Raw genomic sequence first — 57,671 nt, 5'->3', positions numbered from 1 at the left:
GCCTGTTCATGGCCGGCGTGGCGGCTGCGCTGTGGCAGTACTTCGGCTACAGCGCGCAGTCCACCTTCACCGAACAGGCCATCGTCTTCGACGACTCGCAGCTGCGCCTGCCGGCCGATCTGGCCGGAGATAACGGCCGCATCCGCGTGGTGCATTTCTGGGACCCGGCCTGCGGCGTGTGCAACCGCGAGACCGGTGCGCACCTGAGCTACCTGATCAGCATGTACCGCCGCGCCGGCATCGACTTCTACGCGATCCGCCGCCCGGGTACACAGGGCGCGCTGCCGGAGCCGCTGCGCAACAAGGTGATCAACCTGCCGACCATCGACGGTATCGAACACATCCCGGCCAGCCCTGCCGTGGCGATCTGGGACCGGCACGGCCATCTGGCGTACGCCGGCCCGTACAGCATCGGCATGGTCTGCAACTCGGCCAACAGCTTCGTCGAGCCGCTGCTGGACAGACTGGTGCGCGGCGAGACCGTGCGCCCGAAAGGACTGCTTGCCGTGGGCTGCTACTGCCCCTGGCAGGCCAAGCGCTGAGGACGCGCAATGACATCACCGACGCGGGCCGGTGCGGCCGCCGCAAACAACAACGGCGGTCACCTGTCCGAACCGACCGATGGTTATGGACAGGCTCCCGCCGTTGGAAGCAACGATACGCCCCGACATGCTCCGTACATGCCGCGACCGGATGTCGCAGCCCGCGAGTGGGTGCAGGACGTACTCGCCCACAGCGGGCCGATCTACCTGCGCATCGTCAATTCGCTGGAACGCACAGTGCGCCGCGGTGGTCTTGCACCCGGACAACGCCTGCCCTCGCAGCGCGCGTTGGCGCAGCAGCTCGGCGTCGACCTGACCACGGTCACCCGCGCCTTCGATGAAGCACGCAAGCGCGGCCTGATCGAAGCACGGGGGCCACAAGGCAGTTTCATCGCACCGCCCAAGGCCGGCTTCGACCAGGTGGTGGACCTGAGCATGAACGTGCCGCCGGTGCCTGATGCCGACGCGCTGGCAGAGACGCTGCGCCGTGGTGCCGCCGCCGTGCTTGCACGCAGCAACGCACCGAACCTGATGACCTATCACCTGGGCGGCGGCAACCCGACCGACCGCCACGCAGCGGCGCGCTGGCTGCAACCAATGCTGGGAAAGGTGGAGGATGCCAGCCTGTTGCTGACCGAAGGCGCGCAGGTCGCATTGGCCGCGATCCTGCTCAGCCAGGGCCGCGATGGCGACGCGATCCTGTGTGACACGCTGGTCTACCCGGGGCTGCTGCAGGCCGCCGGGGCGCTTGGGCGGCGGCTGGTACCGGTGGAAGGCGATGAGTACGGGATGTGCCCCGAGGCACTGTTGAGGCAGGCGCGCGGGAGTGGCGCGCGGCTGGTCTATCTCAACCCCACCTGCCAGAACCCGACCGCGCTGACGCTGTCGTTGCAGCGGCGCGAAGCGCTGGCACGCGTCTTGGAAAGCGAGAACCTGTTGGCGGTCGAGGATGATCCTTACTGGCACCTTGCCGAAGAGGCACCCATACCGTTGGCAACGCTGGCACCGCGCCACGTGTTCCATGTGGCGACGCTGTCGAAGGTGATCAGCCCCGGCCTGCGCACCGCCTTCGTGCGCTGCCCGGGTGCCGCGCACGCCGAGGCGATGGCTTCGGCCTTGCGCGCCACCCGGTTGATGGGGCATCCGCTGGTGGCGGCGCTGGCCAGCCAGTTGCTGCTGGATGGTTCGGCGCAATCGCTGCTGGCGCAGGTGCGCAGCGAGGCACGCGAACGCATGCGCATGGCGCGTTACCTGCTGGCACCGTCGCTGCTGCAGCGCGCGGAAGGGCTGCATGCGTGGTGCCGGATACCGGCGCCGTGGACCGATGCCACGCTGGTGCGTACCGCCCAGCTGCAGGGGCTGGCGATTGCGCCGTCATCGGCGTTCTGTCCGCCGGGGGTCTCGCACCAGTGCGGCGTGCGTTTGTCGCTGGGGCTGGCAGCGGACCGACGGCAGCTGGAGAGTGCGCTGCGGCGGATCGACCGGTTGTTGTTGTCCGATGCGTTGCCGGCGATCGAGCGGTAGTGCCGGCCGCTGGCCGGCGGAAGATTCCCCAGCACGGTCGGAATGTGCCAACCAAGGTTGGCACCCACCAGATCGGAGGTAGATCGTGGAATGGGATGTGCCGACCAACAGTTGGCACCCACCCGACCGGTAGCGCCGGCCGCTGGCAGGCGGAAGATTCCCCGGCACGGTTGGAATGTGCCAACCAAGGTTGGCACCCACCAAAGCAGGGTCAGGCCAAGGCGGAGAGGGCCTTCACCAGCGCATCCATCTGCTGCGGCCGGGTGAACACCGACGGCGTCACCCGCACGCAGGCGCCGGAGTCCAACCCGTCGCGATGGGTGGTGAACACGCGATGCTCGTCCAGCAGGCGCTTCTGCAGCGCCATGTTGTCTGCCACGCTGGTGCGCCCGCGCAGGCGGAAGCTGGCCAATGCGCTGGCCTGCGCCGGTTCGGGCGAAGACAGCACTTCGATGTGCGCCATCTGCCGTGCCGGCAGCGTCCAGCGCTCACGCAGGTAGCGCAGGCGCGCCTGCTTGTTGGCGGCACCTATGCGCTGGTGCAGGGCGATTGCTTCCGGCAGCGCCAGGTAGGCGGCAAAGTTGACCGTGCCGGTGTGCACGCGGCTGCCCACGCGGCCGTCGTCGGTCTCGCCCATGTACGGATCGAGGTCCGCAACGCGGCCCCTGCGCACATACATCGCGCCGACGCCGACCGGCGCACCGATCCACTTGTGCAGGTTGATGCCCACGAAGTCAGCCTTCAGGTCCGGCACGGCGTAGGCGATCTGACCGAAACCATGGGCAGCATCAACGATCACATCGATACCGCGTGCGCGCGCACGCTCGGCGATCTCCGCCACCGGCAGCACCAGCCCATGGCGATGGCTGACCTGGGTCAGCAGCACCAGCTTCAGGCGCGGCAACCGCGCGAATGCGTCCTCATACGCCTGCAGGGCCTGCGCGTGGTCCGGCACCGCTGGCAGCGCGATACGCTCGACCTGCACGCCGCGACGCTGCTGCAGCCAGCGCATCGCACCGATCATGCTGTCGTAGTCGATGTCGGCATACAGCACCTGGTCGCCAGGCTGCAGGCGGTTGTAGCCGCCGATCAGCGCCAGCATCGCCTCGGTGGCGCCGCGGGTCAGTGCGATCTCGTCGGCGCCCACGCCCAGCAGTTCGGCCACCTGCCGCTGCACCGCCATGTACTGCGCCGGGAACTCACGACGGCCGTACCAGGCGTTGCCACGGTTCACTTCAGCGGTATGGCGCTGGTAGCTGGCCAGCGTCTCGCGGCCCATCGCACCCCAGTAGCCGTTCTCCAGGTGGTTCACTTCATCGGTGATGTCGAAGTGGCTGGCCACGGTGGCCCAGTAGCCTTCATCGCGGGCCAGCACGTCCGGCGCCACGGTCGTTGCGGGAATCTGCATGGGCGCAGCGTAACCCGCGGCCGCCATGGCGGGCAGTGAAGACAGTGCGGCGGCGGCCGGCAGCAGTGCACCGGCACGCAACAGGGAGCGGCGGTTGCGGTCCATCAGAAGCTCAGCCGGTACTGCGCGTACAGGTTGGCGCCGTCGGTGTCATACGGTGCATTGCGCGAGTAGATCAGGCCGCGGCTGGCCTGGAACACGGCCTCATCCGGATAGCGGTCGAGCACGTTGTCGGCGCCGACACGCAGGCTGTGGTGCTCGTTGATGCGATAGCCCACCGCGAGGTCGAGGAAGCTCATCGCACTGAAGCGCTGGTAGATGTCGCCCACCGCATTGCCGCTGGCGTCGGTCCAGGCGCCGTAGTAGCGCATGCGCGCCATCAGCGACCAGGCGCCGATGTCCCAGCTGCCGGTCAGGCTGCCCTTGTGCTCGGGCAGGCGGTCTTCAAACAGCACGCGCTGGGTTTCGTTGGTGGCCACCGAGGTGCTGCCATTGTCCACGCGGGTGCGGTTGTAGTTATAGGCCAGGGTCAACGTCATGCGGCCGGCGCCGAGGTCGCGCAGGTAGTTGCCGACCACGTCCACGCCGGTGGTGGTGGTATCGAAGTCATTGGTGAAGTAGTTCACCGAGGTGTAGCCCAGCGGGTTGGGCGTACCGGCCGGAATGGCGAAGCTGGCCGACTGGCTGAAGCGGTCGGTGAGCTTGATCTGGTAGACGTCCACCGAACCGGACAGGCCCAGGTCGGTGCGCCAGGTCAGGCCCAGCGAGGCGGTACGCGATTCCTCCGGCTTCAACGGCCTGGCACCGAGCAGCTGCGCCAGCGGATCGTTCGGCGACAGGCGGCCACTGGTGAAGATCTGCAGCGTGCGCGTGTCCAGGCCCTGGGTGGTACTGGTGGTGTTGAGCTGCGCGGGCGTCGGCGCACGGAAGCCGGTGGACACGGTGCCGCGCAGGGCTACGTCCGGGGTGATCGCGAAACGTGCCGACAGCTTGCCGTCCAACGTGCTGCCGAAGCTGGAGAAGTCCTCGTAACGGCTGGCCGCGCCGATGCTCCAGCGCTCGCCCAGCGGCACTTCCATATCCACGTACGCCGCCTTGCTGCGCTGGCTCCACTGCCCGGCCTGGCTGGCCGAGAAACCCGGCGCACCGTTGGAATTAGCCTCCAGGCCCGCGGCCGCACCCGGGCCCACCGCGTACGAGGCGGGGTCACCGGCGCGCACCTGGTAGGTCTCCTGGCGGAACTCGCCACCGAAGGCGACGTTGATCGGCTTGGACAGCGCGCCCACCTCCCACTCGTAGTTGAAGTCGGCGTTGGCGTTCTTCTCGGTCTGGGTCAGGCGGCCGAGGTCGAACGCGGTCGGGCTGGCCGGACCCAGGGAAGCATTGATCGAGTTCTTCAGGCTGTAGTCGATGGCGTTGCGACCATACGAAGCACTGACATCCCAGCGCAGCTTGGGCGTGATCTCACCGCGCAGGCCGCCGACCAGCTGCAGGTCGTTCTGCACGTTGCCGTACTGCGGGCTGAAGCCCACCGGGTACAGCGAACGCAGGTTCCAGCCTGGGAAGATCGGGGTGGTGCGGTAGGCGCCGGTGGTGGTATCGGGGTTGCGCCAGTTGAAATCGCTGACGCCATCACTGTGGCTGTATAGGCCGAAGGCATAGAGCTCCAGCGTCTCGCTGGCGTTGGTCTTCACGTTGAAGCCGACGCGGCGGCTTTCCAGTTCCGGTTGGCCCCAGCGCTGTACCGGGTTGGGCACCTCCAGCTCCGGATGCGCGGCCTGGAACGCAATGGCATCCGGGCGCTGGCGGGTGCGCGAGGTGGCATCGGAGTTGGACGATTCGGCGAACAGCACCAGGCTGCCGTAGTCGCCCAGCGACCAGCCGGTGCGCGCACTGAAGTCCCGCGACGCACCGTCACCCTGCGCGTACTGCGAATAACCGGCGGTGATCTCGGTGCCCGGGCCATCCTCAAGAATGATGTTGATGACACCGGCGATGGCATCCGAGCCGTACTGTGCCGATGCGCCGTCGCGCAGCACTTCGATGCGCTTGATCGCACTGGTCGGGATCTGTGCCAGGTCGGCTGCCTGCGCACCACGGTTGCCGAGCAGCGCGCTGCGGTGGAAGCGGCGACCATTGACCAGCACCAGGGTCTGGTCCGGTGACAGGCCACGCAGGGTCGCCGGGCGCACGAACACCTGGCCGTCCGCCATCGGCAGGCGCTGCACCACGAACGATGGCACCAGCTGGGCCAGCACGTCCTTCAGGTCGGTGGATTGAACGGACGTGATGTCTTCCTTGGTGAACACGTCCACCGGCGCCAGCGTTTCGAACTGGGTGCGGTTGGAGGCGCGGGTGCCGGTGACCAGCATCGCGTCGAGCTGGGTGGGTGCGGCGCGGCTGCCGCCTGCGGTATCGACCGCATCGGCCTCCGCTGCGATCGCGCCTCCTGCGCTGGCCATGGAAAGGGCAAGGAGGATGGAACGCGAAAGCTTCGAACGATGCACGGCAGGGCTCCGGGAGGACGCGACAGGGCCAGCACCTGTGCGGACACAACAGGCCTGGACAAGGCGCGCAGTCTCGGCCCGATCTGTGAAGGAGGCATGACGTCAGTACGACAGCTTGATGCCGCACAGGCGCAAGAACTGCTAAGCGCCGCGCCTGCCGATCCGCTACTGTGCCGGCATTGGATTCGGGGAAAGGCAGATGAGCGCGGCGGGCAAGGCGTTGTGGTACATCGAAACCCATGCGGACCGGCCATTGGCGCTGGCCGATATCGCCACCGCAGCGGGGCTGTCGCCGTTCCATCTGTCACGTCTGTTCCAGGCCCGCACTGGCACCTCGGTGGTGCGCTATCTGCGGGGACGGCGCCTGACCGCTGCCGCGCAGCGGTTGGCGAACGGCGCGGGCGACATCCTGCAGGTCGCGCTGGGGGCCGGCTATACCACCCACGCCGCGTTCACCCGCGCCTTCAGTGAACAGTTCGGGCAGACGCCGGAGCGCGTACGCGAACAGGGCACCGATGGGCTGGCGCTGGTACAGGCGATCCGCGTGGATGATGCGCCGGTGCCCTGCGGTGAAGCGCCGCGGCTGCTCGACACGCCCGCTTTCCAGGTGGTGGGCATCGGCATGCGGCATACCCGCGACAGTGGCGGCGCGATTCCCGGCCAATGGGCGCAGCTCAACCGCGAATGGCCGAAGCCGGCACCGATCAGCTTCGGCGTGTGCTGCAACAGCGACGACGATGGCGGCTTCGATTACATCGCCGCACTGCCGGCCAGCGTGGTGCCGAGCGTGCCTGCGCACTGGCAAAGTGTGCACATTCCGCCGCGTCGCTATCTGGTGGCCTGGCACGGCGCGCACATCTCGACCATCCGCTCGACCTGGTTCTGGCTGCTGGATCATTATCTTCCTGCTTCCAACCTCAGCCTTGCCGATGCACCGGATCTGGAACGCTACGACGCCCGATTCGATGAGCACACCGGCAACGGCGGCGTGGAGATCTGGCTGCCAGTCGACGAACGTCCCAACTGACAAGGAACTGAAGATGCGCATGATGGCCGCTGTGCTGGGAATGATCCTCATGGTCTCCACTGCCGTGGCCGATGCCAGCGAGACGCGGGCGGCCGGCGAGCGCCACGGCGCCACCACGGTGGCCAGCGCGGCTGTGCGCGATGCGCAGCACCACGACGCGCTGCGCTACACGGTCTGGTACCCGGCGCTGGCCGGCAGCCGGGAAACCGCGCTGACCATCGGCCCGCCCGACGCGCCGCTGTTCGACGTCGGACGTGCAGCAATGGATGCACCGATCGCGGGTGATCGCCTGCCAACGCTGCTGCTCTCGCACGGCAACGGCGGCAGTGCGCGCATGATGGGCTGGCTGGGCACCGCGCTGGCGCGTGCCGGGTATCTGGTGATCGCAGTCGATCATCCCGGCAACAACGGCGTGGACACGATGACCCTGCCCGGCAGCATGCTGAGCTGGCTGCGCGCGGATGATCTGCGCGCTGCGCTCGCGGCCGTGCGGGCCGATCCAGTGCTGGGCCCGCATGTCGATGCTGAACGCCTGGGTGTTGCCGGGTTCTCGGCCGGCGGCTACACCGCGCTGCTCGCAGCCGGTGCACGACCGGACCTGCAGCGACTGCTGGCCTTCTGCCTCGCACATCCGCATGACGGCGTCTGCCGGCCTCAGCAGGAGGCGGCAACCCACACGATGGAGGCGCGTGTTGCCGCTGCGGCCTCTCCCACACTGGCGCCATGGATCTCCCAGGCCAACGACGCGCGCGCGATCCCCGGCGTGCGGGCGGCATTCCTGCTGGCTCCGGCGATCATCCAGGCCTTCGCGCCCGAGCAGCTGTCCTCGTTGCGGCTGCCCGTGTCGATCGTGCTGGGTGAGGCTGACACGGTTGCGCCGCCACAGACCAATGGCGCGGCCGCCGGTGCCCTGATTCCGGGCGCGGAACTGCAGCGCTTGGCCGATGTGGGCCACTATGATTTCCTGGCCGCGTGCACCGCGACCGGGCAGCAGCGGCTGCAGGAGCTGTGCACTACGTCGGTGCCAAAGGCGCAGACCCACGCGCAGGCAGTGGATGCAGCGATACGGTTCTTCGACCATTCACTGCGCTAGTGGCCGCCGCGCTGCGCCCGGCGCTACAGTGGAGGTGTCCACGGAGGATCGATCATGCGCCTGCTGCACCTCACTCTGCCGGTATCCGACGTCGGTGCCGTGGCCAGCTACTTCCACGATGTGCTGCAGCAGCGCGTGGTCGGCACCCATGTGCACATCGGCTGGAGCACGATCGAACTGCAGCCCAGTGAAGGACGTCCTGTCGGAGGCGTGCACCTGGCCTTCAACGTACCGGACAACCGCTTCGGCGAGGCCATGACCTGGTTGCGCGAACGCACGCCACTGCAGCGCAATCCGGCCGGGCTGGATTACTTCGCGCTGGAAAGCAGCTGGCAGTCGCAGTCGGTGTACTTTACCGGCCCCGATGGCTTGATCCTGGAACTGATCGGCCGCCGCCGCTTGCCGTCCAGTACGCATCAGGGCGCCTTCCACGGCAGCGAGCTGACCTGCCTGAGCGAGGTCGGCCTGCCCAGCCACGATGTCGACGCTGTGCGCGAACAGTCCAACCTGCGGTTCGGCCTGCAACCGATCAGCCCGCCTTCGCCGCAGTTCGCGCCGATGGGCGACGACGAGGGCCTGCTGATCGTGGTCGCTGCGGACCGGCGCTGGTTCCCCGAGCAGAAGGACCTGCCCAATGCGCAGGGCCTGTTGCTGCAGGTCGGCGACGTGGCCGGCCCGGGTGTTGTGGAGGACACTGCACTCGGCTGGCGGGTACAGGCGACCTGAACTACCAGCTGCCCGATGCGCCGCCACCACCGCTGCGGCCGCCGCCTCCAGACCAGCTGCTGGAACTGCTCGACGACGAACTCGACGAGGACGACGAACGGGACGACGTGCGTTCGCGGGGTGATGAAGCCCGCCCACGTGCGCGCTCGCCCGGCGACATGGTGAACAGCCATACGAAGTACAGCAGCACGCCACACACACCGGACACGATCATCGCCAGCAGCCGTGGATCGTCACCTTCGGCACGATGGATCGCCAGCAACGCGCCCGCGGCATAGCCGAGGGTCAACAGCACCAGCGCCGTCATGCGCACGGCGAAGCTGCTGCGGTTCTTCTTCCAGCGTGTGCGACAGGCCTGCACCAGCAGGAACACCATCAGGGTGACAACGCCCGCGGCGGCCTGCAGCAGCAGATGCCGGGCCAGGCCCGGTGGCAGCTGGCCGCGAAGCAACGCCTGCACCAGAAAGACCGCGCTGAGTACCAGCATGCCGCACAGGACGACGCGCACCCCGCGGCTGCGACGCCAGCACCAGCCGAGCAGGGCCGCCACCGGCACGCCCAGCACCATCACGAAGCACAGGCCCGGCAGCAGGTGGCGTGGCAGCAGCAACGCCACGGACAGCGCGCCTGCGGCAACCACCGCTGTCAGCAGCATCGGACGCCCCCAGGCCGGCAAGGTCGGCCAGCTCGGTCTTGGTGCCGACGCATTGGCGGCCAGTGCCTTGCGCCGCCGCTCCCGACGGCTGCCGCTGAAATCGTCCTCGGTCTTCGCCGGCGGGAGAGGCGGCGGCGAGCGCCACAGCCCAGCCAGGAAGCCGGCCAGCAGGGTCAACGCCACCACCGAGTCTGCACGGCGCCAGTCCGCAGGCAGCACGTTGCTGGCCGACGGTTCTTCCCATGCCGGCAAGTCCTCGCCCTCGATCAGCGCCACCATGATCGTCGTGCCATCGAGCACGCCCTGATCGAAATCGCCCTCACGGAAGCGCGGTACGATCGCGTTGTCGATGATGCGAGCGGCGTACGCGTCCGGCAGCGCACCTTCCAGGCCATAGCCGGTCTGGATGCGTACGCGGCGGTCCTGTACCGCCACCAGCAACAACACACCGTCGTCGACACCAGCGCGACCCAGCTGCCATTGATCGAACACCCGCTGTGCGTAGGCCTCGATGCCCTCGTTGCCTACGCTGGGGACCACCAGCACCTGCAGCTGCGCACCTTTCTGCACCTGCAGCTGCAGTGCCTGCCTGCGCAGGGTGGCGCGGGTTTCAGCGGACAGCGCGTTGGCAGTGTCCACCACGGGATCGTCCAGCGCGGGGACCGGGATTGCCGCCAGTGCCGCCATCGGCAGCAGGCACAGCAGCAACAACAGCCACGTCCTGGCTGCGGTCTGCTGTCCTGCGCGCAGCATGCTCACGTACCCTGCCCTGCCTCGATCCGCGCATGCAGCGCTTGAAGCTGTGCCGCCGTCCGGTTGAACACCTGCAGGTCGGCATCCACCAGCGCCGCCCAGTCGGGCGCATGCCCCAGCAGTTGCGCCACCTGCGCGTTCGGTGCGCGATCAAAGCCCTCGCCAAGCACGGCAAGATAGCGCTCACGGAAGCCTTCGGGGTCACGCTGGTCCTGCACGTACAGCTGCACGGCCAGCAGCCCTGCGTACAGGTAGTTCACCAGATAGTTCGGGTCTTCATACATCAGGCGCTTGCCGATCCAGGTGTTGCGCAGCTGAGGGTAGCGCTCAGGTTGCTGGCCGAAGCGCGCCAGCACCTGCCCGGTCAGCGCGTCCAGGTCGTCGGCGGTGCCCAGCGTGCCGGCGGCAACACCCTGGTAGATCGACTGCTCCAGCTGCGCTTCCTCTGAAGAGGTGAACAGCTGCAGCACCATGTCGTCCAGCAGCGACTTCAGGTAATAGGCCTTGGCGCGCGGGTCCTGTGCCTGCTGGTACAGCTGGTCGCGGAAGCGCAGCTCGTTGTAGATCGCGAACGCTTCGGTCAGCCACGGGCTGCCATTGCGCTGCAGCGGCGACGCATGACCGCGCTGCATCCACTCGCCATGCATGGCATGGCCAGCTTCATGCGCAATTTCGACATCGCTGTCCAGATCACCACGGCGCACGCCAACGAACAACATCGCCGGCACACCGGGAGCGCTCACCGGGAACGCGTCCTGGCTGCGGTCACCGCGTTCGGTGGCCAGATCCATACGCTGGTTGGCCGGATCGAGCAGTGCGCGCAGTTCGGCGACGTACGCCGGCCCCAGGTGCTGCATGGCATCGGCGGCGTTGTCGCGCAGCTGCGCCAGCGTCAGCACCGGTGGCGTGTAGCCGGCATCGGGCACCGTGGTATCCCAGATCTGCGGCGCAGCGATGCCCGATCGCGCAGCGTGGTGCAGCAGCATCTCCTGGTAGGCGCGGCGGTCACCCGCGTGCTGTTCGATGGCCACCAGCGTTGCATCCACTACGGCGGTATCCAGGCCCATGCGCTGGTAACCGTGCGCCGGTGCCGAGCCATCGCCCTGCAGGCGTGCGGCAGCATCATTCACCTGCACCAGCCCCAGCAGCACCGAAGCCATCGGCTCACGGCGCGAGTGCAGCCCCTGCCAATAGCCCTTCCAGCCGGCCTCGCGCAGCGCGCGGTCGGGCTGCTGGGCCAGCGCCTGCTTGTCGCGCCCCGTGTCCCAGTGCCGGCCGCCGTGCTCGATCTGCGGGTACTCGGCACTGCGCAGGATCTGCCCGCGCAGGCGCGCGAAGCTGTCGAGCGCCGGATCGGCCAGTGCCTCCACGGCCTCATCCAGCGCGGCGTTGGCCGGGGTGGCGGACTCCTTCAACGCACGCGCGCGCAGGAAGGCATAGGGCGCTGCCCACGGCGCATCTGCGGGCGCCTCGCGCAGAGCGGTGCGGCCGCTGCGGGCAATGCGGCTGCACAGCCCCATCACCTGATCCAGCGCCTTGGCCGGACGCTGATCACGCGCAGTGCGGGCGGCCTGCAGGTGCAGGTAGCCGTGATGGCGCAGGCACTGCGCCTCCAGTATCTCGGCCTGCCGGAAGCGTTCCGCGGGTGCAAGGGTGGACGCCTGCTGCAGGGCCTCGACGCGCTTGCCCAGCGCGTCACGCGCGGCCTGTTCGGCGGTGGCATTGGCGAAGTAGGCGCGATCATCGGCATGCGCCGGCTGTGCCTGGGCGCCGCTGAAGTGGGCTATCGCCAATACGGCGGCGACGGCGGTGGTGGCGTGCTTCCTGAAAGCCTGCATCGGCGTCTCCCTGCCTGGACCAGGGATCGAGACTAGCAGTCACTGGCCCGCCGCGCCTGTGCCGGATCAGGCTTCAGATCGACTCGTCCTCACGCTTGACCAGCGTCCAGCACGGCGTCTGAGCAAAGGTGTAGGTCTGCTGGTCGCTGCTGTCCGGAGTACGGATCTGCACCTGCCGCTGCCCGTCGGCCAGGAGGCTGACCTGCATTTCGCGGCCCTGCCCGGCCAACGCGGCAGGATCGGGCATCACCGGCCACTCCACATCGGCCAGCGCCAACCGGCTTTCCACCTTGCGCGGTTCCGGCTCGGCCTCTGCATCGATGTAACTGTCCAGCAGCGGATCGGCAGTAGCCTTTTCCTGCAGCGCGATCTCGTTGCCGAAATGCTCCAGGAACGTATCGAATTCCGGGTGGGTGCATTCACTGCGTGCAGCCACAGCTGTGGGCTCGGCGACGGTGGTCGCCGGCGCCGCTGCGGCAGGCGCGGCGTCGGCGGGCATTGCCTGCGGCGCAGGCTTGCACCCCACCAGCACCGCGCCGCAGGCAAGCGTCAGCACTGCGGCAGAACGGTATCGACGCATGGGCTCATCCTGAATCCGGTCCGGTCGCCCCATGCTACCGCGCATCCTACAATTCCGGCATTCCGCCTGTCCGAGAGTCCTCATGCACCGCCTTCTGCTCCTGATCGGTCTGCTGCTGCCCGCCCTGTGGCCTGCCGTGGCGTTGGCCGTTGATGTCCACGAAGGCGACCTGCTGTTCGTCACCGCCGGCCGCAGCGGCCTCAGTGCGGCCATCGACGATGCCACCGGCAAGCAGGGTTCGACCAGCTTCGATCACGTGGCCCTTGTCGCCTCGGCGCCGAAGGGCTGGGAGGTGCTGCACGCGGACGAGAAGGGATCGCGCCGGCAGTCGCTGGCCGAGTTCCAGCAGGACGCCCAAGCCAAGCAGCGGCAGGTCGTGGTCTATCGCCTGCGCGCGCCGCAACAGGCGGCCATCAAGGAGGCGGTCGCCACCGCGCGCACGATGCTGGGCAAGCCGTACAACACGTCGTATGTGTTGAACGAGAACAGCTACTACTGCTCGGATTTCATCGAGCGCGCCTTCCGCCGGCATCACGTGTTCGCACTGCAGCCGATGAACTTCCGCAACCCGCAGACTGGAGAGATCGCCCAGCACTGGGTGGATCTGTACCGCAGCATGGGCATGGGCGTACCGCAGGACCAGCCCGGCACCAATCCGAACGACATGTCGGCGGCGGCAGTGCTGCAGCGTATCGGCGTGCTGGAATAAGCAAAGCCCCGCGGGGGGGCGGGGCTCTGCGTATTACAGGAGGTGGGTACCGACGTCACTCTTCCTCGTCCTGCCCACCCTGCTGCTGGTTCTGGTTGCGCTTCTGCTGTTCCTGCTGCTGTTGCTGCTGCTGGTCGCGGCCACGGCCCTGCTGCTGATCCTGCTGGTTCTGCTGGCCCTGCTGCTTCTGGTTCGGGTTCTGGTTCTGCTGTGCCATGTCCGATCTCCAAAGCCACTCGCGGAATGCGGTGGACGTGGCCATCGTCTGCAGCGAATGGTTAATCACGCGTGGGTGGATGGCTACATCTGTGTGTACGCCTGTGAATGAACGCGCAGAATCCCTTGTGGCACAAGCGGCTGAAGGATTCATGCAGGTTCGGCATGTGCTCATGCCATCGTCAGCGTGCACGCATTCATGGCGTTCGCAGCTGGAAACACGCGCTGAACAAGGTTGGCTTCCCGGCTCACGCAGGGACGCCAACGCTTCATTCAGGGCATCACCGGCGGGACGTACGCCAAGGTCATCCCCAGCAGCCACAGCAGGCCCAGCACCAGCGGGATGTGCACCAGCAGCTGGATGAAGGTGAAGCCGACGATGTCGCGTGCCTTCAGCCCCAACACGCCCAGCAGTGGCAGCATCCAGAACGGATTGATCAGGTTCGGCAGCGCTTCGGCCGCGTTGTAGACCTGCACCGCCCAACCCAGGTGCGCCTTCAGTTCATTGGCGGCCTGCATCACGTACGGCGCCTCGATGATCCACTTGCCGCCGCCGGACGGCACGAAGAACCCCAGCACCGCCGAATAGACGCCCATCACCAGCGCGAACGAATCGGTGCTGGCCACGTGCACGAACAGGCTCGACAGCCGGTGTGCCAGGGTCTGCCCGTCACCACCAGCGGCGTGGGTGAGGATCATCGCGATGCCGCCGTACAGCGGGAACTGGATCAGCACGCCGGTCGTGCTCGGCACCGCCTTGGCCACCGCGTTGAGGAAGCTGCGCGGCCGCCAGTGCAGCAGCAGGCCCAGCGAAATGAACAGGAAGTTGTAGGTGTTGAGGTTGGCGATGGCGGTGACCACCGGCTTGTTGGCGAACTCGTTGAACAGCCAGCCGAACGCCAGCAACGAGAGCAGCACGGTCAGCAGCGGGCTGTATTCCAGCCACTCGCCCGGGCGCGTGCGGCGCTGCAACGGTTCCGGCTCGGCCTGCGCGGCGCCCGGGAAATCCTCGGCGGTACGCGCACTGCCGGCAGCCGGTGCGGTAAGCCAGGCGATCAGCAGCGAAACCAGGATCAGCACTGAGGTCAGGGCGATCGACTGCCACAGGAAGATGGTTTCGGTGAACGGCAGAACGCCGGTGATCTCCACCAGGCCAGGCGGCATGCTGGCCGGGTTGGCCTGCAGCTGTGCAGCGGACGAACTCAGTCCCATCGCCCACACCGCACCCAGACCGAGATAGGCCGAAGCACCGGCCGCGCGGTAGTCCATGTGCAGTTCGGTACGGCGGGCCAACGCGCGGACCAGCAGGCCGCCGAACACCAGCGAGAAACCCCAGCTGAGCAGCGAGGCGAGCATGCTGACCAGGCCCACGTACACCACCGCGCCACGACCGGTGCGCGGCACACGGGCGAGGAAATCGATGAAGCGTGCGACCACCGGCGCCGTCGCCACAGCGTAGCCACCGATAACCACGAAGGCCATCTGCATGGTGAAGGGAATCAGGCTCCAGAAGCCGTCGCCGAAGGCGCTGGCGGTGGCCTGCGGGGTCGAGCCGAAGCCCATCGCGGCCAGCGCGACGATGACCACACCCAGTACCGCGAATACATACGCATCGGGGAACCACTTTTCCGCCCAGGCGGCCGAGCGCAGCGCTGCACGCGCCATCCAGCCGTCCTGTACTGCTGCCGTCGAGGCCATCGCCTACCCTCCCAGGTTCGATGGCTCGATTCTGGGCGGTGGGGTGCGGGCTGTCAGCCACCTATTGGTCGTAGGTGGTGGGATACCCGGCGCTGTGCGGCCGACGCCCGAGCACGGGCTCGGGCGCTACGGATATCCGGTTTCGGGGTTGCCCCCTGTAGAGCCGAGCCCACGCTCGGCTGCGCTTCTCAGCGCAGCGCCAGATCCACGGCGATACTGGCAAACAGCGCGGCACCCACCCAGTTGTTGTGCAGGAACGCCTTGAAGCACGGGCCACGTTCGCGGTTGCGGCAGATCCAGAACTCGTACACCACCAGCACCGTGGCCACCGCCACGCCCGCCAGGTAGTAGCCGCCCAGCCCCCCGCGCACGCCAACCAGCGCCATGGTGGCCAGGAACAGCGCGTACAGCACGCCCTGGATGACCAGGTCGAGATCGCCGAACAGGATCGCGGTGGAATGCGAGCCCATCTTCAGATCGTCCTCGCGGTCGACCATGGCGTACCAGGTGTCGTAGGCGGTGGACCACAGGATGTTGCCGGCATACAGCAGCCAACCCAGCATCGGCACCTCGCCCTGCACGGCGGCGAACGCCATCGGGATGCCCCAGCCGAACGACATGCCCAGGTAGACCTGTGGCAGATGGGTGTAGCGCTTCAGGTACGGGTAGCTGGCGGCCAGGAACACGCCGATGAAACTCAGGCCAATGGTCAGCCCGTTCAGGGTCAGCACCAGGCCGAACGCCACCAGCATCAGCACGGCGAACAGGGCGAGCGCGGCGCGGCCGCTGATTGCGCCGGTGGCCAGCGGACGCGCCTTGGTGCGTTCCACGTGCGGGTCGAGCCAGCGGTCGGCGTAGTCGTTGATGACGCAACCGGCCGAGCGGGTCAGCCACACGCCGGCGGTGAACACGAACAGCGTCCACAGCGGCGGCAGGCCGCCTGCGGCCAGCCACAACGCCCACCAGGTGGGCCACAGCAGCAGCAGCGTGCCGATCGGGCGATCGGCGCGCATCAGACTCCAGTAATGCCGCCAACGCGGCGTCGCCGGCGACTGCGGCGAAGTGAGGGGGGTATCAGCCATGGCGATAGGATACTCCTGCGCCTCCGGCAGGGCTTTGCCCGTGGGGGGAGATTTGTTCGGCGAAACTGGATAGAATGCCCGTCCCGCACCGCCTCATGGCGCTGCGATGCCCGCCCCGGCACTGGCCGACGGCGCGGCGGTTCTACAACGCGCCCGTAGCTCAGCCGGATAGAGTAGTGGCTTCCGAAGCCATTGGTCGGGGGTTCGAATCCCTCCGGGCGCGCCATCTGTTCCATGGCGTCAATCACTTACGTCGCTTGGCCCAATCTAGCCTACTAACGACCCGCCTACGGGTGCGTGCTGGGATATGTTGCGCTCATGGTCAATCCGCGACTGACACCCGACCAGCTCGGCCTCGCTCGTGCCTTGCTCGATGAAGTGTGGGCAAGACTCGTGGACCTGAGCGGCGGCGGCAAGGAGCTGCTCTTTGGCTATCGCAGGGAGCTCGCGAAGGAGCTGTCCTATGACGAGCGCAGCAAGCCAATGGAACGGCACAGGCTATGAAAGCACATGGCGGCATCTGCCCCATATGCAACGAGGCACTGCCCGAGCGAGGTGCCGTTCTGGACCGCGTCCGGGCCACGACGGGTACACGCTCGAGAATACCCGACTGATCCAGGCCGACTTCGACAATGCCCAGCAAGCGGCGAAGGGATATGCCTAAGCTGGAACTGCTTCGCCTTGCAGCCCCTCTGGTGCGGGGGGGATCTCAACAGCGCCTTCGTCCTTCACTAGACGTTCCCGGAAGTTTCGCAGTGCGTCCTTCGCGGCAATCACGCCTGCCTCATGCTCGTGCAACTCCTCATTGGACAGCAGTCGCGCCTTCCAGTCGCCCTTTACCTGCTCAAGGACAGCAATGCGGATGGGGGCGTTCACGCCACCGGGATTCACCTTCACCGCGTGGTCGAGCATCCACGTCGTGGCAAAAATTGCGTCCTGAACCGTCGGGGGATCATCGCCCCAAAAAACTTCGCGAAATAGGCCCAAGAATGGGTCGATGATGGACTGACCACTGCCCATCGACACGTACCAGAGATTCTTGTTCTTCAACTCCGGTTGAAAGTCTGCGACTGCGTACTCGACAAGATGACGGCCAGTCTTGCACGGAAAGGCGACGAGGGCGCCGTATTGCCCAGTATTGCACTTCGTTTCCGCAAAATCGCTTACTGCAGCAACTGTCAGCGCCTTTGAGAAAGCGAATTCGTCATGGCATGGAATTTTCTTGTTCGCCCACAGGGCGCGCACCTGATTGCAGAATCGCTGACCCATGCCGATCTGTCCGGTGCCGGCGATGATGATGCGGTCATCGACAATGTCGATCTTCATCACGGGCTGTTCGATGGTCCTTTGTCCACCCGCTGTGGCTGAAGTCGCTGCGCTGTCTGCTCCGATTACGATTCCGTCTTTACAGTAAATTCCTACGAGTGCAGTCACGCTTCATCCCCTGAATACGCTGTTTACTTTCATTTCCGGATAGTGCTTGTAGATGGAAGATACAAGCGTTGTGAACGAAACCTTCTGAACGAACTCAGCGATTGACTTCATGTAGTCGCGGACCTCGGGTTGCAGCTTTGCGATTACTTCCTGAGCGCGCGCGCGACCTTCGTCGTTAAGGCGGTAGCGACGCCCCTTACCGTCACCATGACAGTCACCCATCTCAAGTTCCGAGAGTACAGAGAACTCGTTGTAGACCCCAACATCAAAGGGGCCGTAGTCATAGGGCTTGAAATCGAAGAAAGGTCCACCAATAGCTGAGCCGATGTTGCGGTCTATCAGGAACATCAGCTTCTGAAGCTGCACCGGCGAAAACTCCTCGTGAGCGCCAGACGCGAGTGCGGCAAGCATGACCTCCATGCGGTCCATAGACACAACCCTTGTAAGGCCAATGCGGCCGTTCTGGATTCTTGCACGTTTCCCGTTCAGGAAAAACAAAATGCGTTCAACAATGGCCAAAGCCATGTTCTGGCTCACGGAAAGATCACCGCAGACTCTCGCCCAGCAGGCTCCGCGATTCGCCCTTCGTCCCGCTGATACATTCGTCCGTGTACTCGGCGACGACTTCATGGCCACGCGCCTCGGCCCAATCCCCAGTGCGAATAGCTGCGCTTCCAGGGACTGGTCCTTGTTGGGCATAGAGGGCGGCACCGCCCTTGTACCGCCCTGCCATTAGATCGTCTCGCAGCCGAATGATACAGTATCAGCGGGGCTTGAGACGCATTCGAAAATCGACCAATAGGCGAGGTTTCGCAGTGCCGTTCGGTGATTTCCACGAAAAGCCGCCTCGGCCGGCGCCATTTCCGAAGACGTTTTCGGAATCTTGTTGGCTGGCAGCGGGGCGTTACGGCGCTGCGAATCCACTCAGGGGAAGGGCGAAACGCTGTGGGGCCGAGCGCAGCAGAAGCGTTCAGGCCAGCCAGCAACCCATGGGCCTTTTTCCACTCCGGAACGCTGAAACGCTGGAATAGGTAAAAATCTTCGGAGAACAGCAAACGCTCGACTCGCTCTGCCCCCTGCGTAAGCTCCCCCTTCCCCACCCGGATGGCTACCACGCTGATGGCAGCCGCAGCATACAGTCAATGCAGCAACGCCGGGCATGACCCGGTGTTGCCGTTGGTGTGTAGATCAGTATTTACCGTCAAATGCGAAGATCGGCTTGCGCTGCTTCCACGCACCCGCAGTAAAGTCCGGGAACTCCAGCGTCTGGAAACCGTTGGCGATCGACTGCTCGCTCAGCGGCGTGATCGCGCTCCAAGTCACCGCGTCGTAGATGTCGATCGGCATCGGTGCCTTGGCCTTCAGCGCTTCCACGAAGGCGTGAATGACGAACCAGTCCATACCACCATGGCCGGCGCTGGCGGCGGTGTCGGCATTCTGCTTCCACAGCGGGTGCTCGTACTCGTCCTGGTACTTCTTGAACTCCTCCCACTGGTGCGGCGGGCTGCGGCCTTCGATGTGGATCGAATGGTTCACGTCCATCCACAGGCCCTTGGTGCCCTGCACGCGGAAGCCCATCGAGTACGGGCGCGGCAGCGAGGTGTCGTGCTGCAGCAGGATGGTCTCGCCGTTCTCGCAGGCCAGCGTGGTGGTCACGATGTCACCCAGCTTGAACTTCACCTTGGTGCTGGGGTGGGTAGTGCCGCCACTCTTGGCCACGGTGTATTCGTGCAGGCCACGCGCCTTGGTCGCGAAGGCATTGATGTGGGTGAAGCGGTTGCCACGGTTGATGCCGGTGTACATCGCGCACGGGCCGATGCCGTGGCTGGGATACAGCTCGCCGTTGCGCTCCACCGAATGCTCGGTGCGCCAGCGGGCTTCGCTCCAGCCCTTGGGCCCGAACTCCACGCCGCTGTCGTAGGGCAGGTTCGGGTCGCCGGAATTGAACTTCACGCCGCGCAGGTCGTGCTGGTAGCCGGCCTGCAGATGCACCAGCTCGCCGAACAGGCCCTGGCGCACCATCTGCAGCGCGGCCATCACGTCGCGGCGGTAGCAGACGTTCTCCAGCAGCATGTACGGGGTGCCCGTGCTCAGCTGGGTCTTCAGCACGTCCCAGTGGTCCTGCAGGGTGATGCCAGCCACCACTTCGCAGCCCACCGCCACGCCGGCCTGCATCGCGGCGATCGCCATCGGCGCGTGGTACTCCCACGGCGTGGCGATGATCACGCCATCAATGCCCTTCTGTTCCAGCAGGCGTTTCCAGGCGTTGGTGTCACGGTCCTGGCCGTAGGTCTTCGGTGCCGGATTGCCGGCCTTGGCCACCATGTCCATGGCACGGCCGAGCATGATCGGTTCGATGTCGCACAGCGCGACCACCTCGACATCGTCGCGACGTACCAGCTCCTTCAGCAGCACCAGGCCGCGCATGCCGGTGCCGATCATGGCCAGGCGCACCTTGCGCCCGCGTGCCCAGGCCGGGGTCTGCGGCAACAGGCTGCTGGCGGCGACAGCGGCACTGGCCGCGATGAATTCCCTACGCTTCATGGCAAACATCTCTCCTCTTGGCAGCGAGCCGGCCGTAGCCGGCCCGCCGGGTCACGCAAACGGAATTACTTGAAACGGTAGCCAATGGTCACACTGTAACCACGGCCGAAGATGGTTGCGTAGTCACTGGAGTCACCCAGGAAGCTGTTCGGATCGTAGAACGGCAGGCGATTGAACAGGTTCTTGACCGTGAAGCTCAGGTTCCACGCATCATCCGGGCGCCAGGTGACGCTCATGTTGGCGGTCCACCACGACGGCGCACCGTCGCACTTGCTCTTCTGGAGGGCCAGGTAGCCGCCGGTGCAGGTTTCCTTGTTGTTGCTCTTTTCGTCGACCTGGTCGGTGGCCCACTTGGTGCCACCCACGTAGTTGACGAACATGCTGGTGGTGACCTGCTTGTAGGTCCAGTCGGCATTGAGCGTGGCACGCAGGCGCGGGTTGTTGTAATAGCCCACCACATCGCCGTAGTACCAGCCGTTGGCTTCATCCATGTAGAAACGGTTGCGGTTGGCGATGGTGGCCGCCAGGCCGATGTTCAGGTTGCCCCAGTCACCCAGCGAGAAGCGGCTGCGCGCATCGATGTCGAAGCCGTCGATCAGCGTCTTGCCACGGTTCTTGTACTGGCCCACCACGCTGGCCACATTGCCGGCAGAGTAGCCCGGCAGCACCGACGGGCAGCTCACGCCACTGGCCGGGTCGGCACACATCGCCGCCAGCTGCGCCAGGTTGGCGCGGTCACTGTCAGTGATCGGCGAGCGCGACGAGGAGATGATGTCTTCCATGCGGCGGTAGTCCGGCGCGACGATCTCATTGTCGCGATAGATGAACCAGTAGTCGGCCGACACCGACAGCCAGGTCGCCGGCTCGTAGACGAAGCCGAGGGTGGCGATCTTCGCCTTCTCCGGCTTCAGGTTCTTGTTCGGCTGGGTCATGCGTGCCACGGTGCGGCTGCAATCCACGTTCAACAGGTTCTTGCCCAGATCGACATCGCCCGGACGCTGCGAGCGCAGCAGCAGGTTGGCGATGGCGTTGGTCTCGTTGCAGCGCAGCTCGTCACGGTAGCCACCCAGCTGGGCGAACACGCCACCATTGCCGGACTCGGCCAGGCTCGGAGCACGGAAGCCGGTGGAGTAGGTACCGCGCAGCATCAGCTGGTCGAACGCCTGGTACTTGAAACCGATCTTCGGCGCGACGTTGGCACTGAAGTTCGGGTACTTGTCCACGCGCACTGCGGCATCCAGCTCCAGCTTGTCGGTGATCGGCGCCACGGTCTCGGCGAACAGCGCGTAGGTGTTGCGCTTGCCGTCGAACCAGGAACCTCCCTGCTGGGTGATCAGGCCGTTGGCTGCATCGGCGTTGCCCGGGGTGTAGAAGGTTTCGCGGCTGGCGTTGAAGCCGAACGCGGCGCGCATCTCGCCGGCCGGCAGCTGGAACAGCGGGCCTTCGATCTTGCCATCCAGGGTATGCAGGCGGGTCCACGACTGGATGTCGAAGGTCGGGAACGCTTCACGGATCAGCGCGGCGTTGGCTTCGCTGATCTCGCCGAACTTGTACGCCGGGTGGTCGGAGATGATCACGCGGCCGGTGGTCGGATCGACCGAGTACGGTCCGAACGCCTTCTCGAAGCCCTTGATGTTGACGTTGATCGTCTGGTACGTGGTGGAGTGGGTGCCTGCACTGGCGAAGGCAGTCTCCCAGTTCCAGTCACCCCGGTTGCCACGCGCACCGGCCAGCACGCGGTAGCTCTTGTCGGTGTTGCGCTGGCCGAAGTAGTTCGGGCCCGCATCCTGCAGCAGGTAGTTCAGGCCGACCACACCGCCCATCATCGCCTTCATCTGCGGGCTGGCGTGGTTGTACTCGTTGTTCGGGCCCAGGAACGGGTACAGGAACTGGTTGACGTTGTTGCCGGTATTGCGCGAGAACCAGCTGGTCGGGTTGCCGGTGGTGGTGCCATAGGTGCGCGGCGTGCCGCCGTTGGCGCGCAGGTCGATGTCGGTGTAGGTCGCCTCGGCGAAGATCTCGGTGCTGTCACCGACCAGGAAGGTGCCGTTGAGGTAGGCGGTGTTGCGCTCGGACTTGGCGCCGGCATCGATCTCGTTGTTCATCCAGGTTTCCCAGACGCAACGCGGGCCGGCCGCTTCACTGGTCAGCACGTTCTTGCAGCCCGGCGCAGCTTCCTGCACACGGCGGCCGGTGACCGGATCGAAGGCGAAGTAAGTGCCCGGATTGAATTCACCCGGCTTGCTGCCCACGCCCAGGCGCAGGTTGTTGAGGTAGTTCGGATTGTTGACGTAGTACTGGTCAGGCCGCTTGTCGTAGAAGTCGCTCAGCGGAATCGCGTCGCGGCGGTACATGTTCACCGCGCCGTAGATGTTGAAGCGGTTCTCGGCCAGGTCGCCGAAGCCGGCGGTGATGCTGGCCTGGCGTTCGCCGTAGGAGTCGATGCGCGAAGAGGTGTCGTTGGTGAAGCTGACCTCGGCACCCTGGAAGTTGCGCTTGGTGATCACGTTGATCACGCCGGCCACCGCGTCGGTGCCGTACACCGCCGAGGCGCCGTCGGTCAGCACTTCCATGCGCTCGATGGCCGCGGCCGGAATCGCATCGATGTTGACGAACTGGGTCTGGAAGCCAGCTGGTGCACCGTAGTACGACAGGCGACGACCATTCAGCAGCACCAGCGTGCCCTGCGCGCCCAAGCCACGCAGGTTGGCCTGCGAAGCACCGTCGGAACCGGTAAACAGCGAGCGCGCGTCCTGCTGCGCCGGGCGAGCGGCCGGCAGGTTGTCGAGCACCTGCAGCAGCGTGCGCGCACCCATGTTCTGGATGTCCTGCTTGCTGATCACCTGCACCGGCGACGCGGTTTCAACGTCGGTGCGGCGGATGTTGGAACCGGTGACCTCGATGCGGGCCAGGTCGGTGGCCTTGTCCTTGCTCTCCTGGGCGAAGGCAGGAACGGCAACCGACAGCAGCACGCCGGCAATGGCCAGCGACAGCGGTGCGATCGAGCGACAGGGGGGGCGGTGGTGGCGGGCGGGCAACATCGGGGGTCTCTCCTGGCAGGGGTGCGGCGCGAATGGTGAGCGCGTGGGCGTTCGGCGGGCAAAACGCTCCCGGGCCACGGCCACGAGGGCCGTAGTCGGAATGGGCGGGGGGAGGAGCGGTGTTACGAGGGCGTCATGGGGCGACGATGCTGGCGGAGTCGCCCTCCTGGCCGATCAGTACGGCGTTGGCCCAGTTGGCGCAGACCTGGGCGGGTTGGCTGCCCTGCGCACCCAGCGTGCGCAGGCTCAGGGTGGAAAGGCCACGGATGTCCAGCTCCGGCTTGACCACGCCGGGCGCCTTCACCAGGCCGCTGTCGTACAGCAGGCGGTTGTCGCCCCAGACCTGGAACTGCAGGCCACCGGCGCTACGGCAGGCATCGTCGATGCCGAGGTCAGCACGCAGCAGGTGCCAGCCGCCCTGCAGACGCAGGTCGATGCGGCTGTTGGCGCCGACGCCCAGGCCACGGCGGAACTGCAGGCCGTTCATGCGCATGCCGGCGTCGCCACGGAAGGACTGATCGGTGCGCAGCTGGCTGGCCAGCGCGGCCGGCACCGGCAGCTCGGAGAGATAGCGCTGCCGGGCCGGTCGCTCCGGTTCCTGGTGTTCAAGAATGTGGAAGGTGGACAGGGCGATCGGACCGACATCGCGCGGCTGCAATGCATCGAACGCGCGGGCGCTGCCCTGTGCGGCAGTGACCATCGGGTCGGTGCTGCTGGCGCCGTCGCCTTCGGGGTTCTGCACGCTCAGCACGCGGAAGCGCAGCAGGCGCCCGGCGTGGGCCGGGAAGTCGATGCGCTGCACGCCTTCCTTCAGCTGCAGGCGGCCGCGGGCGATCGGCTCGCCCCACTCGCCATTGCTGTCACCCAGGTAGACCTCGTAGTCGCGCACCTGGCCGTGCTTCCAGTTCTTGTCGTTACGCGGCGCAATGTCGATGCCATCGATCATCCTGCGCTCGCCGAAGCCCACCACCCATTCGTGGGCACCGGTGCGCACGGCCTGGTTGCGCACGCTGCGGAACCATGTGTTGGGATCGTCGTCGAAGGCATTTTCCAGCGCATGGCCAGGTTCTTCGGCCGGGCGGTTGACCACCAGCAGGCTGTCGGCCGGCAGTTCGCGGCCCAGCACCGGCGCGGCCGGATAGGCGTCGTCTGCGACCGCCGCAGCCACCGCGAAGTCCAGCTGCAGCTGCAGCGGCTGGCGGATGTCCTGGGTGGCGGTACGCACGTGCAGCGTGCCGCGACGCTCCTTGGCGTCGAAGTACCAACCTTCAGCAGCACCATTGAAGGCGGCGGCATCAGCCAGCGCCGGCAGCGCGCGGCCACCGGCCTGCACCGCACGCGGCGCTTGGCGGCTGAGCACGCGCAGGCCATAACGACGCTTCGCCAGCTGGCCGTTGTACTGGCCCTGCACCGGATCGATCTGCACCTGCACCGGGCCACTGCCCTGCGCCGGCGCCTGCACGCGGACTACCTGCGTGCTCGACTCACCCTGCTGGTAGCGGCGCGTGTTGCCATCGTCTTCGTACAGCGTGTACTGCGACTCGCCCTGCGGGTACAGGTCGAACGTCACTTCATCCAGCGGCTTTTCGCCATCGAACAGCATCGACGGGTACATCGGCAGGATCGCACCGGCGCGCACGAACACCGGCAGCGTGGCCAGGTCCACCTGGCGGTCGAGCTGGCGGCCATCGGCGCCGGCCTGCACGCGGCGGCCGTCCCAGTAGTCGATCCATCCCCCCGCCGGCAGGTGGATGTCGCGGCGCCAGCCACGGCTGGCGGCCTGGCTGCGGTACACCGGCGCCACCAGCAGGTCGCGGCCAAGCAGGAACTGGTACTTGTAGGTTTCATCCTGCGCATGCGGGTCGCGCGGGTTGTCCCACATCAGCCCACGCACCGGCGGTGCACCGGTCTGCGCGGCCTCGTGCACCAGTCCGTACATGTACGGGGTCAGGCGCATCTTCAACTTCAGGTAATCGCGGTTGATGCTGCGGTAGGGCTCGTCGTACCACCACGGGTGCTTGCGCGCGTTCGACGACCAGCCGCTCATGCCCATCAGCACCGGCGTGAACGCTTTCCACTGCAGGTCGCGGGTGAAGGTTTCGGCGCTGCCGCCGAAGATCGCATCCACATCGCCACTGGCGTAGGCCATGCCGGACAGGCCCGAACCGACCAGGGTCGGCACGTGCCAGCGGATGTAATCCCAGCTGCTGCTCTGGTCGCCGGTCCAGGCCACCGCATAGCGCTGGATGCCGGCCCAGCCCATTACTGTCCACAGGAACGGGCGAGAATCGGAATTGTCGAGGATGCCGTTGAAGGCCTGGCGGTTGGCGTCCATCGCGAACTGATAGCCCTTGCCGGTCCAGGCCACGTCCAGCTTCTGCACGCGGCTGCCGGCCTTGCCCACTTCCCAGGCGATCTTGTCGACGCCGTTCTCGGTCCACAGGCCGGTACGGAAACCATACCCGGCCAGGCCCTTCACCGTTTCCGGCAACTGCTTGTAGCCGCAACCGTAACCATCATTGGGCAGGATCCAGCCACCGGGCATGTCGTTGGCGCGGTACTGCTTGGCCACGCTGTCGATCACATCCGGCGTGGTGCCGGTCGGGCCGTCACTCCAGCCCTCGGGGACGGTGCCGGGCTTCTTGCTGTTGTCACCGTCGTTGTAGCAATCGGCATCGCCGTAGGACAGCGCCCAGCGCGCGACCATGTTCGGGCGGCCGGTCAGCTGGGTGTAGCGCTCGATCAGCTTCGGCAGGTCGGCGCCGACGAAGTAGTACGCATCGAAGCGGTCTTCACGGTGCAGCAGCGTGGCCTGGTCGGCCTCGCGCAGATCGTAGCTGCCGTCGCTCCACGTGTTGCGCAGCATGCCCCAGCCGCGGCTGCTCAGCAGTATCGGCGCCGGACTGGGGCGATCACCTTCTTCCCAGCCACCGGAATAGGACACGTCCAGCTCGCGGCCCTTGAACTGGTAACGGCCGTTCTGCTGGCCACCACCGAAGTAGCCCTCATCGGCCTGCGAGGACAGCACCTGCACGCTCTGCGCGGCATCCAGGTCCAGCGGCTGCAGTTCCTGCCACAGCGCGCTGGTCTGGCCGTTGTCCAGTCGTTCCAGGCGCATGCGCAGTGGCTGCCGCTGTACATGCAGCACCAGGGCATCGGTGCGCACGCGGATTTCCTGCGCGTCTTCTTCCAGCTGCGCCTGCACGTTCGCCTTGGGCTGCGGCAGCACGATCGGTGCGGCCTTGTCGCCGGCACCGGTCAGCGTGCCGTTGCGGCCGGCCTGCACGCGGATGATGTCGGTGGCCGGCAGTTCGATGCGGATGCGTGCGCCCTTGTCGGTCTGCAGGTCCCAGCCCTGCACGCCATCGTGGCTGGCGCTGGCGCTGACCGTACGCAGGTTGCCGACCGACTCGGCCCGGGCCGGCATGGACGCCAGCATCAATGCCGGCAACAGGGCCAGCATCAGCGGCGAGCGACGAACGCAGATTTCCACACGGACTCCCAACCCGTTCACCGGGCGTTTCGAAAGCGGTTGGGCCGACTCTAGGGCAGCGATTCGAAAGATGTCAACAAATTGAAAGGAAAAAGGAAGATATATTCCATTGAAACGAAAGTTGTTGCGTTGCAATACTTTGTGTAAGCGCTTGCAGGTGCCTGTTAAGCATTGTGCGATACGGCATTAGGCCCGATCTTTCGTTTCCCCGGGCACTCGGCAGCGGGAAAAGCCATCGCTCCATTTTCTTTCTTTTTACTTTCGCTATTTGACATTTCGAAAGAAAACACAGATGGTGCGCTGGCCCAACTGGAACCTCCGAATGGACGTCACCCTGCTTTCCGATGTGTCCGCCTGGCAGCGCCTTGGCGGAGCCGATACCGCTACCGAAATCGCCCAGCAGCCTGCGCTGTGGGAAGCCCTCGCACAGGACCTGTCGCGTGCCCGCGACCGCCTGCAGGCCTTCCTCGGCGACAGCCTCAACGATCCGAACCAGCGCGTGCTGTTCACCGGCGCCGGCAGCTCCGGCTTCATTGCCGAAATGGTGGCCGATGCGATCAACGCGCAGTGGCCAGCTGATATGCGCGTGGTGCACACCACCAGCCTGCTGACCCACCCGGCGCTGTACCTGCAGCGCGACCGCCCGACCCTGCTGGTCTCGTTCGGCCGCAGCGGCTCCAGCCCGGAGAGCGTGGCGGCGGTGGACCGCGTGCGCAGCGACGTGGATGACGCGCGCTTCCTCGACATCACCTGCAACGCCGATGGCGAACTGGCCCGTCGTGGCGCCGGCCGTGCCGATACCTGCACCCTGCTGATGCCGTCGGCCAGCTGCGACCGTGCCTTCGCCATGACCAGCAGCCTGACCTGCATGCTGTTGGCCGCATTGACCGTGTTCGATCGTTCGCCGTGGGATGCGCGCGTGGCGCGCCTGAAGCAGATCGCCGGCCTCGCCCGCGAAGGCCAGGCACAGTGGGATGCACCGGTGGCGGCGCTGGCGCAGCGCCCGTTCAACCGCATCATCTACCTAGGCAGCGGGCCGCTGGAAGCGCTGGCACGCGAGTGCGCGCTGAAGGTGCTGGAGCTGACCGCCGGCCGGGTGCTGGCGCTGGCCAACACCCCGCTGGGCTTCCGCCATGGCCCGAAGTCGACGCTGGATGGCAACACCCTGGTGGTGGTGCTGCGCAGCGTGCAGCCGTTGGCGCGCCGCTACGAACAGGACCTGCTGGAAGAACTGCGCCGCGACGGCGTGGCCGGCCAGGTGCTGGCGATCGGTCCGCATTCGGACATCGGTGCCGATGACGAATACACCCTCACCGTGCCGGCACTGGACGATCCGTGGCTGGCGCCGGTCTGGCTGGGCTTCGCACAGCTGTTCGCGCTGCAGCGCTCGGCCGCGCTGGGCCTGACCCCGGACAACCCGTTCCCGGACGGCACCGTCAACCGCGTCGTCAAGGGCGTCACCATCCACCATGGCTGAGCTGATCGCGCACGCCTGCTACGGCATCGACATCGGCGGCACCAAGATCGAGCTGGTGGCGTGCGATGCGGCGATGCAGGTCACCTGGCGCCGCCGCGTGGCCACCCCACAGGGAGACTACGACGGCTTCCTGCAGGCGGTGGTGGCGCTGGTGGGTGAGGCGGACGCTGCCCTTGGCCGTAGCGATGCGGCGATCGGCATCGCCCTGCCCGGCGTGCGTGACCGCCGCAGCGGCCGCCAGCTCAGCGCGAACGTGCCTGCACTGACCGGCCAATGCGTGGCGCAGGATCTGCAGGCACGCCTGCAGCGCCCGCTGCACTTCGGCAACGATCTGCAGTGCTTTGCCCTGTCGGAAGCCCATGGCGGTGCCGCCGACGGCTACCCCAGCATGTTCGGCGCCATCCTCGGCACCGGTGCCGGCGGTGGCTTCTGCCTGCAGGGCCGGCTGCTGTCCGGCTTCAACGGCCTGGCCGGCGAATGGGGACACTGGAGCGTGCCCGGCCATCTGCTGCAGCGCCACGGCCTGCCGCTGCTGGACTGCGGCTGCGGCCTGCAGGGCTGCGTGGAGCGCTATGTGTCCGGCAGCGGTGTGGCGATGATCGAACGTCATCTCGGTGGCAGCGCCACCGATGCCAGCGCGGTGATCGCACTGGCCGAGGCCGGCGATACGCGTGCGCGCAAGGCGCTGGACATCCATCGTGATCTGCTTGGCCACAGCCTGGCCGCGCTGGTGCTGGCCCTAGACCCGCATGTGATCGTGCTCGGCGGCGGCCTCTCACAGTATGCGCCGCTGTACCAGCAGCTGCCGGCAGCCATCGCCGCCCATCTGTTCAACGGCGTGCAGGTACCGCCGATCGTGCCGCCGCGCTTCGGCGATGCCGGTGGCGCACGTGGTGCCGCCCTGCTCGCCTGCCAACCCTCGTTTTCCTGATGTCCGGAGCCTGATCATGTCCCCGTTGCAGACCCTGCTTGCCTCCCACCGCGCCGGTGCCAACGTCGGCCTGTACAGCGTCTGCTGCAGCAACGAGCAGGTACTGCGAGCGGCCATGCACGTGGCACTGGCGCATGACACCGTGCTACTGATCGAGGCCACCTCCAACCAGGTCGATCAGTTCGGCGGCTATACCGGCATGACCCCGCCGCAGTACCGCGACTACGTCGGTACCCTGGCCGATGAGGAAGGCTTCCCGCGCGAGCGGCTGATCCTCGGCGGTGACCATCTTGGCCCGAATGCCTGGCAGAAGCGCCCGGCTGCCGAAGCGATGACCCACGCGCGCGTGCTGATCGAAGCCTACGTCGCCGCCGGTTTCCACAAGATCCACCTCGACTGCAGCATGTCCTGCGCCGATGACCCGGTGCCGCTGCCCGATGCCATCGTTGCCGCACGCTCGGCCGAGCTGGCCGAGATCGCCGAACGCACCGCCGCCGAACACGGCCTGCCGCCGCCGGTCTACGTGATCGGTACCGAGGTGCCGATTCCCGGTGGAGAAGCCTCGCTTGCCGAGGGCCTGCAGGTGACCACGCCGGCCGCCGCCGCGCAGACCCTGGCCATCCACCAGCAGGCGTTCGACACGCCGCAGCTGCGTGATGCGTGGCAGCGCGTGATCGCGATGGTGGTGCAGCCGGGCGTCGACTTCGACCACAGCAGCGTGCACGAGTACGACCCGGCCGCCGCCAGCACGCTGGCCGACTTCCTGGAACAGCAGCCACGCATCGTGTTCGAGGCGCACTCCACCGACTACCAGCGCGAAAGCGGCCTGCACGCGCTGGTGCGCGACCACTTCGCCATCCTCAAGGTCGGCCCGGCGGCGACCTTCGCCTACCGCGAAGCGCTGTTCGCGCTGGCCGCGATCGAGGCCGAACTGCTGCCGGCCGCACAATGCTCGCGCCTGCCGCAGGTGCTGGACGAGGTGATGGTGGCGCAGCCGAAGTACTGGCAGTCCTACTACCAGGGCGATGAGGCAGCGCTGCGCCTGCTGCGCAGTTACTCCTTCAGCGACCGCTGCCGCTACTACTGGGGCGAGCCGGCGCTGGTACAGGCGGTGCAGACCCTGTTCGCCAACCTGGAACAGCACGCGCCGCCGCTGGTGCTGCTCAGCCAGTACCTGCCGGAACAGTACCGCGCCGTGCGCGAAGGCACCCTGGCCAACACCCCCACCGCACTGGTGCAGCACCGTATCGGCCTGTGCCTGGGTGAGTACGCCCGTGCCTGCAGCGCCAACCAGGCCGGAACCCGCACTCACCACGCAGGTTCGGCTGCCGCCGTTGCTGCGAACGGCTAATCTCTACCTTTTCCCGCGAAACCGAGAATGGCCATGCGCAACACCCGCTCCCGCCGGCAACAGATCCTGCAGCTGCTGATCGAGCACGGTTCGGTGCAGGTGGCCGATCTGGTCGAGCGCTTCGGCGTGTCGGCGGTGACGATCCGTGCCGACCTGACCCACTTCGAGTCGCAGGGCCTGGCCAACCGAACCCATGGCGGTGCCACGCTGGTGCGCACGCCGCCGCAGGAACAGGACATCCATGAAAAGGATGCACTGAACCTTCCGCTGAAGGAATCGATCGGCGCGCGCGCCGCGCGCCTGGTGCAGCCCGGCGACAACATCATCATCGACTCCGGCTCGACCACGATGACGCTGGCACGCCATCTGCGCGCACATCGCGACGTGACGGTGATGACCAACGGCCTGAACATCGCCTGGGAACTGGCCAATGCGGCGGGCATCACCGTACTGCTGACCGGGGGGTTGCTGCGCCAGCAGTCGCTGTCGCTGCAGGGCAGCCAGGCCGAGGCCAGCCTCAACTCCTACAGCTTCGACACCCTGTTCCTGGGCGTGGATGGCCTGGACCTGCAGTTCGGGCTGACCACCCATGACGAAGCCGAAGCCCGCCTCAACCACCGCATGGTCGAGCGCGCGCGCCGCATCGTGGTGCTGACCGATGCCTCCAAGTTCGGCCGCGTCAGCCTGCACCGCATCGCCCGCCTCGACCAGATCCACGCCATCATCACCGACGCCGGCATCGACGACGCAACCCGTGAAGGGCTGCAGCGGCTGGGCATCGAAGTGATCATCGCCGAGCCCGCCGCATGACCGACATCCGCACCCTGCAGGGCCGCATCCTCACGCCGCTGGGTTGGCGGCGTGGCCACGTCCACTTCGATTCGCACGTGCGCCAGCTGCAGGTGGACGACCACAGCGGTGCCGATGACCTGCAGCTGCCGGTGATCCTGCCCGGCTTCATCGACCTGCACGTGCACGGTGCGGCCGGCGTGGACCTGATGCAGGGCGGCGACGTGGCACGCACCATCGCCCGCACCCATCTTCGTTTCGGCACCACCACACTGCTGGCGACCACCATGACCGCCGGCCTGGATGAGATCGAGCACGCGCTGCACGGCGTGGCCGCCACCATGGCCGCGCCCGATGCAGACGCCGCCAGCATCGTCGGCGTGCATCTGGAAGGACCGTTCATCAGCCCGCAGCGGCTGGGTGCACAGCCCAACCGTACGATCGAGGCGACGCTGGCGCTGGTGCAGCAGCTGCACGTGCTGGCGCCGATCCGGGTGATGACGCTGGCACCGGAGATCGGCGAGCACACCGCATTGATACCTGCGCTTTCGGCGATGGGCATCCGCGTGCAGCTCGGCCACAGCGCCGGCACCTACGAAGAAGGTGTTGCTGCCCTGCAGGCCGGCGCCTCCGGCTTCACCCATCTGTTCAACGGCATGACCGGCGTCGATCACTATCGCCCGGGCATCGCGGCGGCGGCACTGGCGCATGCGCAGTACGCCGAGATCATTCCCGACCTGCAGCACATCCATCCCGGCGTGATCCGCCTGGCCGCGCGCGCGATTCCGCGCCTGTATGCGGTGACCGACGCGACTGCCGCCACCGGCATGCCCGATGGCGAGTACGCGCTGGGCGAGCAGCGTGTGCACAAGTGCGGCGGCTGCGTGCGCCTGGCGACCGGTTCGCTGGCCGGCAGCGCGCTGACCATGGACCAGGCGCTGCGCAACCTGGTGCGTGTGGGCCTGGAGCTGGCCGATGCCTCGCAACGTGTTTCCACCTTCCCTGCCGACTACCTGGGCCTGGGCGATCGCGGCCGCATCGCGCCCGACGCCCGTGCCGACCTGGTAGTGCTGGATGCGGAACTGCGCTTGCAGCAGGTGGTGGTGGGCGGGCGCGTAGTCGATTTGAACGCCGCAAACGCCTGATATCTGCGTTTTTGTAGAGCCGAAGGCAATGGCAGGAGCCATTGCCAACGTCGCTTGCGACGGCCCGGAGGGTGCCGATCAGGACGATCGGCATAGCCATGCTCGGCTGCTTTCCGTACCGACATCGACACCGCCCGCGCCGTGCTTCGCGCGGCAAGCCGAGCATGGCTCGGCTCTACATGAAGCGCGCAAGCGCAATGCCTCAGCCACGCACCATCCCCGTTATTCCAGGAATACGCCGATGACCGCAGCCGCCGCACCTGCCGTACCCGCTTCCACCGCTCCGCGCTGGCCCGTACGCTACCTGCTCTTCATCGGCGGCCTCGGTGGCCTGCTGTATGGCATCGACATCGGCATCATCGCCGGCGCCCTGCCCTATCTTGAAGCGACCGCCAGCCACGCCTGGCAGCTCAGCAGCCAGCAACTCGGCTTCGTGGTGGCAGCGGTACTGCTGGGCAGCGTGCTGTCCTCGCTGTTCGCCGGCATGATCGCCGACCTGATCGGCCGCCGCGGCGCGATGCTGCTGGCCGGCCTGCTGTTCACTGCCTCGATTCCGATCATGGCACTGGCCTCCGGCTACACGCCGCTGCTGCTGGGTCGCCTCCTGCAGGGCATCAGTGGCGGCTTGATCGGCGTAGTGATTCCGCTGTACCTGGCCGAAGTGCTCAGCCCCGAACGACGCGGGCGCGGCGCGGCCATGTTCCAGCTGCTGCTGACCGTTGGCCTGGTGCTGGCAGCCCTGATCGGCCTATACCACGCCCACGCCGTGGATGCCGCCGCCGAAGCCGTGCGTTCGCTGCCGGTGGCGCAGCAGGCGCAGGAGCTGTTTGCGGTGAAGGACCACGCCTGGCGCACCATCTTCTGGACCTGCCTGGCGCCGGGCCTGCTGTTCTGCGCCGGTATCTTCTGGCTATCCGAATCACCGCGCTGGCTGGTGCGCCGCGGCCGCATCGCTGAAGCCCGCCGCAGCCTCCAGCGCGTCCTTCCCGCCGCAGACGTCGAGCCCACGCTGGCCCAGATCCAGGCACCGGAATCGAGCAGCAGCGACGGCAAGCGCGACCCGCTGCTCAGCCGCCGCTACGTGGTGCCGTTCGTGCTGGCCTGCGTGGTGCTGGCCTGTACCCAGGCGACCGGCATCAACTCGGTGCTGGCCTACGCGGTGAACATCCTCAACCAGGCCGGCCTGTCCGGCTCGGTGGCCAACGGTGCCGACGTGGCGATCAAGCTGCTCAACGCGGTGATGACCGTGGTCGCGCTGCTGCTGGTCGACCGCAAGGGCCGCAAGTTCCTGCTGATGCTCGGCAGCGGCGGCATCTGCGTGGCCCTGCTGGCGGCGGCCACGCTGTTCTTCCAGGCCGAGCGCGGTCGGGCCGATGTGCAGCCGCAGCTGCAGGCGGCGGTCAGCGGCGACGGCCTGCGGCTGGTGCTGGATGACGCACAGTGGCAGCACCTGAGCGGTGGCATCGACAGCGAAGGCCGACCGATGCAGTTGACGGTGTCGTACGCCTACGGCGACTTCACCAACGTGCGCGCCCTGCGCAGCGACAACCTGACCGACCGCGAGCTGCGCGTGGAACGCGCGGGTACCGTGCAGCCGGACAGCGTGATCGGTGCGTTCTTCCGCAAACTGCATCTGAATCCGTTCGCCGACCCAGCGAGTGCCGCGCGGGCACCGCTACGCATCGAGCAGGCCCGCATCGGCCCGGTGCCGCCACCGGCACACGGCTGGGCCGTGGCCGCCTGCATCCTGGTGTTCGTCGCGTTCTTCGCGGTCGGCCCCGGCGTCTGCGTGTGGCTGGCACTGTCGGAACTGATGCCGAACCGCATCCGCTCCAACGGCATGAGCATCGCGCTGCTGATCAACCAGTTCGTGTCGACCACCATCGCCGCCCTCTTCCTGCCCACGGTGGGGCACTACGGCTACGCCAGCATGTTCGTGTTCTGGGCGGCGTGCACCTTCGTGTTCTTCCTGGTGGCCGCATTCTGGCTGCCGGAGACCAAGGGCAGGTCACTGGAAGAGATCGAAGCACGGTTTGCCCGGTAGCGGTCGACCTGGGTCGACCTCCGTGAGCAGTGCGGGGTTGTTGGCGCGCCCGTCACTCGCCCGTGATGTGCTTCGCCAGCGCCTGCGCCTCGGCAATGCTCGGCAGCCCGCTCAGCATCATCGATTCGCCGAACGGCCCTTTCACCGTCGCCACCATGAGCACGCGGCCATCCACGCTGATCGCCGCTCGCTGGCCCACCAGTGCTGCCGTGCCATCGTGGATGCGCTGGTGCGCTTCCGGCCGATAGCGGATCTGCAGGCCGGGCTGCTGGCCCGCGTCCAGCACATAGCGCACATCGGCGATGTCGGCGCTGACGGCGATCGGCGGCTCGCGCAGGGCCAGGGTTTCGCCCTGCCACTGCACCGATGTGCCCTTGCCGGCTGTATCGACCGCACTCAGGCGCACATCCACGCCGGGGCGTGGCGCATGATCCTTGCCTGCCAGGGCACCGGGTGTGGCGCCCGGCATGCATCCGGCCAGGGTCAACGCCACGCCCAGCAACAGCGGAAGCGCAGCCCTCACTTCAGCTTCCGCAGCTTGAATGCCACCAGCACCTGCAGCAGCCCATACAGCAGGCTGCCGATGCCGATCCACAGCGTGGTCACCGCCACGCCCGCATATGGGTTGGCCGCGAACAACAGGCCCAGCACCACCGCCAGCACGCCGCTGAGAATCAGCAGCCACTCGCCCTGGATCTGCTTGCGTACGCGGATCGCGAACACGATGCGATAGATGCCGGCCACCAGCAGCCACGCCGCCAGGAACAGCACCAGCACGCTGGCGGTGGCCAGCGGATTGATCACCGCCAGGATGCCGAAGCCCAACGAGGCGATGGCGTACAGCGCCAGCCACCCACGCGAGGCACCACTGCCGCCGCTGATCAGTGCGAACAGGCTGATGACACCTTCAACGATGGCCATCACGCCCAGTGTCCACGCCAGCGCCATCGCTGCGGACAACGGCCAGCCGATGGCAACGATGCCGAAACCCAGTGCGACAAGCCCGTACAGCAGCAGGATCCACCAGCTGCGCCCAACTGCCGACAACAAGGGAGACAGGGGGGAATTCATGGCCACTCCTTCGATCCGGAACCGGCCTCATCCTAGCCCCTGTGGATGAAGAGGGCGATCACGGCGCCCGCGCGCAGACCCACACACGCACCTCCGCAGCGCCCGCCAGGCGCAGCGTCTCGGCGACCTCCATCACCGTACTGCCGGTGGTCATCACATCATCGACCACGGTCAGCCGCGTGGGCACCGGACCACGAACCGCAAACGCGTCGAACAGATTTTCCCGGCGCTGTTCGGCCGTGCGCTCGGACTGTGGTGCGGTATGCCGCCGCCGGTACAGCCCCTGCCAGACCGGCATCGGCAGCAACCGGCACAGCTCGCCCGCCTGGTTGTAGCCGCGCTGGCGCAACCGGCGATTGTGCAGCGGCACCGGCACCAGCGGCGGACACCACCACGGCGGCGGTGCGCGTTGCATCAGCTGCGCGAGCAGGCGTCCGGCTGCGAGATCCTGATGGAACTTGTAGCGCACCAGCAGCTGATCGACAGGCGGCAGGTACAGCAGGCTGGCATGGGTGGCGGCCTGTGGCGGGACCTCCTCACGGCAGGTCCCGCAGACGATCAACGCGGTGTCCGGCAACGGCAACGCGCAGCGCAGGCAGGCCCGACCGGCCCAGGGCAGTCCGGCCAGGCAGGCATCGCAGAGATCGAGTCCATCGTGGCCTGGGTCACCGCAGACCAGGCAACGAAGCGGTAGCAGCACGCGAAGTGCGGCCTGCACGTGGCGGCCCGGGTCGAAGAAGACAGACATGCACTTCAGCATGTCGCCGCCGTCAGCGGGCTGCCATCGGGGGTGCCCTCAACGAGCCGTAGGGGTTTTATCGCCCACCCGCTACCCCGATCACCTCACCGCGTTGGCGCAGGATTCGCATCCACCCGGGTGCGATACACCATGTACGGCGTCTGCCGACGATCAACGCCACCATTGAATCCGGCCTGCCGATGCAGCTGGTTGGCGGTGAAGTACAGATAGCCATCGGGTCCCATCGACAAGGTATCGGGCCACAGGATGCGTGGATCGTGCACCACGGTCGTCCAGCGCCCCTGCGCATCACGGGCATGGATGGCGTTGTGCTCGTAGTCGCTGGCATACAGCCGGCCGTTGGCGTCCATCTCCATACCATCGGACGCGCCCTTGTCGCCCAGGTCGACCACGGCCGCAGCCAGCGCCGCCTCACTTACCTTGGGGTCGCGCAGCAAGACGGTCGGCACGCTGTACAGATGGCGGCTGGACAGCGGGGTGTAGAACAGCGTGCTGCCATCGGGCGACAACGCAATGCCATCGGCAGCCACGGTGAACGGCTGCGTCGAACCATCCGCGTTACGCAGCCGCATCTGCTGTCCTTCCACGATCGGTACGAATGCCGGATCCGCCGATGTGGACACATGACCGATCAGGCGCTTGGACGCGGCGCCGGTCGCCAGGTCGATCACGATGATGCCGCCGATGCCGCTCAGCGACGAGTCGGTCACGTAGGCCACGCCCTCGCGACCGACACGGAAATCGAAGCGCACATCGTTGACGTAGGTGCGCGCGTCGATGACGTTGGCCGGGAACACCAGCGTTCTGGCCACGGCATTGGTGGCCAGATCGATCGCCACCAGCTTGGCGCCGCCGGCCAGTGGTGCAGAGAACCCGGGCGCGGCGGTATCCAGCACCCACAACCGGCCCTGGCCATCGGCCACCACACTCTGCACGCTGATGAAGTGGGCCGCCGGATCGGGGCCGTCCTTGCGGTTGATGCGCGCATCCGGATAGGGCACGGCATGGCCATCGCGCCACTCGGCCACGCTGTAGGGCACCTCGTCGCCCCAGCGCGGGAAGTTGACGAAGATCCGCCCGGTCTCGGACACCGCCACGCTGGTGGGCATGGCACCTTCGAAACGCGCCACCGGCTCGATGACACCGATGCTGCGTTCGCTGGGAAGCACAGGCGTGCCTGCCAGCGCCAGCGCGGGGGAACTGGCCAGGGCCAGGACGGCAGCCGCCAGGCGGCGGATACGGCAGTTGATCATGGTCGCTCTCGATGCGGGTCCGGGCGCAGCCCCGGCGTGGGTGCATCTTCAGCGGCGCACCTGGCATCGGGTAGACGGTGCAACGGGGAATCAGCTTCACTACAGGAGTGAAGATACGAAATGATTGATCCTGATTATCCGAGCAATGGAACGTGCCTATCGGCAGATCGTGCAGACCGCTGTCGCCCCACAGTTGCGGCGCGCGCCCTACAGGAGCAGAGCAGCCCGTTTTGCCGTCCGCCAAGCCAACAGTGCGGCGACCAGCAGGACGCCGGCGCTGGCCATGAAGTTGCTGGCATAGCCGAGACTGTCGAACAACAGTCCCCCCAGGGTGGAGCCCAGCGCGATCGAGCACTGCACTACCGCCACCATCAATCCGCCACCGGCCTCGGCATTGCCGGCGAAGGTCCGCGCGACCCAGCTCCACCAGCCCACTGGCGCCGCGGTGGCGAGGAAGCCCCAGATGGCAAGGAGCGTCACCACCGGCCATGCGTATGCGCCCAGTGGCACCAGCGCTACAGCCACAGCTGCCATCAGTACGGGGATTGCGATCAGGGTCCTGGACAGACCACGCGCAAGAAAGACACCAATGACGAGCGTCCCGACAACGCCGCTCGCGCCAATGGCAAGCAGCATCAATGGCAACGCGGTGCTGCCAGCATGGGTCACGGCTTCCAGGAACGGCCGGATATAAGTGAACAGTGCGAACTGCCCCATGAAGAATGCGCCGCAGGCCCCCATCCCGAGGAGCACGACGCGGTGCCTGAGCAAGCCCAGCACACTGTCGGTCGCGGCAACGGGCGATGCCGGCAGGCGGGGCAGGCTCAGCCATTGCCACACCAGTGCGACGGCCGCTATGGGCAACAGGCACAGGAAGGCACCCCGCCAACCGATCACACCGCCCAGCCAGCTCCCCAGCGGCGCGGCAATCACAGTTGCCAATGCATTGCCCCCGTTGAAGATCGCCAGTGCGCGTGGCACCTGTGCCGCAGGTACCAGTCGCATGGCGGTGGCGGCGGACATCGACCAGAAGCCACCGATGACGATGCCGATCAGCGCGCGGCCCGCCATGTACATCGCATAGCCGTTGGCCCATGCCACCACCGCGCCGGAGACTGCCATCAGCGAGGTCAACGACAGCAGTAGTGTCCTGCGGTCCATGCGAGCCGCCACGCGGCTGATCGACAGGCTGGTCAGCACCGCGAACACACCTGAGATGCCGATGCCGTAGCCGGCCATGCCTTCGCTTACGCGCAGATCGGCGGCCATGAGCGTGAGCAGGCTGACCGGCATGAACTCCGAAGCGATGAGAGCGAACACGCATAGCGTCATCGCCAGCACACCGCCCCAATGCGCACGCGCAGGAGTGCCTTCCGCCGTTGCGTTGGATGCGATCGAAGCACTCATCTCAACGTTCTGCCAGGTTCTGCCTGAAGAAGCTGCCCAGCTTCGCAAACGGAATCAGATCGGTGCGGTCGTACAGATCCACGTGGCCGGCTCCCGGCACGATATACAACTCCTTGGGTTGACCCGCCAGTCGGTAGGCGTCTTCGCTGAATTCACGAGAGTGCGCTTCGCTGCCGGCGATGAACAACATGGGACGTGGCGAGATCGTTTCGATGTCGTTGAACGGATAGAAATTCATGAAGCGCACTTCGCTGGTCAGCATGCGGTTCTGGGTCTGTTCCAGCGTATAGCCCTTGGGAAGGGCGGCGCCGCGCGTGGTGCGGTAGAAATCCCAGAATTCACGGGTGACCGGGTCTGCATCGGGCGGCAGCGTGGCCGGCAGATAATCGAGGAAGACGCCCTTGCCACTATCGAACTCGGTGTAGCGCTGCTCGGCGGCTTTTTCCAGCAGTGCCTTGCGCTGGTCTGCGCTCTGCGAATGCTTCAGGCCATTGCGTGTAACCGCGCCCATATCGTACATGCTGACGGTGGCGACGGCCTTCAGGCGTGGGTCCAGCTTGGCGGCTGCGATGGAAAAGCTGCCGCTGCCGCAGATACCGAGCACGCCGATGCGCTCCCGATCGATGAACTCGCGCGTCCCCAGGTAGTCGACCGAAGCGCTGAAGGCTTCCACATAGATCTCCGGGGCCACCAGATTGCGCGGCTCACCCTGGCTTTCGCCCCAGAACGGCAGGTCGATCGCCAGCGTCACAAAGCCCTGCTCGGCCAGCTTCTGCGCGTACAGCTGCGCGCTCTGCTCTTTCACCGCGCCCATCGGGTGGCCGACGATGATCGCCGGGGCGTGCTCATTCCCGCGCCGGGTTTTCGGGCGGTACAACGTACCCACTACGCTCATCTGGTACTGGTTGCGGAACGTCACACGCTCGCGGGATACATCGGCGCTTCTGTAGAAGTTGTCCGCGCCCGCCGGCTTTACCGCAACAGGAACATCGGCGGCCATCACGGTCAAAGGGGCGAATGCACTGGTGATCAGCGCCAGCAGCAGGGGGGTGCGCTTCATGGTCGTGGCCTTGGAGGAGGATGCAGGGCGCCACGATAGGCGGGGGGGCCTGCCGTGATAATCCACCTGCCGATTGATGGATTGCTGAGCTGTGCTCACAAGTCCGTGCTAGGGTTCGGCCATGCCTCCGAACGATGCAGCGCCATGGCCTTCGTGAAATCCAATGATCTCCAGGCGTTCCTGGTTGTTGCGCAGGAACAGAGCTTTACCAAGGCAGCTGCGCGCCTCGGCGTCACGCCTTCGGCGTTGAGCCATTCGATGCGCCTGCTGGAAGAGCGGTTGGGCATCCGCCTGTTGGCCCGCACCACCCGCAATGTGTCGCCCACCCAGGCCGGCGAGCGTCTGATGCACTCCATCGGCCCTCACTTCGCGGCCATCGGCGCCAGCATCGAGGCACTGGGCGAACTGCGCGACACCCCGACCGGAACACTGCGGATTTCCTGTACCGACGATTCGATCGAGATGATCATCCGCCCGCGTCTCGCTGGCTTCCTGGCCGCGTACCCGGACATCACGCTGGAGTTCTACGTGGACTACGGGTTCACCAACGTGGTCGAGCAGCGTTTCGACGCCGGCATCCGCCTGGGTGAGGCGCTGAGCAAGGACATGATCGCAGTGCGTGTCGGTCCGGACTGGAGGCTGGTCGTAGTGGCCTCCCCTGCATACTTCGACGCGCACCCGAAGCCGAAGAAGCCGGCCGACATCACCCGCCACCGCTGCATCAACATCCGCCACCGTCCCAACGGATCGATCTACGCCTGGGAATTCGAGGACAAGGGCAAGGGAAAGGGAAAGGGAAAGGAGTTCAGCGTGCGCGGGGAGGGACCGCTGGTGTTCAACAGCATGACTCACGTCATCAACGCCGCGCTTGACGGTCTGGGGCTGGCCTATGTTCCCGAACCACTGGTCACCGAGCATCTGGCGGCTGGGCGCCTGGTGGCCGTGCTGGACAAATGGTGCGTGCCCTTCGCCGGTTACCACCTGTACTACCCGAACCGACGCCAGCCATCGCCCGCGTTCTCGGCACTGGTGGCCTGGCTGCGGCAGGGCACATGAGCCTGCCTCAGGTCCGCGCTCCAGGATCGGTGCCCCCCGCGACGTCTGGCGCACGGGGCGCCATCAACAACTCCGCCAACCCGCGGTAGATCGGCACCCTGCACACCAGCCCGGACACGCCACGCGCGATCAGCACCGTGGCCAGGATCGGCAGCAGCAGGTCACCACTGTCGGTCAGCTCCAGCGAGATCACCGCCGAGGTCAGTGGCGCCTGGGTGACGCCGGTCAGGTAAGCACACATGCCCAGCAGCACGAACGCGCGCGGGTCCACGCCCGGCATCAGCGCCGCCAGGTTGTGGCCGAGTCCCGCGCCGACCGCCAGCGCCGGCGAGAACAGGCCGCCGGGAATACCGGCCACGTACGACGCGAGATTGGCCAACAACTTCATCAACCCGAACTCATGGCCGACCATCGCCTGCCCCTGCACCAGGCTGCGCGCCTGCTCGTAGCCGGTGCCGAACGCGCCTTCACCGAAGACCAGGGCGAGCAGTACCACCACCAGGCCGCAGCCTGCGGCCAACAGAACCGGATGCCGCTGCCGCAGTTGCCCGAGCCAGCGCGGGCGGCCCGCCGCACTGGCCAATACTGCGCGTGCGAACAGGCCTCCCAGCAAGCCCGCCACCACGCCGCACAGCAGGATGGCCAGCCAGCCCTGGCCGAGCGGCAGGCGTGCGCTCACGTGGCCGAAGTAGGTGTAGTTGCCCAGCAGGCCCAGCGACACCACGCCACCGACGATCACCGCGGTCAGCAGCGTGCCTGAGAAGCGATGCTCGAAGCGGCCGCTGAGCTCTTCGATGGCGAAGACGATACCCGCCAGCGGTGTGTTGAACGCCGCCGCAATGCCGGCAGCACCACCGGCCAGCAGGAAGTGCGAGAGCTCGCGCGGATCCTTGAAACCGAACCAGCGGCCGAACAGGTACATCAGGCTGGCGCCCACGTGGACGGTGGGCCCCTCGCGCCCGACCGACGCGCCGCCGAGCAGCGACAACGAGGTCAGCAGCAGCTTGCCGGCTGAGACCGCAGGCGAAAGATTGGTCTTCCGAAATGGCTCATCGGGCTTGTCCAACGCAGCGATGACCTGCGGAATACCGCTGCCCCGCGTGGGTTTCAGCACACCGGCGGTCAACCAGGCCAGCAGCGCGAAGATGCCGGGCGTGAGCAGCAGGGTCCACCACGGCGAGTGCGAGGTGATGCGCTGGAACAGATGGAAGGCCGCGTCACTGGCCTTGGCGAACAGGATGGCTACCAGCGCCACGGCCACAGCGCCACCCCAGAGCGCGGCGCGGCGGCGCCAGGCCTCACTCAGGACCAGTGTGGTGATGCGGTCGCGGAGTCGGTGAAGACCAATCATGGGAGAGAGTCTGCGCGCCAGCGCTTGCGTTGGGCAGCAGGCACTGTGGCTGGACGCCTTGCAGCATGCGGTGAAATGCGGCGCTTCGGTCGATGCTCGATTGCACGAACGGCCCGTAAACCAAATTAGAATCTATATGGTTGACAGCCTTCGCCGAGCCACCCACACTGCCGCCCTCGCTCCACTCGTACCCAAGGTCCCGCCATGGCTGCTGCCATCCGCCACGACTGGCAACACGACGAACTGCAGGCGCTGTTCGAGCTGCCGTTCCCCGAACTGCTGTTCCGCGCCGCAGCGGTCCATCGCGAGCACTTCGACCCGTCGCAGGTGCAGGTGTCCACCCTGCTGTCGGTCAAGACCGGCGGCTGCCCGGAAGACTGCGCGTACTGCCCGCAGGCGCAGCGCTACAGCACCGGGGTGAACGCGCAGAAGCTGATGGACACCGACGCGGTCCTGGCCAAGGCCCGCCAGGCCAAGGCCGCCGGTGCGTCGCGCTTCTGCATGGGTGCCGCGTGGCGTTCACCGAAGGACCGCGACATCCCGAAGGTGGCGGCGATGATCGCCGGGGTGAAGGCTCTGGGCCTGGAGACCTGCGCCACGCTGGGCATGCTCAGTGGTGAGCAGGCGCGTGCGCTGAAGGATGCGGGCCTGGACTACTACAACCACAATCTCGACACCGCGCCGGACTACTACGATTCGATCATCCACACGCGCCAGTACCAGGACCGCCTGGATACGCTGGAGCACGTGCGCGATGCAGGCCTGAAAACCTGTTGCGGCGGCATTGTCGGCATGGGCGAGACGCGCGCGCAGCGCGTTGGCCTGCTGCTGGCACTGGCCACGTTGCCGGCGCATCCGGATTCGGTGCCGATCAACAAGCTGGTGCAGGTGGCGGGCACGCCGCTGCATGGCAGTGCCGAGCTGGACCCGTTCGAGTTCGTGCGCATGATCGCGGTGGCGCGCATCGCCATGCCACGCTCCATGGTGCGGCTGTCGGCCGGGCGCGAGGCGATGAGCGACGAACTGCAGGCGCTGTGCTTCCTGGCCGGTGCCAATTCGATCTTCTATGGCGACAAGCTGCTGACCACCGGCAACCCGGAAAGCGAACGCGACCTGGCCTTGTTCGCGCGCCTGGGTCTGCAGCCGATGGCGGTGCAGGTGGATGCCGAAGGCCACGACCACGGCGGCACCGTGCACGCCGATATCAGTGCCGATACGCCCGGCTGTGGCTGCGCTCACGCGGCCTGAGACGGGCCGCAAGCAGGCGCCGCGGCAACGCGCTACCCTAGCCGCCCCGTCGACGCAATCAGCCACCATGGCCCGCCCCGACCTGACCGCCCGCCTCCACGCCCAGCGCGCTCTGCGCGATGCCCAAGGCCGTCGCCGCCCGCGACGCACGGTCACCCGTCGTGACGGCGTGCGCCTGGAAGTGGACGGCCAGTGGCTGACCGGCTTCTGCAGCAACGACTACCTGGGCCTGGCCCAGCAGTTCAGCGTGGTCAACGCACTGCAGGACGCCGCCGCGCGCGAAGGCGCTGGTGCCGGTGCCTCGCACCTGGTCTGCGGCCACCACGCCCTGCATGAGGCGCTGGAACGCGAGGTGGCCGAGTGGCTGGGCTATCCGCGTGCGCTGCTGTTCGGCAGTGGCTTCGCCGCCAATCTGGCGGTGCAGCAGGCACTGCTGAGCGAAGAGAACGATGTCTGCGTACAGGACAAGCTCAACCACGCCAGCCTGCTCGATGCCACCCGGTTGGCCGGCGCACGCCTGCGCCGTTATCCGCATCTGGATGCGGAAGGCGCAATGCGTCAGCTCAAGCACGCGCCCGATGGCGCGGCAATGCTGGTCACCGATGGGGTCTTCAGCATGGATGGCGACATCGCACCGCTGCGTGCATTGTCGCTTGTGGCACGCCTGCAGCAGGCGCTGTTCTATGTGGATGATGCGCACGGTGTAGGCGTGGTCGGTGATGGCCGTGGTGCCGTGGCCGCCGCCGGGCTGGGCGTGGACGATGTGCCGCTGCAGCTGGTCACGCTGGGCAAGGCATTGGGCGGTTCCGGTGCGCTGGTGCTGGGCCGCGACGACCTGATCGAGCATCTGGCCGAAACCGCACGCCCGTACATCTACACCACCGCCGTGCCACCGGCGATGGCCGCTGCTGCGCTTGAAGCGGTGCGCCTGGCGCGCCGCGACCACTGGCGCCGCACCAAGCTGACCGACCTGATCGCGCTGTTCCGCAGTGAAGCGCGTCGCCATGGGCTGGACCTGATGGCTTCCGACACACCGATCCAGCCGCTGCTGTGCGGTGATGACCACACCGCCGTGGCGATGTCCACGGCGCTGGAGCAGGCCGGCTGGCTGGTTGGTGCAATCCGCCCGCCGACGGTGCCGGAAGGCAAGGCACGCCTGCGCGTGACACTGTCCGCGCTGCACACGCCGGAACAGGTGCGCGGCCTGGTGGAAGCCATCGCCAGCGCGCGCGACCGCGTCACCCTGGCCGTGCGCGAAGCCGCGCCGCCGCCGCTGCCCGCTTTCGCCTGAGTTCCGCGTCGTTGCCCATGCATATTGAAGTCACCGGCCGCGGGCCGGACCTGGTTCTGATCCACGGCTGGGCCCTTCAGGGCGGTGTGTTCGCACCACTGGTGCAGCGCTTGGCCGACCAGTTCACCCTGCATCTGGTCGACCTTCCCGGCCATGGCCACAGCCGCGAGGACACCACGCCGCTGCGCCTGCCGTTCGTGGTCAATGCCATTGCCGCGTCCACGCCACCGGCGGTGTGGTGCGGCTGGTCGCTGGGTGGTCTGTTCGCACTGCATGCGGCGGCGACGCTGCCGAAGGTGCGCGGGCTGGCGATGATCGCCGCCACGCCGCGCTTCGTACGTGGCGAGGACTGGCCGCATGCGGTGGAACCGGCCGTGTTCGAGCAGTTCGGTCGCGAGTTGGCCACCGACTTCGCCGGCACCCTGGAACGCTTCCTCGCGCTGGACGTGATGGGCTCGGCGCACGCCCGCGAGGAGCTGCGCACGCTGCGCCAGCGCCTGGTCGAGCGCGGTGCGCCCACCGAACGTGCACTGCTGGAGGGATTGCGCCTGCTGGAAAGCACCGACCTGCGCGGTGCACTGCCGACCCTGGGCAAACCCAGCCTGTGGATCGCCGGCCAGCGTGACCGGCTGGTGTCTCCTGCGGCGATGCAGGCCGCCGCGGCGCTCGCTCCGGGCGCGCAGGCGCTGACCATCGCCCACGGCGGCCATGCGCCCTTCCTCGGTCATGCCGACGAAGTGGCCACCGCGCTGCAACACTTCGTTGCCGGCCTGTCACCGGCCGTTGGCGGACAATGAGCGCCTTCCGAATTCCGCAGGACTGACGCATGGATCTGGGTATCAACGGCCGCTGGGCACTGGTCTGCGGCGCAAGCAAGGGGTTGGGCCTGGGTTGCGCGCGTGCGCTGGTGCGTGAGGGCGTCAACGTAGTGATCGTGGCCCGTGGTGACGCTGCGCTGCAGGCTGCCGCCGAAGAGCTGCGCGCACTGGCCGGCGCCGCCGAGGTGCGTGCAGTCGCCGCCGATGTCACCACCGAGACCGGCCGCACGGCGGCACTGGCCGCATGCCCGCAGGTGGACATCCTGGTCAACAACGCCGGTGGTCCGCCGCCCGGTGATTTCCGCAATTTCGAGCGCGACGACTGGATCGCCGCGCTGGACGCCAACATGCTGGCGCCGATCGCGCTGATCCGCGCCACCGTCGACGCGATGATCGAGCGCGGCTTCGGCCGCATCGTCAACATCACCTCGTCGGCAGTGAAGGCCCCGATCGACATCCTGGCGCTGTCCAATGGCGCGCGCAGCGGCCTGACCGGGTTCGTCGCCGGCCTGTCGCGCCGCACCGTGGCCCACAATGTCACGATCAACAACCTGCTGCCCGGCCAGTTCGACACCGACCGCCTGCGCGCCAACTTCGCCCACAGCGCGGGCAAGGACGGCGATGCCGGCGAAGTGGCCGAGCGCCGCCGCCAGCAGATTCCCGCCGGCCGCTTCGGCACGCCGGACGAATTCGGCGCCGCCTGCGCCTTCCTGTGCAGCGCACAGGCCGGTTACCTCACCGGGCAGAACCTGCTGATCGACGGCGGCGCCTACCCCGGTACGTTCTAAGAGACTTTCGCAATGCCGTCCCACTTCGATGCCCGCCATGTCCGCCGCGCGTTCGCGCGTGCCGCCAGCAGCTACGACGCCGCCGCCGCCCTGCAGCGCGAGGTGCAGTCGCGGTTGATCGAATCGCTGGACTACCTGGAGGCGCGCAAGCCCGAGGTGGTGCTGGACATCGGCGCGGGTACCGGCCATGCCAGTGCGTTGATGAAGAAGCGCTGGCCGAAGGCGCAGGTGATCGCGCTGGACGTGGCGCTTCCGATGCTGGACCAGGCCAAGCGCCAGGCCGGCTGGTGGAAGCCGTTCCAGCGCCTGTGCGGCGACGCCGCTGCGCTGCCGCTGGCCGACAACAGCGTGGACGTGATCTTCAGCAACCTGTGCCTGCAGTGGCTGGACGACCTGCCGGCGGTATTTGCCGGGTTCCGCCGTGTGCTCAAGCCTGGTGGCCTGCTGCTGTGCTCGACCTTCGGCCCGGAGACCCTGGTCGAACTCAACGAGGCCTTCGCGGCCGCCGATGACCGCCCGCACGTGAGCCGCTTCGCGCAGATCGCCCAGTTCGGCGACGCGCTGATGATGGCCGGCTTCCGCGACCCGGTGCTGGATCGCGATCTGTTCACCCTGACCTATGACGACCTGCCGTCATTGATGCGCGAACTGCGTGCGATGGGCGCCACCAATGCGCGGGTGGACCGCCGCCACACCCTGACCGGGCGTAGCCGTTTCGCGGCGGCGGCGGCGGCATACGAGCCGATGCGCCGTGCCGACGGCAAGTTGCCCAGCAGTTGGGAAGTGATCTATGCGCATGCCTGGGCACCGGACCCGGGCGCACCGATCCGAGAAGGCGGGCATGACGTGGCCTCGGTGCCGGTGTCGGCGATTCCGATCCGTCGCAAGCAAAGCTGATCGAACGATCGCAGGTCATGCGCCGACCAAGGTCGGCAACTACGATTCATGCACGGAACCCGCTCTGGTAGGTGCCGACCTTGGTCGGCACAGTGCCGGCGGCATCGCGATCTGACAGGTTGTGCCAACCAAGGTTGGCACCCACCAAATGCAGGCCGCCCTCAGGTATTGGCCGGCGAGCTCAGCGGCGGACGCACCAGGTCGCGGTGGAAGAAATAGATCTCCTGCACCAGGAAGCGCCAGCTGGTGTGGAAGCTGCGGAAGCGCGTGCTGGGCGTGGACGAGGCCAGCGCGTCGATGCCCAGTGCCTTGCTCAGGCGCAGCGCGCGCGCCATGTGCAGCGGGTCGCTGACGATGATCACCCGGTGCAGGTCACGCTGGTCCATCAGCCGCTTGGCTTCGACCAGGTTCTGCACGGTGTTGCGCGAAGCGGTTTCGATCAGGATCGCATCATCCGGCACGCCATGCTTCAGCGCATAACGCCGCGCCACCTGCGATTCGGAGAAGCGCGCGCCGGTGCCGCCATAGCCACCGGTGAATATCAGCAGTGGCGCGTACTGGGCCTCGTACAGATCCAGACCGTGGCGGATGCGTTCTTCGAACACCGGTGACGGTTTGGCGTCGTAGGCCGCTGCACCAAGCACGATGATGGCGTCGGCCTTGGCGGCCTGGTCACGTTCACCGACCCAGACAATCCAGGCGGTCACGCCCAGCAGCCAGATCACCAGCACCACGAACAGCCTCCACAGCCAGCCCAGCAGGCCGGTGCGATGCCGGTTGCGCTCGCGGCTCAAGGCGCGCCCCAGCGCAGTGCGGGCAGGTCGACGTTGCCACCGGACAGGACCAGGCCCACGCGCAGGCCGGCAAAACGCTGCGGCTGCGCCAGTACCGCGGCCAGCACGGTGGCCGAGGACGGCTCGACCACCTGCTTGAGGACTTCCCACAGCAAGCGCATCGCGGCCATCGTCGCCGCGTCATCAACCACGATCACCTCGGCACCGGCCGCGCGCAGCAGTTCGAAATTGGGCGCGCCGATCAGGGTACGCAGTCCATCGCAGATCGTGTCGGGGGTGAACGCCCCCTGGCGCTCGCCTGCGGCCAGTGATCGCGCGGTGTCATCGGCGCCGGCCGGCTCGGCCAGCACCAGCCGGGTCTGCGGGCTGGCATGCTGCAGCGCCAAGGCGGTACCGCTGGCCAGGCCGCCACCGCCCACCGGCACCACCAGCACATCAAACGGGCCGTCGCTGTGCAGCAATTCCAGGGCGGCGGTGCCCTGCCCGGCCATCACTGCCGGGTCGGCATAGGGATGGACGAGAGTCGCGCCGGTATCGACCTGTACCTTGGCGCAGGTGGCCTCACGGTCGGCAATGGTCGGCGGGCAGCGCCAGAGCGTCGCGCCATGGCGGGCAATGTTGGCCAGCTTGGCCGCCACTGCGCCTTCGGGCACCACCACGTGGCAGGGAATGCCACGGGTGCGTGCGGCCAGTGCCAGTGCGGCGCCGTGATTGCCGGAGGAGTGGGTGACCACGCCGGCACTGGCGCGATCGGCCTCCAGTGACCACACCGCGTTGCAGGCACCACGGAACTTGAATGCGCCACCGCGCTGCAGGTGCTCGGCCTTGAACGCCAGGCTCGCGCCGGCCAGCGCATCGAGCGTGCGCGAGCGCAGCACCGGCGTCACGCTGGCGTGCGGGGCGATCCTCGCGGCAGCAAGCAGGACGTCGTCGGCGCGGGGCAACAGTGAATCGCTCATGACGCAAGATTAACGTATGGCTTCGCGCTGGCGACCGGGACAAGGTCATGCCAGCATGTAGCCCTACGCCTCCATTCATCCTGGCCGGCGGAATTAAGGGCCGATTCAATGCTGGCGCCCGAAGCTGACTGCACACCCGTCCTCTGGGGGGACCCACCATGAAAACGCGCCTGATGCTTGCCGGTGGCCTGTTGCTGGCCCTGACCGGCTGCACCACCTACGACTATGTCGGCGGCGGCCGCAGCGGCAGCTACTACCACGGTGCGCCGTCGGTGGAATACCGCTACCCGGCCGGTTATCCCTACAACTACGGCCCCTACTACGGTGGCTATGGCGGCTATTACGGCGGCTACGGCAACCCGTATTACTCGCGCCCGATCTACCGCCCGCCGCACAACCACCGCCCGCCGCCGCGCCCGGGCAATGGAGGGGAGAACCGTCCGCCACCGCCGTCGCGGCCGTCGTACAACGGGGGTTCGCCATGGCGGAACATGGACTCGATGCGCCGCCCGCCGCAGTCCGGCGTGCGGCCTTCGGCCCCTCCGCCGCAGGCCCGTCCGGCGCCGGCGCCGAGCGCGCCGAGGATGAACGGTTCCCCCTGGCGCAACATGGATCGTGCGACGCAGCGCACAGTTGAGCGCTGAACCATCTTGCATTTCACACGGTCTAAGCCCCAATCTACGCGGACAGTGACGGCCCGCGTCACAAAGTGACAAAAACGACACGGGTCGCCGCAAAAAGCTCTACGTCGATATCCGACAGGAACATCTGGATCCCCCCTGTTCCGGCCCTGTCGGATGTCGGCACCTCTGAAGGCAGACGGCCCCGCAATGCGGGGCCGTTTGTTTTGTTGGGTCGCCAACCGACGAGGGCCCCGGCTTCAGTAGATCCACGCCATGCGTGGATGGCGCCTTCCCGACAGCCGCAAAAAAAACAGGGCCGGACAGTCCCCCGACTGCCGGCCCTCTGCTCCCCCACCGTGCGCCTGTACCGGCCCCTGTTCCAATTCCGGTCACGGGCGCCTACGGCGCCAGCCACGGTGGGTGCTATTGGGTTATCTGCAAAAATCCTGCCAACTTTAGGGCTGATTTCGACGCCGGCCAGTGGACGCCGACGCCCCGGCCCCGAATGGCGCTAAAATCGCCACCCCGGCGCCGCCCCAGCCGCGCCCGCCCCCAGCTGAACAACCCCCATGAACCCGTCCTTCCATCGTTACGACGTCATCGTCATCGGCGGTGGCCACGCCGGCACCGAAGCCGCGCTGGCCGCGGCCCGCACCGGCGTGCGCACCCTGCTGCTGACCCACAACATCGAAACGGTGGGCGCAATGAGCTGCAACCCGGCCATCGGCGGCATCGGCAAGGGCCACCTGGTCAAGGAGATCGACGCCTTGGGCGGTGCGATGGCGCATGCCGCCGACCGCGCCGGCATCCAGTGGCGCACGTTGAACGCCTCCAAGGGCCCGGCCGTGCGCGCCACCCGCTGCCAGGCCGACCGCAACCTGTACCGCATGGCGATCCGCGCCATCGTCGAAGGCCAGGCCAACCTGACCGTGTTCCAGGCGGCGGTGGATGACCTGGTCATCGAGGGCGACCACGTGCGCGGGGTCATCACCCAGACCGGCCTGCGCTTCGACGCGGAAGCCGTGGTGCTCACCGCCGGCACCTTCCTGGCCGGCAAGATCCACGTCGGCCCGACCCAGTACGCCGCCGGCCGCATGGGCGACCCGCCGGCCACCACGCTGGCTGCGCGCCTGCGCGAACGCCCGTTCCAGGTGGATCGCCTGAAGACCGGCACGCCGCCGCGCATCGACGGCCGCTCGCTGGACTACAGCGTGATGGATGAGCAGCCCGGCGATTCGCCGCGGCCGGTGATGTCCTTCCTCGGCTCGGTGGACGAGCATCCGCAGCAGGTCAGCTGCTGGATCACCCACACCACCGAACAGACCCACCAGATCATCCGCGACGCGCTGCACCGCTCACCGCTGTACAGCGGCCAGATCGAAGGCATCGGCCCGCGCTACTGCCCGTCCATCGAGGACAAGGTGGTGCGCTTCGCCGAGAAGGCCAGCCACCAGATCTTCGTGGAACCCGAGGGCCTGGGCATCGTCGAGATCTACCCCAACGGCATCTCCACCTCGCTGCCGTTCGACGTGCAGCTGGAAATGGTGCGCAGCATCCGTGGTTTCGAGAACGCGCACATCACCCGCCCCGGCTACGCAATCGAGTACGACTTCTTCGACCCGCGCGGGCTGAAGGCCTCGCTGGAAACCAAGCTGGTCAACGGCCTGTTCTTCGCCGGCCAGATCAACGGCACCACCGGCTATGAAGAAGCCGCCGCGCAGGGCCTGCTGGCCGGCCTCAACGCAGCGCGCCAGGTGCGCGGGCTGGACGGCTGGTGCCCGCGCCGCGACGAAGCCTACCTGGGCGTGCTGGTGGATGACTTGATCACCCACGGCACCAACGAGCCCTACCGCATGTTCACCAGCCGCGCCGAGTACCGCCTGCAGCTGCGCGAGGACAATGCCGACCAGCGCCTGACTCCGGCCGGCCGCGAGATGGGCCTGGTGGATGACCGCCGCTGGAGCGCGTTCGAGACCAAGCAGGTAGCCGTCGCTGCCGAGCGCGCACGTCTGGGCGCGCTGTGGGCAACCCCGGCCAATGCACTGGGCCGCGAGGTACAGGACACGCTGGGTGTAACGGTCAGCCGCGAAACCAATGTGCTGGACCTGATCAAGCGCCCCGAGCTGGATTACGCGCAGCTGATGCAGGTGCCGTCGCTTGGCCCGGCCGTGGCCGACGCCAAGGTGGCCGAGCAGGTGGAGATCGGCGTGAAGTACGCCGGCTACCTGGACCGCCAGCGCGAGGAGATCGAGCGCCAGCAACGGCATGAAGCCACGCCGATCGCTGAAGCCTTCGACTACGCGACGGTGCGCGGGCTGTCGGCCGAAGCCCTGCAGAAACTGGAGCGCGTACGCCCGCAGACCATCGGCCAGGCGCAGCGGATTCCCGGCATGACGCCGGCAGCGATCTCACTGCTGCTGGTGCATCTGGAGCGCGCACGCCGGGGCCGCGTGGCGTAAGCGGTCGCACCTGCTTCTGGTGGCTGCCGACCTTGGTCGGCACATGAATCTGCCCTGGTGGCTGCCGACGTTGGTCGGCACGAATCATCAGATCGCGACACTCCATGCTTCCGTGCCGACCAAGGTCGGCACCTACCAGAGCAGATCGTGTTACCGCGCGTCGGCGCCGCCGCCCAATACCTTGAACAAGGTCACCCGGTTGCCCGCTTCCTGCTGCTGCAGCGCGATCAGGTCCTGCTGCGCGGCATACAGGCTGCGCTGTGCATCCAGCGACTGCAGGTAGCCATCCAGCCCGGTGCGGTAGCGCGCATCGGCCAGCGTGTAGCTGCGCTGGCTGGCGGCCACCAGCGCGCGCTGCGCGTCCATCTGTGCGGTCAGGTGGTCACGCGTGGCCAGCGCATCGGCCACTTCGCTGAAGGCCTGCTGGATCGCCTTCCCGTACTGCGCGATGCCGATGTCCTTGCCGATCTTCGAGGCATCCAACGAGGCCTTCAGTGCGCCGGCATGGAAGATCGGCGCGGTGATGCTGGGTGCGAACGACCAGCCACGGGTGCCGGCCGAGAACAGCGTCGACAACGCGGTGGAGCTGTGGCCGTAGTTGGCGGTCAGCGTCAGCGTGGGGAAGAACGCAGCGCGCGCGGCACTGATATCGGCATTGGCCGCCTGCAGTGCGTGTTCGGCGGACAACACGTCCGGGCGCTGCAGCAGCACGCTGGACGGAAGGTTGGCCGGCAGCGGCGCCAGTGCCACGCTGCCATCCAGCGCCTGCGTGGTTGGCAGCAGGGCCGGATCCAGCGGCGCCCCTACCAACAGCTGCAATGCATCGCGATCCTGCGCCTGCTGCGTCTGCAGCTTGGCCAGCGCACCGCGCGCGGCGTCCACGCTGGTCTGTACCTGCGACAGGTCCAGGCCCGAGGCCAGGCCCTGTGCATGGCGGGCCTCGGTGCGCTGCAGGGTCTGCTGCTGGCTGTCCAGGGTCTGTTGCGTGAATGCCAACGACTGCCCATCGGCCGCCAACGCGAGCCACGCCGTTGCCACTTCGGCGACCAGGCTGGTGCGTGCGGCACGCTGGTTCTCGGCGCTGGCCAACCAGTTCTGCAGGGCCTCGTTCTTCAGGCTGCGGATGCGCCCGAACAGGTCCAGTTCCCAGCTGCTGATGCCGACCTGCACCGCGTCGGACTCGGTCACCTGGGTGGCACCGGTCTCGCTGTTGGCATCGCTCACCCGCGAGCGGGTGACACTGCCGCTGGCATCCACCGACGGCAGCAGCGCTGCGCGCTGGATGCGGTACTGCGCGCGTTCCTTCTCCACCTGCAGCACCGCCACGCGCAGGTCGCGGTTGTTCTGCAGCGCCAGCGCGATGACCTGCTGCAGGCGCGGTTCCAGGAACACCTCACGCCAGGCCGGCATCGCCACTGCCGGCTCGGCCTGGCCGGCAGCGGCATTGCCGAACTGCGCCGGTACCGGCGCCTCGGGGCGCTGGTAATGAGGCGCCATGCTCACGCAGCCGCCCAGCAGGGTGGTCATCGTCGCGGCCGCCAGGGCGCGCAGCAGCATCGGCTTCATGGGCGTGCCTCCGGGGCAGTGGCGTCGGCCGGCGCGTGGCCCGGGAACATGCGGCGCACCAGCAGGTAGAACAACGGCACGAAGAACATGCCCAGCACCATCGAGGCGACCGTACCGCCGGCCACGCCGGTACCCAGCGAACGGCGCGCGGCCGAACCGGCGCCGGTGGCGAACACCAGCGGCAACACGCCCATCAGGAACGCCAGCGAGGTCATCACGATCGGCCGCAGCCGCAGATAGACCGCCTGCAGGATCGCCTCACGGGTGCTCTTGCCCTGCTGTTCAAGGATGCGCGCGAACTCGACGATCAGGATGCCGTTCTTCGCCGCCAGACCGATCGTGGTCAGCAGGCCGACCTGGAAGTACACATCGTTGTTGAGGCCACGCAGGTTCATCATCAGCACGGCACCGAACACGCCCACCGGCACCGCCAGCATCACCGCGAACGGCACCGCCCAGCTTTCATACAGCGCGGCCAGGCACAGGAACACGAACAGCAGCGAGATGCCGTACAGCATTGGCGCCTGGTTGCCCGACAGCTGTTCCTGGTAGGCCATGTCCGACCAGGCATGGCTGAAGCCTTCCGGCAGTGTGTCGGCCAGCCGCGCGATCTCGGCCATCGCCTCGCCGGAGCTGACGCCCGGCGCCGGCTGTCCGGTGATTTCCATCGCTGATACGCCGTTGTAGCGCTGCAGTGCGGCCGGCGCGCTGGTCCAATGCGTGCTGATCAGCGACGACAGCGGCACCATCTGCCCGGCCTGGTTGCGTACGCTCCAGCGCTCGATGTCCTGCGGCTGCATGCGTGCTTCGGCGGTGCCCTGGATGAACACCTTCTTGATGCGGCCCTTGTAGATGAAGTTGTTGACGAAGTCGCCGCCCAACGCCGCGTTCAAGGTGTCATTGACGTCCTGCGGGTTCACGCCCATGGCCTGCGCCTTGGCGTCGTCCACCTTCACGGCGTATACCGGCGCGTCTTCCAGGCTGGCGTAGCGCACGTTGACCAGCTTCGGGTCCTTGGCGGCTTCCTTCAGCAGCGTGTTGCGCGCGGCCACGGCGGCAGCATGGCCGGCACCGCCTTCGTCCTGCAGTTCCAGGGTGAAACCGCCCGCATCGCCGAGGCCAAGGATGGCCGGTGGCGAGGTGATGAACACCTGCGCATCGGGCACGCTGGCCATCGCCCGCGTCAGCCGTGCGGCGATGGTATCGGCATCGTCCTTGCGGTCATCCCAGTCCTTGAGCCGGATGAAGGCCTGGCCAACGTTCTGGCCGCTGCCGGTAACACTGAAACCGGCGGTGGCCTGGATCGAGAGCACGCCGTCGTCCTTCACCGCGACGGCACTCAGACGATCCATCACCGCCCGCGTCTGCTCCAGCGTGGAACCGGCCGGCAGCTTCACCAGCGCGTTGAGCATGCCCTGGTCCTCATCGGGCAGGAATGCGCCGGGCAGGTGCCACAGCAGCAGGCCGGTGGCCACGCTCAGCACCAGGTAGAACAGCACCCCCAGCGTGCGCCGGCCGAGGAAGCCATCCACGCGTCGACGCAGCCCGTTCGAGGTGCGTTCGAAACGGTGGTTGAACCAGATGAAGAACTTGCCCAGCAGGCTCGGCTCGCCCGCGTGGTCGCCATGCGGATGGCCGCCCTTGGGAATCTGGTGCAGGATGCTGCCGCACAGCGCCGGGGTGATGGTCATCGCCACCAGCACCGACAGGATCATCGCAGCAGCGATCGTCACCGAGAACTGCCGGTAGATCACGCCGGTGACACCGCTGAAGAACGCCATCGGCAGGAACACCGCGGTCAGCACCAGCACGATGCCGACCAGCGCGCCGGTGATCTGGCCCATCGCCTTCAGCGTGGCCGGCTTCGGCGCCAGCCCTTCGAAGGTCATCACCCGCTCCACGTTCTCCACCACCACGATGGCATCGTCCACCAGCAGGCCGATGGCCAGTACCAGCGCGAACATGGTCAGGGTGTTGATCGAATAGCCGAATGCGGCCAGCACGCCGAACGTGCCCAGCAGCACCACCGGTACCGCAATGGTCGGGATCAGGGTGGCGCGCCAGTTCTGCAGGAACAGGTACATCACCAGCACCACCAGGATGATGGCTTCGATCAGGGTGATCACCACTTCCTTCAGCGAGATGGTCACGAACGGCGTGGTGGTGAACGCCACGTGGGCGGTATAGCCGTGCGGCCAGTACTTCTGCAGCTGCTGAAGCCGTGCATCGATGGCCTTGGAGACGGCGATCGCGTTGGCACCGGCATTGAGCTCGATGCCCAGCGAGGCCGACGGCTTGCCGTTGAAGGTGCTGATGCTGTCATAGCTCTCCGGCCCTAGGCCGATCGTCGCCACGTCACCCAGGTGCACCACGCTGCCGTTGGCATCGGCCTTCAGCACCACCTGCGCGAACTGTTCGGGCGTGTGCAGGCGGCTGCGCGCGGTCACCGTGGCGTCGAGCTGCTGGCCCTTCAGTGCCGGCTGGCCACCCAGCTCACCGGCCGAGACGTCGGTGTTCTGCGCCTGCAGTGCGGTCTCGATGTCCGAGGGCATCAGCGCGTACTGGCGCATCTTTTCCGGATCCAGCCAGATGCGCATGGCGTATTCCTGGCCGATCGGCTGGATGTTGCCGACGCCGCTGACACGGCTGATCTGGTCGTCGATGCGCGCTTCCATGAAGTTGGCAACATCGAAGTTGTCCATGCTGCCGTCTTCGCTGGTGAACGACAGCACCTCGAAGATGGAACCACTGGACTTGGTGATGGTCAGGCCATTCTGCTGCACCGCCTGCGGCAACGTGGCCATGGCGGCCTGCAGCTGGTTCTGCACCTGTACCTGCGCGGTGTCCGGGTTGGTGCCGGTGGCGAACACCAGGTTCACCTGCGCCGAGCCATCGGAGGCACTGGTCGAGGTCATGTACATCAGGTGGTCCAGGCTCTGCTGGGACTGCTCGATGACCTGGGTGACCGCGTTTTCCACGGTCTGCGACGAGGCGCCGGTGTAGGTGGCGCGGATGGTGATGGTGGGTGGGGCGATCTGCGGGTAGCGGTCCACCGGCAGGATCAGGATCGCGAGCAGGCCGAGCAGGCTGACCGCGATGGCGATCACCCAGGCGAAGATCGGCCGGTCGATGAAGAAACGAACCATGCGCGGCGGGCCTCAGTGCGACTTTTCGTCGGTGTTGCCGTTCGGGTCGATCGCCGGCATGGCGGCCAGCTGCGCCGTAGTGGCTGCTACTGCCTTCACCTGCTGGCCGAGCGAAACCGCACTGCCGTTGCTGACGATCACCCGCTCGCCGGCCTTCAGGCCCTGCGTGATCTGCCACTGGTTGCCCACCACCTGACCGGTACTGACCCGACGTTCCACCACGTGGTCCCTGGCATCGAGCAGGCGCAGCAGCGGCTCGCCACGTTCATTGCGCAGCACCGCCTTCTGCGGCACCAGCAGGGCACGCGCGTCGGTGGCCATCGGCAGCACCGCCTTCAGGTACATGCCCGGCAGCAGCAGGCCGTCCGGGTTCGGAATGACCGCGCGCAGCACCACGTTGCCGGTGCCCGGATCGACCGCGCTGCCGACGAACTCCAGCGTGCCTTCATGCGCATAGGTGCTGCCGTCCTCCAGCAGCACCTTCACCTGTGCCTTGCCATCGATGGCCTTCACCAGG

The 57,671-nt window shown here is 67.0% G+C and carries 46 protein-coding genes and 1 tRNA gene (2 of these 47 running past the window's edge); 22 read left to right on the top strand and 25 right to left on the bottom strand.

Translation table 11 applies throughout. The annotated features are described in order from the left end of the window. A protein-coding gene (locus tag HLA98_RS05285; protein ID WP_057501787.1) for a DUF6436 domain-containing protein crosses the window boundary here: on the top strand, positions 1 to 542 show its 3' portion. 58 nt of this gene lie to the left of the window's left edge; 542 of the gene's 600 nt are visible here — the last part of the coding sequence; its start codon lies off the left edge, out of view; it ends in the stop codon at positions 540 to 542. A gap of 9 nt (positions 543 to 551) precedes the next feature. Further along, a complete protein-coding gene (locus HLA98_RS05280) occupies positions 552 to 2,066 on the top strand; it encodes an aminotransferase-like domain-containing protein (RefSeq protein ID WP_057501786.1) in 1,515 nt (504 codons plus the stop codon). A 211-nt stretch (positions 2,067 to 2,277) separates the two neighbouring features. Here HLA98_RS05280 and HLA98_RS05275 read toward each other — a convergent pair whose 3' ends face one another. Together HLA98_RS05275 and HLA98_RS05270 are read right to left on the bottom strand one after the other, a co-directional pair. Next, the gene (locus tag HLA98_RS05275; RefSeq protein WP_129550616.1) at positions 2,278 to 3,579 is read right to left on the bottom strand and encodes an aminotransferase class V-fold PLP-dependent enzyme; all 1,302 of its coding nucleotides are present in this window, start codon (positions 3,577 to 3,579) and stop codon (positions 2,278 to 2,280) included. Continuing rightward, complete coding sequence (locus HLA98_RS05270) at positions 3,579 to 5,981, bottom strand: TonB-dependent receptor plug domain-containing protein (protein WP_080392891.1); 2,403 nt, start codon at positions 5,979 to 5,981, stop codon at positions 3,579 to 3,581. Before HLA98_RS05270 ends, HLA98_RS05275 begins: the two co-directional genes overlap by 1 nt. Positions 5,982 to 6,180: 199 nt before the next feature. Between HLA98_RS05270 and HLA98_RS05265 the strand changes: the two genes are divergently transcribed. Genes HLA98_RS05265 through HLA98_RS05255 form a run of 3 tightly spaced genes read left to right on the top strand, consistent with a single transcriptional unit; the run spans position 6,181 to position 8,827 of the window. Further along, positions 6,181 to 7,008, top strand: coding sequence for an AraC family transcriptional regulator (locus tag HLA98_RS05265; protein ID WP_049444325.1), 828 nt, complete (start codon positions 6,181 to 6,183; stop codon positions 7,006 to 7,008). Between the two features lie 13 nt (positions 7,009 to 7,021). Continuing rightward, the gene (locus HLA98_RS05260) at positions 7,022 to 8,101 is read left to right on the top strand and encodes an alpha/beta hydrolase family protein (RefSeq protein WP_057500774.1); all 1,080 of its coding nucleotides are present in this window, start codon (positions 7,022 to 7,024) and stop codon (positions 8,099 to 8,101) included. Positions 8,102 to 8,155: 54 nt separating this feature from the next. Next, a complete protein-coding gene (locus HLA98_RS05255) occupies positions 8,156 to 8,827 on the top strand; it encodes a VOC family protein (protein WP_057500775.1) in 672 nt (223 codons plus the stop codon). Between the two features lies 1 nt (position 8,828). On the opposite strand, the gene HLA98_RS05250 is transcribed toward HLA98_RS05255, so the two are convergent. From HLA98_RS05250 to HLA98_RS05240, 3 genes are all read right to left on the bottom strand, one after another. Next, positions 8,829 to 10,235, bottom strand: coding sequence for a TPM domain-containing protein (locus HLA98_RS05250; RefSeq protein ID WP_057500776.1), 1,407 nt, complete (start codon positions 10,233 to 10,235; stop codon positions 8,829 to 8,831). 2 nt (positions 10,236 to 10,237) lie between these two features. After that, positions 10,238 to 12,073, bottom strand: coding sequence for a M3 family metallopeptidase (locus HLA98_RS05245; RefSeq protein ID WP_057500777.1), 1,836 nt, complete (start codon positions 12,071 to 12,073; stop codon positions 10,238 to 10,240). Between the two features lie 73 nt (positions 12,074 to 12,146). Continuing rightward, complete coding sequence (locus HLA98_RS05240; RefSeq protein WP_057500778.1) at positions 12,147 to 12,653, bottom strand: hypothetical protein; 507 nt, start codon at positions 12,651 to 12,653, stop codon at positions 12,147 to 12,149. Positions 12,654 to 12,735: 82 nt separating this feature from the next. On the opposite strand from HLA98_RS05240, the gene HLA98_RS05235 reads away from it, so the two are divergent. Beyond that, positions 12,736 to 13,362, top strand: coding sequence for a YiiX/YebB-like N1pC/P60 family cysteine hydrolase (locus tag HLA98_RS05235; RefSeq protein WP_057500779.1), 627 nt, complete (start codon positions 12,736 to 12,738; stop codon positions 13,360 to 13,362). Positions 13,363 to 13,417: 55 nt separating this feature from the next. Here the strand turns inward: HLA98_RS05235 and HLA98_RS05230 are convergent, their stop codons facing one another. The 3 genes from HLA98_RS05230 to ubiA all read right to left on the bottom strand — a co-directional run bounded on the left by HLA98_RS05230 (position 13,418) and on the right by ubiA (position 16,358). Continuing rightward, positions 13,418 to 13,579, bottom strand: coding sequence for a hypothetical protein (locus HLA98_RS05230; protein WP_164745118.1), 162 nt, complete (start codon positions 13,577 to 13,579; stop codon positions 13,418 to 13,420). 272 nt (positions 13,580 to 13,851) lie between these two features. Continuing rightward, positions 13,852 to 15,276 (bottom strand): short-chain fatty acid transporter, encoded by a 1,425-nt coding sequence (locus HLA98_RS05225; protein WP_170272458.1) that lies wholly within the window; start codon positions 15,274 to 15,276, stop codon positions 13,852 to 13,854. Between the two features lie 188 nt (positions 15,277 to 15,464). Then, a complete protein-coding gene (gene ubiA / locus HLA98_RS05220) occupies positions 15,465 to 16,358 on the bottom strand; it encodes a 4-hydroxybenzoate octaprenyltransferase (protein ID WP_057500781.1) in 894 nt (297 codons plus the stop codon). Positions 16,359 to 16,507: 149 nt separating this feature from the next. On the opposite strand from ubiA, the gene HLA98_RS05215 reads away from it, so the two are divergent. After that, positions 16,508 to 16,584, top strand: a tRNA-Arg gene (locus HLA98_RS05215). Between the two features lie 92 nt (positions 16,585 to 16,676). After that, on the top strand, positions 16,677 to 16,862 hold the full coding sequence (locus HLA98_RS05210) for a hypothetical protein (RefSeq protein WP_057500782.1): 186 nt from the start codon (positions 16,677 to 16,679) through the stop codon (positions 16,860 to 16,862). A 156-nt stretch (positions 16,863 to 17,018) separates the two neighbouring features. Here HLA98_RS05210 and HLA98_RS05205 read toward each other — a convergent pair whose 3' ends face one another. The 5 genes from HLA98_RS05205 to HLA98_RS05185 all read right to left on the bottom strand — a co-directional run bounded on the left by HLA98_RS05205 (position 17,019) and on the right by HLA98_RS05185 (position 26,870). Then, entirely contained in the window at positions 17,019 to 17,792 is a 774-nt protein-coding gene (locus HLA98_RS05205) for a hypothetical protein (protein WP_080392892.1), read from the bottom strand. A gap of 3 nt (positions 17,793 to 17,795) precedes the next feature. Then, on the bottom strand, positions 17,796 to 18,329 hold the full coding sequence (locus HLA98_RS05200) for a Panacea domain-containing protein (protein ID WP_129550615.1): 534 nt from the start codon (positions 18,327 to 18,329) through the stop codon (positions 17,796 to 17,798). 651 nt (positions 18,330 to 18,980) lie between these two features. Next, positions 18,981 to 20,336 (bottom strand): Gfo/Idh/MocA family protein, encoded by a 1,356-nt coding sequence (locus HLA98_RS05195; protein WP_057500803.1) that lies wholly within the window; start codon positions 20,334 to 20,336, stop codon positions 18,981 to 18,983. A gap of 65 nt (positions 20,337 to 20,401) precedes the next feature. Further along, a complete protein-coding gene (locus HLA98_RS05190; RefSeq protein ID WP_057500785.1) occupies positions 20,402 to 23,377 on the bottom strand; it encodes a TonB-dependent receptor domain-containing protein in 2,976 nt (991 codons plus the stop codon). A gap of 133 nt (positions 23,378 to 23,510) precedes the next feature. Then, positions 23,511 to 26,870, bottom strand: a complete 3,360-nt coding sequence (locus HLA98_RS05185) for a TIM-barrel domain-containing protein (RefSeq protein ID WP_057500786.1) — start codon at positions 26,868 to 26,870, stop codon at positions 23,511 to 23,513. A gap of 322 nt (positions 26,871 to 27,192) precedes the next feature. Here HLA98_RS05185 and HLA98_RS05180 point away from each other — a divergent pair, with 322 nt between their 5' ends. The 6 genes from HLA98_RS05180 (at position 27,193) to HLA98_RS05155 (ending at position 34,607) form a co-directional block, all read left to right on the top strand. Next, positions 27,193 to 28,347, top strand: coding sequence for an SIS domain-containing protein (locus HLA98_RS05180; RefSeq protein WP_057500787.1), 1,155 nt, complete (start codon positions 27,193 to 27,195; stop codon positions 28,345 to 28,347). After that, on the top strand, positions 28,340 to 29,278 hold the full coding sequence (locus HLA98_RS05175; RefSeq protein ID WP_057500788.1) for an ROK family protein: 939 nt from the start codon (positions 28,340 to 28,342) through the stop codon (positions 29,276 to 29,278). Before HLA98_RS05180 ends, HLA98_RS05175 begins: the two co-directional genes overlap by 8 nt. 16 nt (positions 29,279 to 29,294) lie before the next feature. After that, positions 29,295 to 30,629, top strand: a complete 1,335-nt coding sequence (locus HLA98_RS05170; protein ID WP_057500789.1) for a D-tagatose-bisphosphate aldolase, class II, non-catalytic subunit — start codon at positions 29,295 to 29,297, stop codon at positions 30,627 to 30,629. Positions 30,630 to 30,662: 33 nt separating this feature from the next. Next, positions 30,663 to 31,439 (top strand): DeoR family transcriptional regulator, encoded by a 777-nt coding sequence (locus HLA98_RS05165; RefSeq protein ID WP_049444377.1) that lies wholly within the window; start codon positions 30,663 to 30,665, stop codon positions 31,437 to 31,439. Further along, entirely contained in the window at positions 31,436 to 32,563 is a 1,128-nt protein-coding gene (nagA, locus tag HLA98_RS05160; RefSeq protein WP_057500790.1) for an N-acetylglucosamine-6-phosphate deacetylase, read from the top strand. The genes HLA98_RS05165 and nagA overlap by 4 nt, the downstream gene beginning before the upstream one ends. 241 nt (positions 32,564 to 32,804) lie before the next feature. Further along, positions 32,805 to 34,607: an MFS transporter gene (locus HLA98_RS05155; RefSeq protein WP_057500791.1), complete on the top strand. Its 1,803-nt coding sequence runs from the start codon at positions 32,805 to 32,807 to the stop codon at positions 34,605 to 34,607. 52 nt (positions 34,608 to 34,659) lie between these two features. Here HLA98_RS05155 and HLA98_RS05150 read toward each other — a convergent pair whose 3' ends face one another. From HLA98_RS05150 to HLA98_RS05125, 6 genes are all read right to left on the bottom strand, one after another. Then, positions 34,660 to 35,130, bottom strand: a complete 471-nt coding sequence (locus HLA98_RS05150; RefSeq protein WP_057500792.1) for a SecDF P1 head subdomain-containing protein — start codon at positions 35,128 to 35,130, stop codon at positions 34,660 to 34,662. Next, positions 35,127 to 35,678, bottom strand: coding sequence for an HdeD family acid-resistance protein (locus HLA98_RS05145; RefSeq protein ID WP_021203354.1), 552 nt, complete (start codon positions 35,676 to 35,678; stop codon positions 35,127 to 35,129). The genes HLA98_RS05150 and HLA98_RS05145 overlap by 4 nt, the downstream gene beginning before the upstream one ends. Positions 35,679 to 35,736: 58 nt before the next feature. Further along, positions 35,737 to 36,426, bottom strand: a complete 690-nt coding sequence (locus HLA98_RS05140; protein WP_057500804.1) for a ComF family protein — start codon at positions 36,424 to 36,426, stop codon at positions 35,737 to 35,739. A 95-nt stretch (positions 36,427 to 36,521) separates the two neighbouring features. Continuing rightward, a complete protein-coding gene (locus tag HLA98_RS05135) occupies positions 36,522 to 37,691 on the bottom strand; it encodes an L-dopachrome tautomerase-related protein (RefSeq protein WP_057500793.1) in 1,170 nt (389 codons plus the stop codon). A gap of 207 nt (positions 37,692 to 37,898) precedes the next feature. Continuing rightward, entirely contained in the window at positions 37,899 to 39,098 is a 1,200-nt protein-coding gene (locus HLA98_RS05130; protein WP_057500794.1) for an MFS transporter, read from the bottom strand. Between the two features lies 1 nt (position 39,099). Then, the gene (locus HLA98_RS05125; RefSeq protein WP_057500795.1) at positions 39,100 to 40,158 is read right to left on the bottom strand and encodes an alpha/beta hydrolase; all 1,059 of its coding nucleotides are present in this window, start codon (positions 40,156 to 40,158) and stop codon (positions 39,100 to 39,102) included. Between the two features lie 144 nt (positions 40,159 to 40,302). Between HLA98_RS05125 and HLA98_RS05120 the strand changes: the two genes are divergently transcribed. Continuing rightward, the gene (locus HLA98_RS05120; RefSeq protein WP_057500796.1) at positions 40,303 to 41,214 is read left to right on the top strand and encodes a LysR family transcriptional regulator; all 912 of its coding nucleotides are present in this window, start codon (positions 40,303 to 40,305) and stop codon (positions 41,212 to 41,214) included. A 7-nt stretch (positions 41,215 to 41,221) separates the two neighbouring features. Here HLA98_RS05120 and HLA98_RS05115 read toward each other — a convergent pair whose 3' ends face one another. Further along, a complete protein-coding gene (locus HLA98_RS05115; protein ID WP_057500797.1) occupies positions 41,222 to 42,565 on the bottom strand; it encodes a chloride channel protein in 1,344 nt (447 codons plus the stop codon). 204 nt (positions 42,566 to 42,769) lie between these two features. On the opposite strand from HLA98_RS05115, the gene bioB reads away from it, so the two are divergent. The 5 genes from bioB to bioC all read left to right on the top strand — a co-directional run bounded on the left by bioB (position 42,770) and on the right by bioC (position 47,607). After that, positions 42,770 to 43,813, top strand: a complete 1,044-nt coding sequence (gene bioB / locus HLA98_RS05110; RefSeq protein ID WP_057500798.1) for a biotin synthase BioB — start codon at positions 42,770 to 42,772, stop codon at positions 43,811 to 43,813. 67 nt (positions 43,814 to 43,880) lie between these two features. Continuing rightward, positions 43,881 to 45,104, top strand: coding sequence for an 8-amino-7-oxononanoate synthase (gene bioF, locus HLA98_RS05105; RefSeq protein WP_057500799.1), 1,224 nt, complete (start codon positions 43,881 to 43,883; stop codon positions 45,102 to 45,104). Positions 45,105 to 45,121: 17 nt separating this feature from the next. Then, a complete protein-coding gene (gene bioH / locus HLA98_RS05100; RefSeq protein WP_057500800.1) occupies positions 45,122 to 45,901 on the top strand; it encodes a pimeloyl-ACP methyl ester esterase BioH in 780 nt (259 codons plus the stop codon). A 29-nt stretch (positions 45,902 to 45,930) separates the two neighbouring features. Then, the gene (locus tag HLA98_RS05095; RefSeq protein ID WP_049444268.1) at positions 45,931 to 46,710 is read left to right on the top strand and encodes an SDR family oxidoreductase; all 780 of its coding nucleotides are present in this window, start codon (positions 45,931 to 45,933) and stop codon (positions 46,708 to 46,710) included. A 12-nt stretch (positions 46,711 to 46,722) separates the two neighbouring features. Next, positions 46,723 to 47,607 carry a malonyl-ACP O-methyltransferase BioC gene (gene bioC, locus HLA98_RS05090; RefSeq protein WP_057500801.1) on the top strand — a complete coding sequence of 295 codons (885 nt, stop codon included), beginning with the start codon at positions 46,723 to 46,725 and terminating at the stop codon, positions 47,605 to 47,607. A gap of 161 nt (positions 47,608 to 47,768) precedes the next feature. On the opposite strand, the gene HLA98_RS05085 is transcribed toward bioC, so the two are convergent. Together HLA98_RS05085 and HLA98_RS05080 are read right to left on the bottom strand one after the other, a co-directional pair. Beyond that, entirely contained in the window at positions 47,769 to 48,413 is a 645-nt protein-coding gene (locus HLA98_RS05085) for a YdcF family protein (RefSeq protein ID WP_049444371.1), read from the bottom strand. Continuing rightward, complete coding sequence (locus HLA98_RS05080) at positions 48,398 to 49,360, bottom strand: pyridoxal-phosphate dependent enzyme (RefSeq protein ID WP_057500802.1); 963 nt, start codon at positions 49,358 to 49,360, stop codon at positions 48,398 to 48,400. Before HLA98_RS05080 ends, HLA98_RS05085 begins: the two co-directional genes overlap by 16 nt. Before the next feature lie 158 nt (positions 49,361 to 49,518). Here HLA98_RS05080 and HLA98_RS05075 point away from each other — a divergent pair, with 158 nt between their 5' ends. Further along, positions 49,519 to 50,004 (top strand): hypothetical protein, encoded by a 486-nt coding sequence (locus HLA98_RS05075; RefSeq protein WP_049444263.1) that lies wholly within the window; start codon positions 49,519 to 49,521, stop codon positions 50,002 to 50,004. Positions 50,005 to 50,552: 548 nt separating this feature from the next. Then, positions 50,553 to 52,442, top strand: coding sequence for a tRNA uridine-5-carboxymethylaminomethyl(34) synthesis enzyme MnmG (gene mnmG / locus HLA98_RS05070; protein ID WP_129550614.1), 1,890 nt, complete (start codon positions 50,553 to 50,555; stop codon positions 52,440 to 52,442). A gap of 150 nt (positions 52,443 to 52,592) precedes the next feature. Here mnmG and smeC read toward each other — a convergent pair whose 3' ends face one another. The 3 genes in view from smeC to smeA are tightly spaced (at most 12 nt apart) and all read right to left on the bottom strand, a layout consistent with a single transcriptional unit that may run on beyond the window. Then, on the bottom strand, positions 52,593 to 54,008 hold the full coding sequence (gene smeC, locus HLA98_RS05065; protein WP_057500990.1) for a multidrug efflux transporter outer membrane subunit SmeC: 1,416 nt from the start codon (positions 54,006 to 54,008) through the stop codon (positions 52,593 to 52,595). Then, entirely contained in the window at positions 54,005 to 57,154 is a 3,150-nt protein-coding gene (gene smeB, locus HLA98_RS05060) for a multidrug efflux RND transporter permease subunit SmeB (RefSeq protein WP_057500991.1), read from the bottom strand. Before smeB ends, smeC begins: the two co-directional genes overlap by 4 nt. Before the next feature lie 12 nt (positions 57,155 to 57,166). Next, on the bottom strand, positions 57,167 to 57,671 hold the final stretch of the coding sequence (gene smeA / locus HLA98_RS05055) for a multidrug efflux RND transporter periplasmic adaptor subunit SmeA (RefSeq protein ID WP_057500992.1). The gene runs 692 nt beyond the window's last position; only the last 505 of its 1,197 coding nucleotides appear in the window; the start codon falls outside the window, past its right edge; its stop codon occupies positions 57,167 to 57,169.

Source organism: Stenotrophomonas africana (assembly GCF_013004645.1).
GTDB lineage: Bacteria > Pseudomonadota > Gammaproteobacteria > Xanthomonadales > Xanthomonadaceae > Stenotrophomonas > Stenotrophomonas africana.
Note: the sequence above shows the minus strand (reverse complement) of the source record. Positions and strands in the feature narration are given on the sequence as shown.

Bases quoted from the DNA above. Each gene is read 5' to 3' on its own strand.
- HLA98_RS05280 (WP_057501786.1), top strand. From the start codon at position 552: ATGACATCACCGACGCGGGCCGGTGCGGCCGCCGCAAACAACAACGGC.
- HLA98_RS05275 (WP_129550616.1), bottom strand. From the start codon at position 3,579: ATGGACCGCAACCGCCGCTCCCTGTTGCGTGCCGGTGCACTGCTGCCG.
- HLA98_RS05265 (WP_049444325.1), top strand. From the start codon at position 6,181: ATGAGCGCGGCGGGCAAGGCGTTGTGGTACATCGAAACCCATGCGGAC.
- HLA98_RS05260 (WP_057500774.1), top strand. From the start codon at position 7,022: ATGCGCATGATGGCCGCTGTGCTGGGAATGATCCTCATGGTCTCCACT.
- HLA98_RS05255 (WP_057500775.1), top strand. From the start codon at position 8,156: ATGCGCCTGCTGCACCTCACTCTGCCGGTATCCGACGTCGGTGCCGTG.
- HLA98_RS05250 (WP_057500776.1), bottom strand. From the start codon at position 10,235: ATGCTGCGCGCAGGACAGCAGACCGCAGCCAGGACGTGGCTGTTGTTG.
- HLA98_RS05245 (WP_057500777.1), bottom strand. From the start codon at position 12,073: ATGCAGGCTTTCAGGAAGCACGCCACCACCGCCGTCGCCGCCGTATTG.
- HLA98_RS05240 (WP_057500778.1), bottom strand. From the start codon at position 12,653: ATGCGTCGATACCGTTCTGCCGCAGTGCTGACGCTTGCCTGCGGCGCG.
- HLA98_RS05235 (WP_057500779.1), top strand. From the start codon at position 12,736: ATGCACCGCCTTCTGCTCCTGATCGGTCTGCTGCTGCCCGCCCTGTGG.
- HLA98_RS05230 (WP_164745118.1), bottom strand. From the start codon at position 13,579: ATGGCACAGCAGAACCAGAACCCGAACCAGAAGCAGCAGGGCCAGCAG.
- HLA98_RS05225 (WP_170272458.1), bottom strand. From the start codon at position 15,276: ATGGCCTCGACGGCAGCAGTACAGGACGGCTGGATGGCGCGTGCAGCG.
- ubiA (WP_057500781.1), bottom strand. From the start codon at position 16,358: ATGGCTGATACCCCCCTCACTTCGCCGCAGTCGCCGGCGACGCCGCGT.
- HLA98_RS05210 (WP_057500782.1), top strand. From the start codon at position 16,677: ATGGTCAATCCGCGACTGACACCCGACCAGCTCGGCCTCGCTCGTGCC.
- HLA98_RS05195 (WP_057500803.1), bottom strand. From the start codon at position 20,336: ATGAAGCGTAGGGAATTCATCGCGGCCAGTGCCGCTGTCGCCGCCAGC.
- HLA98_RS05190 (WP_057500785.1), bottom strand. From the start codon at position 23,377: ATGTTGCCCGCCCGCCACCACCGCCCCCCCTGTCGCTCGATCGCACCG.
- HLA98_RS05180 (WP_057500787.1), top strand. From the start codon at position 27,193: ATGGACGTCACCCTGCTTTCCGATGTGTCCGCCTGGCAGCGCCTTGGC.
- HLA98_RS05175 (WP_057500788.1), top strand. From the start codon at position 28,340: ATGGCTGAGCTGATCGCGCACGCCTGCTACGGCATCGACATCGGCGGC.
- HLA98_RS05170 (WP_057500789.1), top strand. From the start codon at position 29,295: ATGTCCCCGTTGCAGACCCTGCTTGCCTCCCACCGCGCCGGTGCCAAC.
- HLA98_RS05165 (WP_049444377.1), top strand. From the start codon at position 30,663: ATGCGCAACACCCGCTCCCGCCGGCAACAGATCCTGCAGCTGCTGATC.
- nagA (WP_057500790.1), top strand. From the start codon at position 31,436: ATGACCGACATCCGCACCCTGCAGGGCCGCATCCTCACGCCGCTGGGT.
- HLA98_RS05155 (WP_057500791.1), top strand. From the start codon at position 32,805: ATGACCGCAGCCGCCGCACCTGCCGTACCCGCTTCCACCGCTCCGCGC.
- HLA98_RS05145 (WP_021203354.1), bottom strand. From the start codon at position 35,678: ATGAATTCCCCCCTGTCTCCCTTGTTGTCGGCAGTTGGGCGCAGCTGG.
- HLA98_RS05140 (WP_057500804.1), bottom strand. From the start codon at position 36,426: ATGTCTGTCTTCTTCGACCCGGGCCGCCACGTGCAGGCCGCACTTCGC.
- HLA98_RS05135 (WP_057500793.1), bottom strand. From the start codon at position 37,691: ATGATCAACTGCCGTATCCGCCGCCTGGCGGCTGCCGTCCTGGCCCTG.
- HLA98_RS05130 (WP_057500794.1), bottom strand. From the start codon at position 39,098: ATGAGTGCTTCGATCGCATCCAACGCAACGGCGGAAGGCACTCCTGCG.
- HLA98_RS05125 (WP_057500795.1), bottom strand. From the start codon at position 40,158: ATGAAGCGCACCCCCCTGCTGCTGGCGCTGATCACCAGTGCATTCGCC.
- HLA98_RS05120 (WP_057500796.1), top strand. From the start codon at position 40,303: ATGGCCTTCGTGAAATCCAATGATCTCCAGGCGTTCCTGGTTGTTGCG.
- HLA98_RS05115 (WP_057500797.1), bottom strand. From the start codon at position 42,565: ATGATTGGTCTTCACCGACTCCGCGACCGCATCACCACACTGGTCCTG.
- bioB (WP_057500798.1), top strand. From the start codon at position 42,770: ATGGCTGCTGCCATCCGCCACGACTGGCAACACGACGAACTGCAGGCG.
- bioF (WP_057500799.1), top strand. From the start codon at position 43,881: ATGGCCCGCCCCGACCTGACCGCCCGCCTCCACGCCCAGCGCGCTCTG.
- bioH (WP_057500800.1), top strand. From the start codon at position 45,122: ATGCATATTGAAGTCACCGGCCGCGGGCCGGACCTGGTTCTGATCCAC.
- HLA98_RS05095 (WP_049444268.1), top strand. From the start codon at position 45,931: ATGGATCTGGGTATCAACGGCCGCTGGGCACTGGTCTGCGGCGCAAGC.
- bioC (WP_057500801.1), top strand. From the start codon at position 46,723: ATGCCGTCCCACTTCGATGCCCGCCATGTCCGCCGCGCGTTCGCGCGT.
- HLA98_RS05080 (WP_057500802.1), bottom strand. From the start codon at position 49,360: ATGAGCGATTCACTGTTGCCCCGCGCCGACGACGTCCTGCTTGCTGCC.
- HLA98_RS05075 (WP_049444263.1), top strand. From the start codon at position 49,519: ATGAAAACGCGCCTGATGCTTGCCGGTGGCCTGTTGCTGGCCCTGACC.
- mnmG (WP_129550614.1), top strand. From the start codon at position 50,553: ATGAACCCGTCCTTCCATCGTTACGACGTCATCGTCATCGGCGGTGGC.
- smeC (WP_057500990.1), bottom strand. From the start codon at position 54,008: ATGAAGCCGATGCTGCTGCGCGCCCTGGCGGCCGCGACGATGACCACC.
- smeB (WP_057500991.1), bottom strand. From the start codon at position 57,154: ATGGTTCGTTTCTTCATCGACCGGCCGATCTTCGCCTGGGTGATCGCC.